A 56,306-nucleotide genomic window follows, 5' to 3' on the forward strand; every position below is an offset into this window, starting at 1 on the left:
ATCTCAAGCACGTTCTTCAGGGAAGAAGGGACCAGCAGGCTCACCCGTTCACCGACCCCACACAGGCGTACGCCTGTGTGGGGGAAACATACAAGGGACCCATCAAACAAAATGGAGGCCCAAAGGGCCGACTGGCCCATTGAGGGCCCGCGCGACCATTCGCGCGTAAGCCAAGCGGGCGGACGCCCGCGCCCGGCGTCTGAGGGGCTGAAAACAGCCCACATCCGCACCGCGGATGTGGGCGACGTGGCGGCGCTTGCCCCCCGGCTGCGGGCGGCGGATGTGGCGGAGGTCTGGGCCGCCCACCGTGCCCTTCCGGAACAGGCGCTGGCCGGATCGCTGGCGGTGTCGGACTGGGCCGGGGCCGGGGTGGTGGGCGGGCGGGTGGAAGCCCTGTTCGGCGTCGCCGCCGATGCCGGGGATCCGCACACCGGCATTGTCTGGCTGCTCGCCAGCCCGGTGCTGGAGGCGCATCCGCTGACGGTGCTGCGCTACAGCCGCATGGTGGTGGACCACTGGCAGCGGCGCTATCGGCTGCTGACCAACTGGGTCGATGCCCGCAACCGGGTGTCGCTGCGCTGGCTGCGGTGGCTGGGATTTACGGTGTTCCCCGCTGTGCCTTACGGGCCGGACGGGGAGCGGTTTCACCGTGTGGAATGGCGCGTGGAACAGCGTGTGAAACGCTGTGGGACACAACGGAGGACAGAAGCATGTGTGCAGTACCGGGAGTGATGGCGGTGGCGGCTTTGGCCTCGGCGGCGGTCAGCGCGGCGGGCATGGTGCAGCAGGGGCAGGCGCAGCGGCGGCAGGCCGGGTATCAGACGGCGATGGCCGAGGCCAATGCGGCAGCGGCGGAACAGGCGGCGCAGGCGCAGGACCGGGCGGCGGAGCGGGCGGTGGAACAGGGGCAGGTGGCGGAGCAGCGCCAGCGGCTGCTGACGGCGCAGGCGATCAGCGGCCAACGGGCGGCGCTGGCGGCGGCGGGGGTGCAGGTGGACAGCGGATCAGCGCTGGACCTGACCGCCGACACCGCGCAGGCGGGGGAACTGGATGCCCTGTCCCGCCGCCAGTCGGCGGAGGAGGACGCCTATCAGCACCGCTGGCAGGCCTATCAGGCCCGCACCAACGCCAATGCGGCGCTGGCACAGGGCACTCTGGCCGGGATGCGCGGCGATGCGGCGGTGACCGGCAGCCTGTTTTCCGCCGGGGGCAGCCTGCTCAACCGGATCCCGGCGGTCAGCCGGGGCTTCGGCAAGGCGTGGCTGCCGGAAGACGGCAGTTGACCGGCGGCGGCTTACTGCGCCGGATCGGTGGCGGAGCCGGTGGAGCGGGCCGGGGTGGGCACAGGCTCCGGGGCCGGTGGGATGTCGGCGGTTTTGCGCAGTTTCTGGCCGTCGCGCAGCAGGTCGATGCTGACCCCGCGCCGCCCGGACAGGGCCGGCTGACGTTCGGCAAAGTCCTGCGCGGTGTCGATGCTGTGGCCGTCGAGGGCGGTGATCAGGTCGCCTTCCAGCAGGTCAGCGGAAAAGGCCGGGCTGCCATCCACCACCGCGAAGATTTCCGCGCCCTTGTTGGTCTGGTTCTTCTTCCGGGTGTCGTCAGACGGTTCCTGCACCGCCACCCCCAGCCCGCCGGGCCGGGCCTTCACCCAGTAGGTCGCGGTCAGGGTGTACTGGGTGTACAGCGTCGGTTCGTAGCGGGTGACGGTGGTGCGGGCCCAGACATAACCGGTGCGGCGGGCCCCGTCGCGGTCGATGTAGGTGCGGCGCACCGGGGTCATGATCTGCTCTTCCACCGGGGTGACGCCGCGCCGGGTTGACTCATACTCCTGCGACAGCAGCACCACCTGTGCCCCCACCGCCTGCCCCTGTGCCTGGGCGTCGGAACGGGCGGTGTTGGTGCCGGAAAACTGCGACTGGCCGATCATGACAAAGCCGCGCCGCAGCATCGCCCGGTTTTCCGCCATGGCGGAGCCGGACGGCAGGATCCGCACCTCCGGTTTCCCCCCGGCGGCGGCTGCCGGGGCCAGCGGCCCGGGATCCAGCGCCACGTAGCTGTCGGCGTAGGGATTGGCGCAGGCGGCAAGGAACAGCAGGAACGACAGCGGCAGCAGACGGCGGAGCATCGCGGGTAATCCGGGGCAGAGGATGACCCGGACAGTCTACGCCCACCGGGACCCGGTGGGGAAGGGCGGGCTTGACGGAGCGTTCCGGCTTTTGCCGGGAAGGCTGAGGTCTGGCAGACAGATAACCAATCTGGAGATTATTGCGATGACACTTTCAAATACGGTTACAAAACAGGCCTACAGTACCAACGGCGGGACCACGGTATGGCCGTTTTCCTTTCCGTTGGACCGCGACAGCGACCTGATAATGGTCCTGACCGGCCCCGGCGGCGCGGAGGAGACCATTGCCCCCGGCCGGTACCGGGTGGACCGCAGCAGCAGCGGCAGCCCGGGCGGCACCGTCAGCTTTCCGCTGTCCGGTCCGGCGCTGCCGATGGGGCACAGCGTGACCCTGCTGCGCCGGGTGCCGGTGACCCAGACCACCGATCTGGTCACCGGGGCGGCCTTTTATGCCGAGGATCTGGAACGGGCGCTGGACCGCCAGACGATGATCGACCAGCAGCAGCAGGAAGAGATCGGGCGGGCGCTGAAGATTCCGGTGTCAGACCTTCCCAACGGGGTGACGCTGCCGCCGATGAACACCCGTGCCAACCGGGTGCTGGCCTTCGACGGGGCGGGCGGTGTCACCGTTTCCAGCTTTACCCTGAAGCAGATTGAATCCGGCGCCACCACCGAGCTGAGCGCGCAGGATGCCCAGCACGCCGCCGTTGAAGCCGATGCGGCGCGCGATGTGGTGCTGATCAACAAGGCGGATTTTGATCCCAAATACGCCGATTTCTCCGGCAAATACGCCGACTTTGCCCCGAAATACAGCCTGTTCACCCCGGCCTATGCCGATTTTGCCGCCAAATATGCCGATTTTGTGCCCAAGCACACCATCGCGCAGGCGCAGTGGCCGACCGTGCAGATGGCGGGGAAATGGGCCGAGGAAGCCGAAGACGTCGAGGTGCTGCCCGGCCAGTATTCGGCCAAGCACTGGGCGCGGAAGTCGGCGGCGGTGGTGCTGGGCGGCACCACGGTGATTTCGTCGAACGATAAGGTGCCGGATTTTCTCGGCAACAAGCTGCTGGCCGGGAATGGCATTGCCCTTGGGGTGGCGGCTGCCGGATCCGGGCAGACCATGACCGTCAGCAATACGGCGGTGCCGAAGTTTTACACCCGCGCCAGTGCGGCGCTGGCCCAGAACGCCAGCCTGACCCTTGCCACCCCCGGCGTGAAGGATGGCGAGGGCCTGAAGCGGGTGGTGTCGGTGTTTGAGGAAACGGTGGGCACTGCCCTGACCGACAGCGCCACCGACTTTGATCTGGCCGATGAGGCGCAGTTCGCTTTCCGGGCGTATACGCCGAACACGGCGGTGACGCTGGTCGGCAACGAGAAAGCCGGGCCGGTCAGTGTGGTGGCCACCACGGTTGACGGGTTCAACGATACCGCGACCGTTCCCGTCAGCGCCGATGGCGCGATGGCCCTGAGCGTGTACTACGATGCCGCTTCCACCACCATGAAAGCCGTTGTCACCCAGCGCCTGACCCCCGGTTCTTACACAGTCGGAACCCCGGTGACGGTGGCGTCCAGCCGTAAATACGCGCTTAAACTCCTGCGGCTGACCACCAACACGGTGGTGATGACCTACCGGGGCACCAGCAGCACCCCTTACGTCTATTATCTGCGGGTGATGACGGTCGCCGCTGACGGCACAGTCACCCTGGGGGCGGAGCAGGTGCTGCGCAACAGCGGCTACAGCTACGGAACACCGAACGGATCCCTGTGCCGGATTTCCGACACGGAGTTCTGCGCGGCGGTGATCGACATCATTCCCGGCGGCGGAAACCAGTACGTCAACTTTGCCCGCGTCACGGTCAGCGGCACCGTCGCCTCCGTTGGCAGCTGGGTCACGCTGGTGACGGACACCAACCTCGGGGGGGGCCTAGAGGTCGCATCGGTCGGTTCCGGCGTGGTGGCGGTGGCGTGGTCCATCAGCAGCGGGGCTTGGTGGCTGCGGCTGCTGGATGTCACCACCACCCCCTATACGCCGGGGGGAGCGGCCTACAATACCGGGGTCGAATATACTGACCGTGTGGCGGGGATCCTGCCGCTGTCAGACACCCACTTCCTGTTCTGCACATGGCGGCAGGATATCCAGTACCTTGGTGCGCGAGTGCTGAGCCGGACAGGGACAGGGACCCCGGCTTACGTCAGTCAAAAAACACTGGTGCTGGGTAGTGTGGGTGCCCCTTATACCTACTGTCCGTCGGCCTTCGTGCAGACGGCCCCCGGCAAATTCCGCTTCCACGGCCTGTCTTCAGGCGGGGTCACCAACAAAGCCTATTATCTGGACTTCTCCTGTGCCGCCGACCTGACCCTGACGGTGGACACCGTCCAGACGGTGACATTCACCGGGGCTTCGATAGAGGGGGCATACCCGGCAACCCACATCCTGACGGCGGATGGCTTTGTCTGGACCATGTTTCCAGACACCACAACCTATGCCCTGCGGGCGGTTGAATACCGCCCCAGCCTGACCGCGACGCTGGCGACGGGGGCATGGGCGGCAGACGATGCAGGGCGGGCGGTGGTCGCCGCCGGGGGGGTGGCGAAGATCGCCGCGATCTCCGGGGCGACGGCGGAGCTCTCCACCCTGTCGGCGTTCAGCACCATCGGCACCTTCACCGCCGGAAACTGGAGCCTGCGCGATGCGGCGCTGTACGATGGCAAGGTGCAGACCGTGAAGGCGGTTCCGGCAGTGGTGCGCACCACCAAGGATTCCTCGCTGTGGGAGGCCCTGACCGGCCTGTCGGCCTCGGTCAGCGGCGCGGTAAAACTGGCGTGGTCCTTTGATGGCCGCAGTTGGTCGGTGTGGGATGGCAGCGCCAGACGGATCATCGTCACCAACCGCGCCAGTATTCACGGCGGGATCGACCCTCAGTGGATGGTCCGGAATGACGCGGACTCATGGGTGTTCCCGCCGGAAAACAACGCCCAGTCGGCGCTGGAAACCGCCTTCGGCTATACCGCCAACCAGACCGCGCCCGCCGTTTATGCCGCGCTGGGGGCGGCCGGGTTTGCCGCCCTTGGCTTCACCAAAAGCATGACCGGCACCGTGCGGGTGGGGATGTGGCTGCCGCCCGGCGGCAGTTTCGACCAGCTGACGCTGAATTACACCGGCCGCTCGGCGTGGAAACGGGCCGAGAGCGGCTACAGCATCGATTACGGGCGCGAGGATCAGGTGGTGATCACCCGCACCGCCAGCGGCACCGCCAGCGTTTTTGCCACCGTCATGCATGTGGAGACGACCTGATGACCCAGACCCTTTCCACCGCGCAGCGGCTGTACCGCAGCCGCGTCAACGCCTGGGCGGCGCGGGAAATCAGCGGCAGCGTTGACCACGGCGGCCACACCTATCAGGCCGATGCCGACAGCCGGGCGATCATCGCCGGATGGGCGGCGCATCTGGCCGCCGGGGGCAGCCTGCCGGAGGGCTTCGTGTGGCGCACCGCCGACAATCAGGATGTGGCGCTGACCGCGGCGGAGGTGACGGCGCTGAACGCCGCCTTCATCCACCATGCCCACACGGTGCGCTGCACCGGCTGGGCCACCAAGCAGGCGCTGGATGGCCTCGACAGCCTTGAGGCCGCCGAGGCGCTGGTCAGCGGGATCGGGGCCTGATCATGGGCGATGGACTGAGCGTGCAGCAGGTGATCACCGGGGTTCTGGTGCCGGTGGTGACGGCGGGGTTCTGGATTCTGTGGCACCGGATTTCCGAGGCCACCGCCACCGCCAAGACCACGGCGGGGGAGCTGACGGCGCACAAGGTGGACTGCGAACGCCGCTTCGCCCGCGCTGAGGATCTGGAACGGCTGGAAGCCCGGATCGAGGCGCGGTTTGACCGGCTGGAAGAAAAACTCGACCGCGCCATCGGACGGCGCGAGGAGGCATGATGAACGGGACTTTTGATGAAACCGCGCTGGCGGCGGACCTGCGCCGGGATGAGGCAGTGCGGCTGCTGCCGTACCGCTGCACGGCGGGGAAACTGACGATCGGCATCGGGCGGAACCTCGATGACGTGGGCATCAGCGCCGAGGAGGCGGCGGTTCTGCTGGGCAATGACATCCGCCGGGTTCTGGCCGGGCTGGATCGGCAGTTGCCGTGGTGGCGGGGCCTGTCGGCGGGGCGGCAGCGGGCGCTGGCGAACATGGCCTTCAATCTGGGGCTGCCGCGCCTGCTGGGGTTCCGGCAGATGCTGGCCGCCTTGCAGGCCGGGCAGTGGGAGGAGGCGGCGCGGCAGGCGCTGGACAGCAAATGGGCTGGGCAGGTGGGCGAACGCGCCGACCGTATCGCCCGCCTGATCCGGGAGGGATAAGCGATGGCCCCGTTGCTTGCGGCTCTGGTGCCGGTGTTCGGCAGCCTGCTGGATAAACTGATCCCCGATACCGCCGAAGCCGCCAAGGCCAAGGCGGAACTGGAACTGCGGCTGGTGGAGGCCGCCAATCAGGCGGCATTGGCACAGGTGGAGGTGAACAAGACGGAAGCCGCCAGCGGCAGCCTGTTCATCGGTGGCTGGCGTCCGTTCATCGGCTGGGTGTGCGGGGCGGCGCTGGCGGCGCAGTATGTGGCCGGGCCGCTGCTGGAATGGGCCGCCGCCGCTGCCGGGCACCCGGTGCCGCCGCTGCCGAAGCTGGATGATATGCTGTGGGAACTGATCCTTGCCCTGCTCGGTGTCGCCGGGCTGCGGACGGTGGAGAAAATGCGCGGCGTGGCGCGGTGAAGCAAAAGGCCCCGGGGGACACTCCGGGGCCTTTTGCCGTTTACAGGGTTAAGGCAATTCTGAGGTGTTTTTTCACTTTAAAAAAATCCATGAGTTGGGTAGTTGATCTGGTTATCATTCTCGCTAAAGGGGGTTTTTAATGTTGCGCTGGTTTACGATAGGGGTCTGCATTTTTCTGTCCGGTTGCCTGTTGCCGGACCGGTACGAAGCTGAGCTGACCGTACTGACTGATGGGTCTTATACCCTGACATATGACGGAGAGTTTATTGACGTCATGACCCATGCCGAGATGCAGAAAAAGGGCCTGACTGAAAAGCAGGAGGCGGAACGGGCCGAGTTCGTCTCAGAGAATTTTGATATCGGAGTGAATGGGGAAAAGCTGAAATATAAGGGTAAAGCCAGATATTCCGCTGACTTTGTGGATAAAGGGGATTATCGCCGCTTCAATTCTGGCAGCATCGCGCAGGTGATGAAAATCATCGACAGGCCCGACGGCACTGTCAGCGTCAGGGGGCTGAAACCCAAGGATGGCGGCAAGATCCCGGATGGGCTGACCAGTCAGGGGGATATCTGCATTATCACCGATATGGAGGTGATAGAGCACAACGCCAACAGCACTCCCGGGTGGTTCAGCAAGTGTTACCGTTGGAAAAAATACCAGCTTTTGACCGATCCGGAACTGTTGATCCGGATGCGTAAAAAAGGCTGACCGGGGATACGATCGAGAAAGATGACCGACTGCCGGTGAAACGGATTCCTTGCAAACGGCTGGTCCTTCTCGTACCCGTCAGGAGTTTTCCCGTATTCTGGCATGGGCAGGTCTGTTTCCGTGCCGGTGGACTGGCAGCCTGACCGGCCATACAGTCAGGTGACACATCCGCAGCGGAGAGACCTGCCATGTCCACGCCTGAAACCCCGGATCCCCGGGTCCACCCGATCCTGAATCTTGAGGACCTGACCTATCAGCCCTCCGGTTCCGGCGGCGCGTTTGAGGCGCAGATTGCCGACATCGGCTGGAAAATCGGGGCGGTGAAGCTGGGCTATAACGTGACCGTGGTGCCACCGGGTAAGGCGGCCTTTCCGTTTCACAGCCACACGGTGAACGAGGAAATGTTTGTCATCCTCTCCGGCAGCGGGGAGCTGCGGCTGGGCGACTGTGCCTATCCGCTGCGCGCCGGTGATGTGGTGGCCTGCCCGCCCGGCGGTCCGGAGACCGCCCATCAGATCCGCAACACCGGGCAGGAGGAGCTGCGCTATCTGGCGGTCGGCACCACCCAGTATCCGGAAATCACGGAGTATCCCGACAGCGGCAAGTTCGGGGTCGTCCACCGGGTGCCGGGCGCACCGGGAGAACCCAGCCACCGGGTGTTCCGCCACATCGGCAGGCCGGAAAACGCGGTGGATTACTGGGACGGGGAAGGGGGCAAGGCCCGCCCGGCGGTGAACCCGAACGATCCGGATCAGATCACCGACCGCTATCAGGTGGAGGCATTGGAACGGGTGGCAGCACGTTGGAAGGCAGAGGGTCGGCCGCTTCGGCCACGGCTGACCCTGCCGCCGGACCCCTCGGAAACCGGCTGAGCAGCGGCGTTTACAGGCTGGCGGACTGTGCCTTAATCCGCAGGGCGGCCCCATGCAGATTGCTCAGGTCTCCGGCAATGCTGTTGATCCCGGAGGTAATGCTTTCTACGCCGGTGGCGGCGATGTTCATGTTTGATGACATTTCGCCGGTCACGGCCGACTGCTCTTCCACCGCCGAAGCAATCGCCGCCGAAACTTCGTTGATCCGTTCGATGGTTGCGGCAATCGTCCGGATCTCGTTGACGGTGGCCTGCGTGCCCTGCTGCACTGAGGCAATCTGCTGGGTGATTTCTTCGGTGGCCCGGCTGGTCTGGGTGGCCAGACTTTTCACTTCGTTGGCGACGACGGCGAAACCCTTTCCGGCCTCTCCGGCGCGGGCGGCCTCAATGGTGGCATTCAGGGCCAGCAGGTTGGTCTGTCCGGCGATGTCGTTAATCAGTTTGACCACCTGCCCGATGCGGTCGGTAGCCTGCAACAGGGCGTTGACGGTGTCGTTGGTGTTCAGGGCCTGCTGCACCGCGTCGCTGGAAATCTGCGAGGCCTGTGTCACCTGACGGCTGATTTCCTGCACCGAGGCGGCCATTTCCTCCGATCCGGCGGCAACGGTCTGAACATTGCCGGAAGACTGCACGGCCGCGCTGGCGACGCTTGTAGATTGGCTGTTGGCGGCATCGATGAAGCTGACGATCTTTGCCAGTTCGGCATCAATGGCTTTCTGGGTGGCGGCCCGGCGCAGCCGTTCCTGCACCTGTTTGGTGATGTCGATGGCGAACTTGATCACCCCGGTCAGGGTGCCGTCGGCATCAAAGATCGGGTTGTAGGAGGCCTGAATGTAAATCTCCCGCCCGCCCTTGCCGATCCGACGGTATTCACTGACCTGAAAGTTTCCGGCCCGCAGATCATCCCAGAAGGCTTTATACTCCGGGCTGTCATGCTCCGCCGGATCAACGAACAGGCGGTGATGCTTGCCCCGAATTTCCTCCAGCGTGTAGCCCAGCGCCTTCAGGAAGTTCTCGTTGGCATGGACGACGATGCCATCCAGCGTGAACTGGATCACCGCCTGAGACCGGTCAATGGCGGCGGTCTGCGCTGCCTGTAACAGGGCCTGCTGCTTTTCCGCCATGATGTCAGTGGCGATCTTGATCACCTTATAGGGGCGGCCGGAGCGGTCAAGGACCGGCATATAGCTGCCCTGAATCCAGCGGGGGCTGCCGTCTTTGGCAAAGCGCTGGAAGGAGGAGGTGAACTGTTTCCCTTCCCGCAGACGTTGCCAGAACTCCTGATACTCCTGCGAGGCGGCATAAGCCGGGGAGACGAACAGCCGGTGCTTCTGGCCGATCAGGTCCTGCGGCGTATACTGCATCAGGGCGCAGAAGTTTCCGTTGGCGCTGAGGATGGTGCCATCCAGACTGAATTCGATGATCGCCTGCGCGGCGGACAGGGCAGAGACAACGTCCGTTGCGTGATTATGGATCCTGAACATGACGGTCTCCTGTAGACAGGGGTTCTGCTGCTATAATGTTCTTTTGATCCGGATGTGGCAATTCAGCCATAATAACCAAATACTGTTGGTGTTTTTTGCAAGATGGGAATGGCGGGAATATTAATAAAATTCTATTTTTTGGAATCAGAGAGTTTTATTGAATTGTATTCAGGGGCGGCGGGGTTGACGGCCCCTCGCTCTGTTGTCAGAGCGAGGGGAGGGACAAAAGCAGCAGCCTGTGTTGAAAAAGGGGAATGGCTGACCCCGATGTCAGTCATTCCCCTTCAGTGTGCTGTCTTGTCCTGCGGCTTCCGGATAAGACCGGACGATCCTGCGGCGGAGGGTGTCCCCGGATGGGGCTGGATCGAACAGGGGGCTGTTACAGGCTGGCGGACTGTTCCTTAATCCGCAGGGCGGCCCCATGCAGATTGTTCAGGTCTCCGGCGATGCTGTTGATGCCGGTGGTGATGCTTTCGACCCCGGCAGCGGCAATGTTCATGTTTGATGACATTTCGCCGGTCACGGCCGACTGCTCTTCCACCGCCGAAGCAATCGCCGCCGAAATTTCGTTGATCCGTTCGATGGTTGCGGCAATCGTCCGGATCTCGTTGACGGTGGCCTGGGTGCCCTGCTGCACTGAGGCGATCTGCTGGGTGATCTCATCGGTGGCCCGGCTGGTCTGGGTGGCCAGTCCTTTCACTTCATTGGCGACGACGGCAAAACCCTTTCCGGCCTCTCCGGCGCGGGCGGCCTCAATGGTGGCATTCAGGGCCAGCAGGTTGGTCTGTCCGGCGATGTCGTTAATCAGTTTGACCACCTGCCCGATGCGGTCGGTGGCCTGCAACAGGGCGTTGACGGTGTCGTTGGTGTTCAGCGCCTGCTGCACCGCGTCGCTGGAAATCTGCGAGGCCTGTGTCACCTGACGGCTGATTTCCTGCACCGAGGCGGCCATTTCCTCCGATCCGGCGGCAACGGTCTGGACATTGCCGGAAGACTGCACCGCCGCGCTGGCGACGCTTGTAGATTGGCTGTTGGCGGCATCAATGAAGCTGACGATCTTTGCCAGTTCGGCATCAATGGCTTTCTGGGTGGCGGCCCGGCGCAGCCGTTCCTGCACCTGCCGGGTAATGTCGGTGGCGAACTTGATCACCCCGTTCGGCGTGCCGTCGGCATCAAAGACCGGGTTGTAGGAGGCCTGAATGTAAACGTCCCGCCCGCCCTTGCCGATCCGGCGGTATTCACTGACCTGAAAGTTTCCGGCCCGCAGCTCATTCCAGAAGGCTTTATACTCCGGGCTGTCATGCTCCGCCGGATCAACGAACAGGCGGTGATGCTTGCCCCGGATTTCCTCCAGCGTGTAGCCCAGCGCCTTCAGGAAGTTCTCGTTGGCATGGACGACGATGCCGTCCAGCGTGAACTGAATCACCGCCTGAGACCGGTCAAGGGCGGCGGTCTGCGCCGCCTGCAACAGGGCCTGCTGCTTTTCCGCCGTGATGTCAGTGGCGATCTTGATCACCTTATAGGGGCGGCCGGAGCGGTCAAGGACCGGCATATAGCTGCCCTGAATCCAGCGTTCCGATCCATCCCGGGCAAGACGCAGGTAGGAAGACGTGAAGCTTTTGCCGCTGTTCAGGTCTGCCCAGAATGCCTGATACTCCCGGGAGGCCGCATAGGCTGGTTTCACAAACAGGCTGTGTTGCTTTCCCGCCAGTTCCTGCGGCGTATATTGCATCAGCGAACAGAAATTGTCGTTGGCGCGGACAATCTTTCCGTCAAGAGTGAACTCAATCACAGCCTGAGCCTGTGAGATTGCCTGAAGAGTAGACTTATCTTCATTACATTTTTCGAACATTCTGCCCACCGTTATTTATGGCCGCTTCCCATATACGGGTATAGCGGTTTTGGGTGTTGTCTTGCAATTCGACCGGAAGGACTAGGAGTGTTCCTAATGTTTGGGACGGTAGGAGAATTATTTGCATTTTCCAATGACCGGCGTATTTCGTCTGTCTGGAAAGCTCTTGGTCTTTGCAAAATGCAAGGAAAGGATCCGACATCTGGGCTGAGTGTTTCAGTGTTGCCGGGAGAAAGTTTAAGGCCCGGTGTGAGACAGTTCCTGCTGAGAGGTGCCGTGCCATCGCCCACCGGGGCGGATGCCCCGGCTTAAACAATCAGCGCCGCGCCATCGCCCAGCGGGCGGATGCCCCGGCTTAAACAATCAGCGCCGCGCCATCGCCCACCGGGCGGATGCCCCGGCTTAAACAATCAGCGCCGCGCCATCGCCCACCGGGCGGATGCCCGGCTTAAACAATCAGCGCCGCGCCATCGCCCACCGGGCGGATGCCCGGCTTAAACAATCAGCGCCGCGCCATCGCGGCGCGGGTCGGCGAAGGCGTCCAGTCCGCCGCTGCGGGTGCGCTGCACGGCGTGGACGCCGCCGAAGTACATGTTCCGCTCCGGCCACAGGACCGGATCACGCCATTCCTCGGCCAGTCCGTCCGGCAGGTCACATTCCAGCGACAGGCGGCCGTTTTCGCAGTGCAGGCGCGGGGCGGTGATGGCGTCATCCAGCGGCATGCCATAGGTGAACAGGTTGGCCAGCACCTGCAACAGCGCGCTGCGGATCCGCCGGGATCCGCCGGAGCCCAGCACCCATTCTCCGCCATCCCGGTGGATCGCCAGCGTCGGGGCCATCATCGAGGTCATCCGGCTGTCGGTCGGCCAGCTCAGCCAGTCCGGCCCGCCGGGTCCGCCGCCGCCGGGCAGCAGATCTTCTTCCCCCAGCATGTTGTTCATGATGATGCCGGTGCCGGGAATCATCCAGCCGCTGCCTTCGCCGTTGGAAACGGTCAGGGCCGCCGCATTGCCCGCCGCATCGACAACGCTGATGTGGGTGGTGCCGCGGTAGGCGCTGGCCCGGCCCTCGATCTGGCTGCGCCATGTTTCCAGCAGGGCGGGGTCCAGCAGGCGGTCGCGCCACTCATCGCCGTGCTGCACTTCCAGCGTGGCGCGGGCGGCGCCGGTCAGATCCATCACCCGGGCCAGCAGGCGGCGCTGGGCCCGGCTGCCCCACGCCAGTTTGTGCAGGGCCTGCCCGCGCAGCATTTCCAGCCCGAAGGCGATCAGGGTGCCGCCGGAAGAGGGCGGCGGATTGGTGTGGATGGTGATGTCGTCATGTTTGACCGACAGCGGATCGCGGATATGGGTGCGGTAGGTGCGCAGATCCTCGGCTGTCAGGTGGCCGCCGTGTTCGGCGTGGGCATCGGTCAGGGCGCGGGCGATTTCCCCCCGGTAGAACAGATCCGGCCCTTCGTGGGTCAGGGCATCCAGCACATCGGCCAGCAGCGGGTGGCGGAAGGTGTCCCCGGCCTGCAACGGGGTGTCGGAGACGGTGCCGTCGTCGCTGCGGCGGAAGAACAGGGCCCGGCTGTCCGCCGACAGCGCCAGAATGGCTTTAACCACTGAAAACACATAGGCCTGCTGGGGGTTGACGGTCAGCCCGTCGCGGGCCAGCATCCGCGCCGGTTCCGCCAGTTCCTTCAGCGGCATCCGCCCCAGCGCGGCATGGGCATCAAACACCCCGCGCACCGCCCCCGGCACCGCCATGGCGGCAAATCCGGCGTGAAACTGCTGGGTGGTGGTGCCAAAATCCGCCGTCACCGGGCGGAAGTCGCAGGCACTTTCCCGCAGCTTGCGGCGCGGGGTCTGGACGAAAAAGTCCAGCACCTTCGGCGGGCGTCCGGCCGGGCGGGCCAGCAGAAACCCGCCGCCGCCGAGCGAGCTCAGCACCGGCTCCGCCACGCAGGAGGCCAGAAAGGCCGCCAGTGCGGCATCAAAGGCATTCCCGCCGTTTTCCAGCACCATGGCGGCGGCTCTGGCGGTTTCCGGGTGTCCTGCGGCGACGGCGCCCTGTTTCATGGAGACTCCTTCATGAATGCTCCGGGGATGGAAGAAAGATCAATGACCGGCACAGTTTACCCGGTCAACGCGGTTCGGCAAGAACCCCGCCTGTGCTATCCTGAGGACAGAGACTCCGGGAGGCACAGAAGAACACATGGGCACAGTATGGGATCCGCAGCAATACCTGCGTTTCAACGATCACCGCACCCGCCCGGCGCAGGATCTTCTGGCCCGGGTGCCGCTGGAGGCCCCGGCACAGGTGGTGGATCTGGGCTGCGGGCCGGGCAATTCCACCCGCGCCCTGAAGGCCCGCTGGCCACAGGCGCAGGTGACCGGGCTGGACAATGATCTGGCCATGCTGGCATCAGCCCGGGCGGCAGACCCGCAGGGCCCCTATGCCTCGGCCGATGCGGCGCTGTGGCGGCCGGGGCCGGAGGTGGACCTGCTGTTCTCCAATGCCGTGCTGCAATGGCTGGGCGATCATGCCACCCTGTTCCCGGCCCTGCTGGCGCCATTGCGCCCCGGGGCGGTGCTGGCGGTGCAGATTCCCGGCAACCACCATGCCCCCAGCCACACCCTGCTGGCGGAAACCGCCGCCAGCCGCAGCCGCTGGCAGGCGGTGCTGGAGCCGGTGCTGCGGCCCGATCCGGTGCTGGAACCGATGGACTATCACCGTCTGCTGGCCCCGCTGTCGGCCGGGCTGGATGTGTGGGAAACCACCTATGTGCAGGCCCTGACCGGCGAGGATCCGGTGCTGGAATGGGTCCGGCCCACCCGGCTGCGGGTGATGCAGGCGGCGTTACGCACTCTGCCGGATGGCGCGGCGGAGGCCGGGGCGTTTGAGGCCGCCTATGCCGCCCGTCTGCGCACCGCCTATCCGCAGCAGGCCGACGGCAGCACGCTGTTTCCGTTCCGGCGGATTTTTATGGTGGCGGTGCGGGCGGGGGGCTGAGGCGGTTCCGTCCCGCAACGGCTTTATCCGCCGCTGAACAGGATCACCAGATTGCGCCCGGCCTTTTTGGCCTCGTACATCGCCTCGTCGCCGAACCGCAGCAGTTCCCCGGCTTCCCGGGCATGGTCGGGCGACAGGGCCACCCCGATGCTGGAGGAAATCCGCAGCGGCCCGTGCACCTCGTGGGCAAACGGGGTTTCCAGTGCCAGCCGCAGTTTTTCCGCCACCGCCACCGCATCCTCCGGAGTGGGGATGGCCGGCAGCAGCACCACAAATTCGTCGCCGCCCATGCGGGAGACGGTATCGCCGGCCCGCAGCACATGGCGCATGCGGACGGAGGCCTGCTTCAGCAGCCAGTCCCCGGCGGCGTGGCCGTACTGGTCGTTGATCGGCTTGAAGCGGTCAAGGTCGATGAACAGCAGGGCGGTGCGCTGGCCGTTGCGGCGGGCGGCGGGCAGGGCCATCTGAAGCCGGTCTTCCAGCAGGCGGCGGTTGGGCAGGCCGGTCAGGGCATCGTGATAGGTCATCAGGCTGATCTGGCGCAGCAGGGCCAGCATGCGGAAGCCGGAGGCACACAGCACGGCGGTCAGCAGCAGGGCGACCCAGATACCGGCGCTGTCGGCGGCGGCGGCCAGATACAGGTCTTTTTTCGGCAGGTGATGGATCAGCCACAGTTCGCCTTCCACCACTTCCCCGGCCAGCTGAAAGTCGCCGTCCTCGGCCTCGTACCACTCCCCGCTGATCTGAAGATGGGCGGAGCTTTCCTGCGATGGGATTTCCACGCTGTTCTGGCTGGCGACCAGCCGGTCCGCCTCGTTGAGCAGGAAGGAGGTGCCCGCCGCCACCCCGATGTTCAGGGTATCGGTCAGGGTGCTGATCCGGATATCCAGCGCGGTGATGCCAAGAAAGGCGGTGCCATCATAAACCGGGCAGGCAATGGTCATCACCTGTCCCTTGCCGCCGATATCCTCGTAAGGCCCGGCCAGCGTCACCCGGCGCAGCGGGTTTTTGGTCGGGACGGATTGCTTCCAGTAGGCCCGGTCAAACAGTTTGGGCGTAAAGGCCACCTGTGTCACCGGGGCCTGTGGCATCAGGTGCAGGAAGCCCCGCTCCGAGATAAAATACAGCCAGGCCATCTCCGGGCTGTAACTCAGCACCGTGTTCAGTTCGGTGCTCATGCGGTCGGCGGCGTTCAGTTCCCGCCGCAACCGTTCGTCCGGGGTCAGGGTCAGGGCACCGGTGGTGGTGCCGCGCAGGGTTTCCGCCTGCCAGATCCCCTGCCACGGCAGGGGCTTCAGGGAGATCTCGTAGTCAAAATGCGGGTCGGTATAGGCATCGAGAAAGCGGTCACGCATCACCGCCACCACGGCGGAACTGACCGCCATAAACTGACGGAACAGATGCAGGCGGCTTTCAAAGGTCGCCTTGCTGACCGTCTGGATCCGTTCCACCTGATGCAGGAATGACCCGACCGAAAACGCCAGCACCAGAACAATGATGGCGGCAGCGAAGCCATTCCAGCGACGGGAGAAGGTCTGTCCCGATGTTTCCATGATGGAGCTTCCCGTCAGGGGTGATACCGGGATAACCCCGATACCGTCAGTGTGCCTGCACGGGCGGCCCCTGCCTATGGGCCAGAAGTACGCGAACAGACGGTTTTTCCCGCCCAGAGGGTCGGGGAAAGACCGGAAGGGCGGTCAGCCCCGGGGCTGGCGGCGGCGGATGTCGTCGACAAGGCGGGCCCAGAGGGTTTCCGGGCTGTCGGCATAGGTGGCGGACCAGGCCGTCCGCAGGCTGTGGTGCTGGCGCAGGGCCGCCAGCAGGGCGCTGAAGGCTTCCGGGTCAGTGTCATGCAGATACTGCACAAACATCCCGGACTGCCGGTAGTACTGGTACCAGTTGTTGTCCGGGGCTGCCGGTGTCTGGGTCAGGAAGGCCCACAGCCCTGAATCGAGGGGCGTTTCAATCATGCTGCCGGACAGGATGGCCTGTTCCGCCGCCTCGACGCTGGCCTTTTCCGCTCCGCCGCCGTCGGAGACCCAGACGCCCATCCCTTCCTCAAACCAGCGTGGCTGGAACAGGATGCCCTGCGCATACCAGTAATAGTGCGACAGCTCATGCGTCAGCAGCTTCACCGCGTCGCGCTCGCCTTTCAGGATCAGGGCGCCGTTGATGGTGATCCGGCGGTCCTTCAGGGTTTCCGCCGCCGAGGCCGGGATGGCGGCGTAATGGCCGTAGCAGGCCGTGGTGGCGCAGACGACCAGTGTCGGCGGGTGGTCAATCCGGCTGCCGTGGGTTGCCTCGACCCGGTGCAGGGAGTCCGGCAGCGCCGCTTCGAGGGTGGCGGCAATGCCTTCCGCCCCGGCTTCGGCGTAAATCGGCACGGTGGCAGACACCCGGGGCAGGGCGGCGGGGTCGCGGTAGTAGACATATCCGGCCCGGGCAAGGGTGCAGCCCTGAAGGCACAGCACCAGTCCGGCAAGGGGAAGGAGGCGGAACAGGAACTGTCGTCGGGGCATCGGCAGGCTCACGGCAGGCGGCGGAGAGAAAGACGGGGACAGTGTCCTGATTTTCCCACAAAAAGACATCCACCCGGAGGGGGACCCACACAAAAAAACACCCGCCGGAAGGGCGGGTGTCGGAAGCATCAGGCGGTGTAGGCAATCTTTTCGCCGGTGCGCTGTTCGTCCGGGCTGCACAGGGCGATCAGCGGATCGCCATGCACGGCGGGGGCGGGCACCGTCTCCGGGTTTTCGCCGGGGAAGGCCTGTTCGCGCAGCCGGGTGCGGGTCGGGCCGGGGTTGTACAGGTTGACGCGCAGGGCGGTCTTGGCGGTTTCCGCCGCCCACGTCTTCACCAGCGTTTCCAGCGCCGCCTGCGATGCGGCATAGCCGCCCCAGTACGGGGTCAGGGTCTCCGGGCAGTCGCTGGTCAGGAACACCGCCCGCCCGGCATCGGACAGCCGCAGCAGCGGATCGCAGTAGCGGATCAGGTCCCAGTTCATGCGGACATTGGTGTTGAACACGTCATCAAAGGTCTTGGCCTTGATGTGGCCGATCGGCCCCAGCTGCCCCAGCAGACCGGCGCAGCCGGCCAGAATGTCCAGTTTGCCATAGCGGGTGTACAGGGCGGCGGCAATCTGTTCGACCTTGTCGGTCTTGCGCAGGTCTTCCGCCACCAGTGCCAGCGGCGCGCCCCCGGCGGAGCGGACCTCGTCATCCAGTTCTTCCAGCGCGCCCTGGGTGCGGGCGACGGCGACCACGGTGGCCCCTTCGGCGGCGAAAGCGCGGGCAACCGCCCGGCCGATGCCGCGCGATGCCCCGGTGACGAGGGCAATGCGCCCGTCCAGTCGTTTGCTCACTGTGCGTTACTCCAGTTCAGACGGCCAAAGGGCGCGGCCAAGGTCTCCCCCGCCGCGCCCTTTGCCTTACCGTGGGTCTCAGCCGGTCTTGCGGCGTTCGTTCAGGCGGGTGACCACGCGCATTTCGCTGGGGGTTTCGTTATCCAGCAGGCGGGTGGCGTAATCGCCGGTGAAACAGGCATCGCAGTAGCCGGGGTTGGCATTGTCGCGGCCGGGCAGACCGGCGGCGCGGTACAGGCCATCGACCGAGATAAAGGCCAGACTGTCAACACCCAGCACCCGGGCCATGCCGGGCACATCAAAGCGGGCGGCCAGCAGCTTGTCGCGTTCCGGGGTGTCGATGCCGAAGTAGCACGGGTGGGCGGTCGGCGGAGAGGAGATGCGCAGATGCACTTCCGCCGCCCCGGCCTGCCGGACCATATCGACGATCTTGGTGGAGGTGGTGCCACGGACGATGGAGTCATCGACCAGAATCACCCGCTTGCCTTCCAGATATTTGCGGTTGGCGTTGTGCTTGCGGCGCACGCCGATGTCGCGGGTCTTCTGGGTCGGCTGGATGAAGGTGCGGCCCACGTAGTGGTTACGGATGATCCCCAGCTCGAACGGAATGCCCGAGGCCTGCGCATAGCCGAGCGCCGCCGGAATGCCGGAGTCCGGCACCGGCACCACCACGTCGGCCTCGACACCGGCCTCGCGGGCCAGCTCAGCGCCGATGTTCTTGCGCATCTCGTACACGCTCAGGCCTTCGCACAGCGAGTCCGGGCGGGCGAAGTAGATGTATTCGAACACACAGAACCGGCGGCCCTGCTGCGGGAACGGGTTGAGGGTGCGGATGCCGTCGCGGTTGATCACCACCATCTCGCCCGGCTGCACGTCGCGGACGTATTCGGCGTTGATGATGTCCAGCGCACAGGTTTCCGAGGCAATGATGGTGGCATCGCCATGGCTGCCCAGCACCAGCGGGCGGTAGCCCTGCGGGTCGCGCACGCCGATCAGGGTGTCTTCGGTCATCACCACCAGCGAATAGGCGCCGTCGATCTGCGACAGGGCGTCGATCAGGCGGTCTTCGACGCTGACCTTCTGCGACCGCGCCATCAGCTGGATGATCACCTCGGTGTCGGAGGTGGACTGGAAGATGCAGCCCTGTTCCACCAGCTTGTGGCGCAGGGTCAGGGCGTTGGTCAGGTTGCCGTTGTGGGCCAGCGCGATGCCGCCGAAGGCAAGGTCGGCATACAGCGGCTGCACGTTGCGCAGGGCCGGATCGCCGGAGGTGGAATAGCGCACGTGGCCGATCGCCAGCGAGCCTTCCAGCCGGATGGTGTTCTTTTCCGACTTGAACACGCGGTGGACGTGGCCCAGCCCGCGGTGGGAATGGAACTGTTCGCCGTCACAGGCGACGATGCCCGCCGCTTCCTGCCCGCGGTGCTGGAGGGCATGCAGGCCAAGGGCGGTGTGGGCCGCCGCGTCGGCATCATTGAAAATGCCGAACACGCCGCATTCTTCGCGGGGTTTGTCGTCATCCTGGTCATCGGGAAGACCAAACGGGAGCTGCGGGAAGTGGACCATGGTTGCCTCGGGGCCTCGTGAGCAAATGCGGTCAGTCGCGGGGGGCGGGGGACGGCGCGGGGCGGTTGGGCCGCCCTTCAGGGGACAGTTTTTGTAATATAAGGGTCATCACTGCCGGGCGCACCCGGTGTTTCGGGGGAATGGGGTGCCGGTGCATTCCCCTCGTTCAAGGGTATCCCCCTCAGTCAGGATATTATTGGGTCTTCTGGATGATCTGGTTGATGCCCTGACGGTCTTTATCCGTGTAGCCGGTGCCCGGCTGTGCGTTCTGGGTCTGGGTCTGGGGCTGGGGCTGGCCAGTCTGGGGGCCGGACAGGGTCTGGCCGTTCAGCGACGGGGCGGTGGACGGCGGGCGGGCGGGCTGACCGTTGGCACCGATGCCGTTGGGGCCGATCAGGGTCGGGGTCGGGGCCGCCTGCACATTGGTCTGCGGCAGACCGGCACCGGAGGCCGGAACCACCGGCTGCTGCGGCTGCGGCGCGCCCGGGGCGGGCTGGGCCAGACGGTCATACAGCTGCTTGGCTTCCATCGCCCGCTTGGCCTGTTCCTGCGCATCCTGCGTCATCGAGCGGGCGCGGTTTTCCTCTTCCAGCAGGTCAGACGGCACCAGCGAGCGCAGGATATCGGCCCCGCGTTCCATCATCGGCAGGCCGCGCGACAGCATGATCCAGTCCGGGCGGGCCGAGGCGGGCGGAAACACCCACGACAGCACGATGAAGGCCAGCGCCACCACCACCCCGCCGCGCAGCAGTCCGAACAGGAAGCCGAGCGAGCGGTCCAGCGAGTTGAGACCGGAAGACTGTACCTGCCGGGAAATGGCCGAGGTGACGATCGACAGCACGATCAGCGCCACCAGAAACAGCCCGACCCCGGCGGCGATATCCGCCGCCAGCGGCATGGAAATATGCTCCCGCGCCAGCGGGCGCACCACCGGAAAACCGTAAAGGGCGGCAAAGGCCGCCCCCACCCACGCGCCGATCGACAGCACTTCGTGGACAAACCCGCGCAGGAATGCCAGACCGGCCGAAATCAGCACAATGGCGATGGCCACCAGATCCAGTACGGTCAGCGAAGTCGAGTTCATCAGCGGGTCCGTTTATCCGTTACGTCTGCCTTGCGCTGCCGCCCGGCCCGGATCCGGACCGGGGCCGCAGTGTGCCGGGACAGGCATGTCCCGGTCTTTGAACCGTGTATCGGGACAATACTGCCCCGGTCTTTAAAAGGGGTTTAAAAAGCCGGAGACGGCCCGAAAACCCCTGTCTTCCATCCTGTACGCCCGCGCGGTCAGCCGTCCGACGCGGGGGCCTTTTTCTTTCCACCGGCGGCGGAGCCACCTTTGTCGCCGTCCTTGTTTCCGGTCAGCTCCCCGGTGGGGAACAGGCTGACCAGATCCTGTAGGTGGCCGATTTCCCGCAGGCTCAGGCCTTCCACCGCCGGGGGTTTCCCCTTGCCCTTGGCGCGGCGGGTCGGGCACATCGCTTCGGCAAAGCCCAGCTTGGCGGCTTCCTTCAGGCGGGTTTCCGCCTGCGACACCATGCGGATTTCGCCCGACAGGCCGATTTCGCCGAACACCACCAGATCCGCCGGAACCGGGGTTCCGCAGGCCGAGGAGATCAGCGCCGCCACCACCGCCAGATCGGCGGCGGGTTCGGTGATGCGCAGCCCACCGGCGACGTTCAAATAAACGTCATTGCCACTCAAGGCAAGGCCGCACCGCGCTTCCAGCACCGCCAGCACCATCGACAGCCGTCCGCTGTCCCAGCCGACCACGGCACGGCGCGGGGTTCCGGCGGCGGAAGAGGCGACAAGGGCCTGAATTTCCACCAGAACCGGGCGGGTGCCTTCCATGCCTGCCATCACGCAGCTGCCGGAGATATTGCCCCGCCGTTCCGCCAGAAACAGCGCCGAGGGGTTGGTCACTTCCGACAGGCCGCCGTCGGTCATTTCAAACACGCCGATCTCGTCGGTGGCCCCGAAGCGGTTCTTCACCGCCCGCAGAATGCGGAACTGGTGGCCGCGTTCCCCTTCGAAATAGAGAACGGTATCAACCATATGTTCCATCACCCGTGGCCCGGCCAGCGACCCTTCCTTGGTGACGTGACCGACGAGGAACAGGGCGAAGCCGCGCTTTTTCGCCAGCCGGATCAGCTCGTGCGAGCAGGCGCGCACCTGCGCCACGCTGCCGGGGGCGGAATCGAGACTGTCGAGGTACATGGTCTGGATCGAGTCGATCACCACCACCTGCGGGCCGTTCGGCTCTTCCAGCGTGGCGAGGATATCGCGGACATTGTTGGCCGAGGCCAGTGCCACCGGGGCCTCATCCAGCCCCAGCCGGGCGGCGCGCAGCCGCACCTGATCGACCGCTTCTTCGCCGGAGATATAGGCAACGGACAGGCCGGTGCGGGCCAGTGCGGCGGTGGCCTGCAACAGCAGGGTGGATTTGCCGATGCCGGGGTCGCCGCCGACCAGCAGGGCCGAGGCCGGAACCAGCCCGCCGCCACACACCCGGTCCAGCTCGGCGATGCCGGTCGGCCAGCGCGGCGGGGCCTTGGTCTCGCCCTTTAAGCTGACAAAGCCCAGCTTGCGGCCGCCCTTTCCGGCGGTGACCGCCTTCGGCCCGACATCACCCCGGGCCTCTTCCATCAGGGAATTCCACTCGCCGCAGGCATCGCAGCGCCCGGCCCAGCGGGGATAAACCGCGCCGCAGGACTGACAGACGTACTGGGTGGTCGGTTTGGCCACGGGGCTGGGTGTCTCCGGGGGAACTGGACAGGGGGAGGCAGAACGGGAGCGGGAAAAATCTGGCGTGTTTGTACCCGCCCGGCCAGAGCGGGGCAAGCCCTCCTGTTCCGGCCCGGCTGCCGGTCAGGCGGCAAAGTCCTCCGCTGCGGCGGGCAGGGTGAAGTGGAAGGTGGTGCCGCCGGTCTCGGTGCCGTCAGACTCGGCCCAGATTTTACCGCCGTGGAATTCGACGATCTTCTTGCAGATCGCCAGCCCGATCCCGGAGCTTCCGGCCTTGGTCTCCCGGCCATGCAGGCGCTGGAAGATGCGGAAGATACGGTCAAACTGGTCCGGCGGGATGCCGATGCCGTTATCCCGCACCGAAAACTGGTGGGCATGCCGCCCCGGCTGGCAGGAAACGGTGATTTCCGGCACCCGGTCCGGGCTGCGGTACTGAATGGCGTTGGACAGCAGGTTCTGGAACAGGCGGATCAGCTCCTCCTCGTTGCCCTGCACGCCCGGCAGCGGGGCCTGCACGATGATGCGGGCGCCGCTGTCGGTGACCAGCGGCCCGAGGTCGGTGATGGCCTGCCGCACCGGGGCCGCCATCTCCACCGGGCGCGGCGGGGTGGACAGCCGCCCGACGCGGGAGAATTCCAGCACATCAAGGATCAGGCGGTTCATCCGCTGCGCCCCGTCGCGGGCATAGCCGAAGAATTCGGCAAGCTCAGGGTCCATGCCGGGGCCAAGGCGGCGTTCGATCAGGTTGAGGTAGCTGGAGATCATCCGCAGCGGTTCGCGCAGGTCATGGCTGGCGATATAGGCGAACTGTTCCAGTTCGGCATTCGACCGTTCAAGGTTTTCCAGCAGCTGCCGCTGTTCGGTGATGTCGAACCCGGCACCGATGTATCCGGCAAAGGTGCCGTCCATATCGGTGAAGGGGTGGGCGATGCAGCGCAGCCAGCGGTATTCGCCATCGGCGCGGCGCAGGCGGAATTCCACGGTGAACGGCAGCTTGCGGGCCAGATGGCTGCCCAGCGTATCGCGCACCAGTGCCAGATCATCATCATGGATGCCGCCCAGCCAGCCGCCGTTCTGTTCCTGCTCCAGCGTGCGGCCGGTAAAATCCAGCCAGGTCTGGTTGAAGTAACGCGGCAGCCCGTCGGAGACCGAACGCCACACCAGCGACGGAAAGGTTTCCAGCAGCCGCAGGTAATGGTCGCGCGATTGCAGGATCAGCTCTTCCGCCTGTTTCAGGCGGGTGATGTCCTGCAAGGTACAGACCCCGGAGACCGCGACGCCGTTGCCATCAAACAGCAGTTCGCCGTGCTGGCGGACCCAGCGCTGGCCGCAGGGGGTGACGATGCGGTGGATCAGGTCCACCGCCGTGCCATCGCTGGCCCGTTCATAGGCGGCGCGCACATCCAGCCGGTCATCGGGGTGGATGTAGTCCGCCAGCTGCTCCTGCGTCATCCGGGTGCCGGGTTTCAGGTCCAGCAGGGAATACATCTGGTCTGACAGCAGGATCGCCGATCCGTCGGGGGTGGGCCGCCAGCTGCCGATGCGGGCCAGCTTCTGGGCCCGGCTGAGTTCGCTTTCGGTCTCGCGCAGGCGGATTTCGGCGCGGCTGCGGCTGATCTCGCGGGTGATCGCCTGCCGGGTGATGAACAGGATCAGTGCCGTCAGCAGGCCGGAGATGGTCACCACCACCGCCAGCTGACGGAACCACGGGCGCAGCACCTCGCGCAGCGGCAGCGACACGGTGATGTCCACCCCATAGGGCTGGGTGCGGCGCAGGGCGAAGATCCGCGCCTCGCCATCGGCCCCGCTGGGGGCATCCAGCACCGCTTCCCGCGCTCCGCTGGCGATGAATTCCTTCAGGGCCGGGCTCAGGCGCTTTTCTCCCACCGGGTTTTCCGGCGGATCGGGAAAGCGGGCCAGCAGATCGTGATTGGTGTTGGACAGGGCCACCCGTTCCGAGCCGGATTCGGTGAGAGAACTGCGGAGGATTTCGGTCAGCATCGTCTGCGGCAGCGAGGCGGTGACGGCAAAGTCCAGCTGGTTCTCGGTGCGCCAGAACCCCTTGGAGGCGACAAAGATATAGCCGCCGAGGGGGGAGCGGATCACCTCGCCGATCACCAGCGTATCACGGGCCGGATGGTCGGCGATGGCGCGGAAGTAATAACGGTGGCTGACATCCTGCCCGATCAGCCCGGCACTGGTGGCGCGGACGATTTTACCGCTGCGGTTGACCACCGTCAGGTTCTGCGGTTTGCCGCGCAGGATGGCGTCCTGCTCCAGCTGCCCGCGCAGCGAGGTCAGGACTGATTCTTCCGGCAGGTGGGCGCGGGGGGTGGTTTCCGCCGGGCGGGCCGGGGGGCTGACGGCGGTGGGGGTTTCGGGGAAGCGTTCGGCCAGCGCCAGATCGTCGATGAACAGTTCGGTCTGGCGCAGCACCTGCACCAGACGGGTCTCGATGATGCGGGCCGAGGCCATGATCCGCGTTTCGGCGGCGCGGCGGATGATGAAATAGTTGTTGATGCCGTCAAGAACGGCCAGAATCCACAGCGTCGCCAGACAGACGAGTGCTGTCAGGATAATAGGTCTGGTCTGGCTGCCCTGCACCGGTCCCGGTTCCTTGTCCGGCTGCGTTCTTTGCAGTCAGCCGGATGCCACCCCCGGACGATAGCGGGTCCGGGGGCGGGAACTCAAGAGCGCAGATGCAAAAACGGATCCAATTGTTGGGCAGGCCCCGGGAGTGGGCTGAAAAACGGGCAGGATCTCAGCCTTTTGCCGGAGGGGCCGGGCTTCTTCCGACCGCACGGTGTACGACCCGCCCCGGGAGAGGCCCGGCCAACGGTGTCAGCCCATCCTGTCAGATCGCCTTGGAATGCCGCAGTTCCCCGGTGCGCAGGTATTGGTCAAAGCGGGCGGCGGCGGCGCGGACCAGCGGGCGGCCGTCTTCGGTGATGCGCAGGGTGAAGCCGTCACGCACCAGCACGCCGTCAGCCTCCAGATCGCTCATTCCGTCCAGTTCGGCGGCGAAGTGGTCCTCCGGGCGGCCATGGGCGCGGGCCATGGCGGCAAGGTCGATTTCCAGATCGCACATCAGGCGCTCGATCACCTCGCGGCGCAGGCGGTCCTCGTCGCTGATGGCGATGCCGCGCTTGGTCGGCAACACGCCGTCCAGCACCATCCGCTTCCAGGCGTGCAGCTCGCCTTCATTGGCGACATAGCCCTGCGGCAGCGAACCGATGCCCGAGGCCCCGAGGCCGATCAGCACTTCCGCCGCATCGGTGGTGTAGCCCTGAAAATTACGGTGCAGTTGCTTGTTGGTCAGGGCCAGCGCCATTTCGTCATCGGCCAGCGCGAAGTGGTCGAGGCCGACGGAGATATAGCCGTGATCCTGAAGGCGCTTCTGGGCGGTTTCGTACTGCACCCAGCGTTCTTCCAGCCCCGGCAGCGCCTCTTCCGGGATCAGGGTCTGGTGCTTGCGCATCCACGGCACATGGGCATAGCCGAACAGGCTGATGCGGCGCGGCTTCAGGGTCAGCGACTGGTCGATGGTCTCGACGATGGTGTCCACGGTCTGATACGGCAGGCCGTAGATCAGGTCCATGTTGATTTCACTGATGCCGTGTTTGCGCAGCCAGCCGGTGACCTCGGCGACCTCTTCATAGGGCTGGATGCGGTTGACGGCTTCCTGAACCCGGCGGTTGAAGTCCTGCACGCCGATGCTGGCACGGGTGACCCCGGCGGTGGCCATCGCCTGCACATAGGCCTCGTCGGCGGTGCGCGGGTCCAGCTCCACGGCGATTTCGGCACCGTCGGCGATGTCGAAATGGTCCTTCAGGTGGGCGATCAGGCGGGAGAAATCCTCCGCCGACAGGATGGTCGGGCTGCCGCCGCCGAAATGCACATGCCGGGCGGAGAAGCGGCCCGGCAGCTTCGACGCCAGCAGCTCAATCTCCTGCATCAGCACCTCAAGGTACTCCGCCACCGGATCATACCTGCGGGTGATCTTGGTGTGGCAGCCACAGAACCAGCACATTTCGGCGCAATAGGCGATGTGGAGGTACAGCGACAGCGGCGTCGCCGGATCCAGCCCCGCCAGCCAGCCTTCATAAGTGCTGCCCGTCACCGCCGGCGAAAAGTGCGGCGCGGTGGGATAGCTGGTGTAGCGCGGCAGGCGCAGATCGTATTTGGCGACGAGGTCCTGTCTCATCTCTCTCGGTATTCCTTTGCCCGGAGGTTTTTTATCCGATCCCGCCCCGCGTGGGCAGGGGGATCAGGGTATCCGGTTACGGCGCGGCACAGATGCTGCGCACTATGTGGGGGCGGTGGCATCCTGCGCAAGTGTCTTGGCATCCGCCTTGACGCAGATCATACCGGTTCCAGATTTTACCCGCACGCCTTTCCTTTCTTTATGGCCTTGGGCCACTCTTTCCTTTCTTTGTGACCTCCGGCCCGGTTCTTCCTCTGGGCCGGTGCCGGATTTTACCCGCCCCCTTTCCTTTCTCGGGGGCGGGAGTATAGTCGCGGCGAAGAATCCCCCCACGCGCCGCCGGAGGCTCCATGCCGCGTTTTGCCGCCAATCTGTCTATGCTGTTCACCGACCTGCCGTTCCTCGACCGCTTCGCGGCGGCGGCACAGGCCGGGTTCAAGGGCTGCGAGATGCAGTTCCCCTATCTGGAACCGGCGGAAGTGGTGGGCGACAAGGCGGCGATGGCAGGCCTGAAAGTGGCGGCCTTCAACGCCCCGCCGGGCGACTGGGCCAAGGGCGAACGCGGCCTTGCCGCCGTGCCGGGCCGCGAGGATGAGTTTAAGGCCAACCTGGAGCTGGTGGTGAATTACGCCGAGTTCCTCGACTGCACCACCGTCCACATCATGGCCGGGGTGGTGCCGGAAGAGCAGTGGGATGTGGCGCTGGACACCTATCTGAAGAACATCGCCTATGCCGCCGATGAACTGCACGCCGAAGGCCTGCATGTGGTGCTGGAAGCCATCAACCCGGTGGACATGCCGGGCTACTTCCTCAACCGCCCGGATGACGCGGCGCGGGTGATCGAGGAACTGGACCGCCCCAACCTGCACCTGCTGTACGATATCTATCACGCGCAGATGACACAGGGGAACCTGACCGACTTCATCGAAGGCAACTTCGAAAAGATCCGCCACATCCAGATTGCCGGGGCCCCGGGGCGGCACGAGCCGGACCAGCTGGGCGAAATCAATTTCCGTTACCTGTTCGATCTGCTCGACAGCTCCGGCTACGATGGCTGGGTCGGCTGCGAATACAAGCCGCGCATCAACACCACCGCCGGGCTGCGCTGGGCGAAGGAATGGCTTCAGCCGAAGGAAGGCTGAGGCGGCGGAACCGGGGAGGCAGACCGATGCGGACCGGGCGGATGAAGGCGGCGGTGGCGGCACTGGCCGGGCTGCTGCTGACATCCCCGTCCTTCGCTGCGGATCCAGCCCGACCGGTTCAGGTGCCAGTGCAGGTGACAGGCCAGCCCGGCGGCCCGCATCAGATCCTGCTCAACGGGCAGCCGTTCGGCCCGCCGGAGACCGAGGCGTGGAGCCTGTCGGTCGAGGGCGCCTATCCCGCCGGGCAGACTCCTGGCGCACAGGCCCCGAAATGGGTGGTGCTGGCCTATGGCGATGGCGGCAACGCCTGCGATGGCCTGTACCGGGTGCTGGATCTGGCGGCGGTGGTGCCGCTGCTCAGTCCGCCGGTCGGCACCTGCGGGGCCTATACCCTGCTGGCGACCGACCGCCAGCTGATCTTCGATTTTGACACCGAGGTCTGGGTTTACACCACCGCCTCCGGGTTCCAGCCGTTGCCGCCGCAGCCGCCGGAGGAACAGCTTCGGGCCGGGCTGGCCGCCTTTGACCGGGACGAGGATGATGCGGCGCTGCGCCTGCTGTGGCCGCTGCGGTTCTCCCCGCAGCCGGAGGCCGCCTATACGGTCGGCCTGATGGCCCAGTCCGGGCGGGGGATGGCAGCAGATCCGGCACAGGCGCAGGCGCTGTTCACACTGGCGGCGGAGCTGCATTTCGCCCCGGCACTGGTGCGGCTGGGCCAGATCAGCGCCGACCCGGTGGCGGCGGCCCGCTGGTTCCAGCTGGCGGCGGAGCAGGGGGAGGCCACCGGCCAGTATCTGCTGGGCAAAAGCCTGCTGGAAGGCTCCGGCGGGCGGAAGGATCCGGCCGCGGCACTGGCATGGCTGCTGCTGGCGGCGCAGGCCCTGCCGACGCCGGACCTGCGGCAGGCGGCCCAGACCGCCGCCGGACAGGCCGAGGCCGAAACCCCACCGGCACAGGCGGCGGTGATCCGGCGCGATCTGCCGCGCTGGCAGCCAAAAACAGCGCCGCTGTTCACCGGCCCGGCCGACCTGCGCGGCTGGGTCGGCAAACACCCACATGACCGGGTGCGCGGCCATATCCTGCTGGATGTGCCGGACCTGAAAGCCCGCCTGACCGCCGTGCTGGGGACAGAGGCGGTGGCGGCGCTGCGGCCGATGACGGTGGCGGAGCCGGTGGTGGACCAGACCGGCTGGCTGCTGTTTGGCGGCTGCACCCCGCACGCCTGCAACACCGGCCATTTTGCCGCCGTGGTCAATCTGGTGTCCTACGATGTCTGGGCCTGCGCCCGGCTGGAAAACCCGGCGGCGGATACCGACACCCTGCTGTGGGGTGGCCCCGACCGCCCGGCCCAGCCCCGGCCCCAGCCGCCGGAGGAGGATGACCTGTGCGCCATGCCCACCGGTCCGGACGGGCTGAAAGCCTTCCTGAAAGCGGCGGAGGGAGCATAGGGCGGGCGGCTTGCGTTCCTGAGCCGTCTTCCCCCCCCCACACACGACCGCTTCTGTGGGGCTTTGCCCCACGCCCCAGAAGGAGGCGCGGCCTCCTTCACCTCGTTTTGGGGGAAAACCGGCAGCAGTGCAGCCGTTCGGCTGTTTTTTGTTTGCAGGGCAAAGCCCTGCGGAAACAACAGGACTCATCTGCTGATGGGGTTTGCCAATGGCCCCAAGAAAGGGGATCCAAGGGCCAGTGGCCCCCAAGAAAGGGGATCCAAGGGCCAATGGCCCCCAAAAACGGGATCCAAGGGCCAATGGCCCTTGGTGGGTGTGGGCAAAGCCCACGGGGGGTGGGTGTGGGCAAAGCCCACGGGGGTGGGTGTGGGCAAAGCCCACGGGGGCGGATAGTATCGTCGGCCGAGAGCGGTTTCCGACAGTGGATATCAGGCATGCAGGGACTTTACTGGCTGGCTTCCTATCCCCGCTCCGGCAATACGTGGCTGCGGCTGATGCTGGACAGTTATCAGCGCGGGGGCGGGGCGGTGGATATCAATGCCCTGTCGTGGGCCAGTCAGATGTCTGGCCTGATGTACAGCCGGTCCTTTGCCGATGATGTGCTGGGGGTGTCGACGGGGGACCTGACCCCGGCGGAGGTTCTGGCCCTGCGCCCGACGGTGCTGCGGGCGGTGTGTGGGCGCGCGGCGGGGCCGGTGGCGCTGAAAACCCATGACATGCGCTTGAGACTGCCCGGCGGAGACTGGCTGCTTCCGGCGGATGTTACCCTCGGCGGGGTCTGTCTGGTCCGGGATCCCCGTGATGTAGCGCTGTCTCTGGCCCGGCTTCTGGACTGCCCGGTGGAGAGGGCGATTGCGGTGATGGCGGAGCCGGGGCACCGGCGCGGGGCGTCGGTGCGGCGGCAGGGCGGGCAACTGGTGACCCTGCTGGGCAGCTGGAGTGAGCATGTCGCCAGCTGGCTTGATCCGCATCCGTTTGCCGTCGCCGTGATCCGGTATGAAGACATGCGGCGGGATCCTGCCACCGCGCTGGGCACGCTCCTGCCGCATCTGGGGTATCCGGTTGATCCCGGCAGGGTGGCGGCGGCGGTGGCGGAAACGGCGCTGGAGACCCTGCGCCGGCAGGAGGCTGAAAACGGCTTTAGCGAAAATCTCAGCCGGAACCGCTTTTTCGGGGCCGGGGCCGTCGGCGGCTGGCGCTCCGGCCTCACCGCCGTGCAGGCGGATCGCATCTGCCGCGATCACGGGGCGGTCATGCGGCGGCTGGGCTATCTCGATGGCCCGTGACCGGGGCGGCCCTTATCCGTTGCTGCCGGATGCCCAGCGGACAAAACGCCCGATCTGGATGGCGTTGGTGAAGTAAAAGCCGTGCGACAGCCGCATGGTGGCATGGGGGGGGCCGGTTGCGGGCCAGTCCGCCAGCATCTGCCGCATGCGGGGCAGGTCCAGCATATCAGCGAGCAGGGGGGTGTGGCTGAAGGAGTCAAGATCCGCCGCGAACTCGGCAAGCTGCCGGGTCTGGCGGTGGTTCCAGTCCACCCGCTGCTGTCCGGCCAGCGTCTCCCGGGTGATGGAGGCGGGAACCCCCTGCCGTTCCAGCAGCCGCCGGGCCAGACTGCGGGGCCGCCCGTCAAGCAGGAACTGCTGGCGCGGCAGGGCGAGCATGAACTCCAGCAGATCGCGGTCGGCGTAGATATCCCGGATCTCGAGTCCGTGGATCCGCTCCAGCGCATGGGTGTTCGGCAGGGCCATGGCCCGCCGTTTCAGCAGGAAGTGAAGGATCTGTTCCCGCGATCCTCTGCCGCGTTCCTGAAGGGCCTGCTCGGCGTTGTCGGCCAGATACCCGGCAAGGCCGATCCGGTCCAGCCAGCCGGGGCGGAACAGCGGTCCGGCGGTCAGCGGCGGCGGCATCCGCCGCCAGCGGCGCTGACGGTAATACAGGCTGTCCGGCAGAAGCGGGGCGATGACGGTCTGCCGCAGGGTCGGCAAAAAGGCTTTTCCCTGATACCGGGCGCTTTGCCACAGCAGCCGCAGCGCGGTCAGGGGGTGGCCCTCCCGCATCAGGTCGGCACCGCAGAGGTGACCGTCGTAACTGAGGGAGAAGTTACCGCTCTGCCCGGTCAGGGCCACATCGTGCCCGGCCTGCCGCATCCGCCGGTAGGCGATATCCAGCCACCCGATCTGACTGGCAATGATGCAGGGCAGGCCGGTGGCCATGAACAGGTGGGCCGGGGTGGTTTCCAGCGGAGACGGGGCATCGTCGCTGCACAGGGTGACCGACAGGGCGGGCCTCTGCGCCGCCAGATCCTGCATCTTCGGGGTTTCATCGGCGTACCAGCCGGGGGCGGCCTGCACCGCCAGCCCCGGCGGCGGGACGATGGTATAGGCCCGGACCCGGTCGTCCCCGGCCAGCCGGAGGGCCGAGGTCAGGACGGCGGAACTGTCCAGCCCGCCGCTGGCCAGAAAGGCCGGGGCGCGGGCGTGGTGCAGACGGCGGGCGACGGCGCGGTCCAGAAGTTCCTCCGCCGCATCCAGATAGGCACCGTCATCGGCCAGATGCAGGCGGCGTGACAGGTCCGGCTGCCACAGGGCGGTGGTCCGGTGCCCGTCCGGGCTGACGGTCAGCCTGTTGCCGGGGATGACCTGATGGATCTCCCGGTACACGGTGCGCGCCGGGTCCCCGGTCATGGCCGCCAGACGGGCCGTCAGATGCAGGGGATCAAGATCCCGGCAGACATCGGGCAGACGGAGCAGACCGGCTGCGGTTGTTGAGAAGTGGAAGACCCCGCCGCTGCGGCTCCAGTACAGCAGGCGGCTGCCCATCGGGGCCACCGCCAGATGCAGCCTGCGCTGCCCGGGGTTCCAGTACGACAGGGCATAATCCCCGGCCAGATCCCCCAGCCGGTCGAGGCCGTGGCGGGTGATCCAGCGGGCTGTCAGCCGGGCATCCGGCCATGCCGGATCCCCGTCCAGCGCGCGGGCCAGAGCCTCGCGTTCAAACAGGAAGCCGCTGAACAGCGTGATGTGACCCGCCGGACCGCAGTCGGCGGCGCCAGATCCGCCAGATCCCTTAGGCGCAGAGCGTCTGCCGGGGTGCGGCGCCGCCAGAAAACCGGCGTGGAGGCCGGGCAGGGCCACCGCCCCGTCCTGCCGGGAAGACGTGTAGAACCGCTCCCGCAGCCACGGGCTGAGAGGCTCCGCCCCGAAGGAGACCGAGCCTGTCAGGTCAGTCAGGCATCCCATCTGGCCCGGATCCGTGCCGGACGCCTGCCTTACGACAGCGTATAGGTCCCGGAGCCATCATCACCGGCGGAGATGTTTCCTTCGGTCAGATGCTTCACCGCCGAGGTGCTGACGGTGGACAGCGGGGTAACCCATTCCTTTTTGGGACAGGGCACCGGAGCAGAGGGCAGGGACCCGGGAGTGTCTGTTTTGAGATCTGTCATAAGTTTGGCATCCCGATGATTGCTGCGCAGAAAAATAGCTTAATATTTTAGGGGAATTCTTGATAGGGGCTCCCTGCACGCAGTAAACCCCGATTGATCTTTCTGGACCCCGGCGGCGGCCTATCCATCCGGATGCTGTTTCCGGATCAGCCCGGTCACGGCGTCGGCCAGCTCCGGCAGGTCCTCCAGCGTGTCGGTCCGGTCCAGCTGAAAGACCGGGGCTGTCCGGGCCAGTGCCGCCAGCCCCAGCAGCATGCGGGGCTGATATCCAAGGGCGATGCCCAGACGGGGCCGGTGGACCATTTCATGGTTCAGGGCCTCTGCCCCGTGCAGGCGGCGGAGGCCTGCCTGCTCTGCCCGCGTGGTCCGGCTGAGAAGGACGGCGGCCCCCGGTGTCAGGGCCTCGGCGGTGGCCGCGACCGGGATCCTGAATTTCTCCAGCCCGTCCCGGACCGGCAGCAGGCCATCGGTGCGGATGTTCAGGTGGCTGGCACTCTCCTGCCAGAGCTTCAGGTGCGGGGTACAGGGCAGAATCAGCGGCGCATCGGGACGGGAGACGTCCAGCGCGCAAAGGTCGTCGGACAGCAGGGGGTGCCCGCGGGCCACCAGCACGGCGGCCAGCGTTGATTTGCCGATCCCGGACGGGCCGGTCAGCAGCAGGGCCTGTCCGTCCACCTCAACCGCGCTGGCATGCAGTGGCAGAAGCCCCCGGCGGAAACACAGGACGGCGAGGACCGTGCCAAACAGAAACAGCCGGATTTCCGGAGATTCCGGCAACACGCCGGGGGCCGGTTCCACCGTCACCGCACTGCCGCCGTCGACGCGGTAAACCGCCACCCCGGGCATATCAAACCGCAGGGCGGTTTCCGTGAAGGTGATCAGTGGGCCGACCTGCCGCGTATCCCCGTTCAGGGGAGGAACCTGCCCGGTGCGGATCAGGACATCGGCGGGCCGGTCCGGCCCGCTCCAGCAGCGGAGTTCCGGCAGGGGGATCTCTGAGGAGACGCACCATCCGAACAGACTGTACAGGCCGCCGGAAAGGCAGGCCCCCGCAGAAAACGGCTGTAATTGTGTGGGCATGGCAGGGACAGTTCAGCGTTGACGCCTGAGCCATATAGGCTGAATATAAATATATTGGAATAAAAATATTAAATAATGTGAGGTTATGGGGCATGCCCGATAAAATGAATTTCGTTTGTCATGATGCAAATATTGTTTTTACCGACATTGGAGATCAGATGGTTGTCCTAAACGCAAAGGAGGGGAAGTATTACTCCCTTGTGCTGAGTGGACGCGATCTGTGGGAGCGGCTGGCTGAACCGGTTCAGGTGTCGGCCCTGTGTGCGGATCTGGCCGCTGTCTATGCCGCTGATCCTCAGGACATTGAGCGGGAAACTCTGGAGTTTCTGGCCTATCTGCACAGTGCAGGATTGATCCGCGTGTGCTGATCGGAGTTCAGGGGGAGGGCTGTCCTGTCGCCACCCTTTTAAGGCGCTGCCGTGCCGCAGCTAGTCTTTTAGGGCGCTGCCGTGCCGCAGCTAGTCTTTTAAAACGCTGCCGTGCCGCAGCTCATGGGTCTGCCGCAGCAGCCAGTCCCGCATCAGGATGATATTGGCCTGATGCGCCTTCCGTTCCGGGTAGACCGCAAAGTAAGAATCGCCGGAGGCTACCGGCGGGCCGAACGGCAGGTGCAGCAGGCCCTGTTTCAGTTCATTCTCGATAAAGCAGGTCGGCACCACGGCAATGCCCAGCCCGTGGATGGCGGCGTTGATCAGCATGTTGTTGTTGGCAAAGCGGTTGCCCTGAATGGTGCCGGTGTAGCTGTGGCCGATCAGTTGCAGCCAGTGCAGCCACAGGGTGGACCGTCCGGCATTCTGGAGCATCGGGTATTGCCAGAAGGCCCCGGCGGCCTGTGGCTGGTCCGGCGGGATCAGCCCGGGGGAGGCCACCACCGCCAGATATTCGGGAAACAGCTCCACCGCCCGGGCATGCAGCCACGACCCGCCGCCGCGCAGGATCGCCAGATCAAGGCGGGTGGTTTCAAAGTCCGTCTCCGGGGTGGCAATCAGGATTTCCAGCGGGATATCCGGATGGGCACGGATGAAAGATCCCAGCCGGGCAGGCAGCCAGTGCGCCCCCAGCACCGGATGGGTGCCGATCATCAGCGTCGCATCCAGTGTGCGGCCGCGCACCGCGTCGATCGAGATTTCGTGCAGCCGGTCCAGCGCCAGCGCCAGATTGCGGTAATAGGTGGCCCCCACCTCGGTCAGCACCAGCCGGGGGCCGGAGCGGTGGAACAGGGTAACCCCCAGAAAATCCTCAAGGTTCTTGATCTGGCGGCTGATGCCGCTCTGGGTCAGGCCCAGATCATCCGCCGCCTTGGTGAAGTTCATGTAGCGGGCGGCGGCCTCAAAGGCATGCAGGGCAGACAGGGACGGCAGATAGCGGCGCATGGGGGGAGTCCGGTCCGGAAAGTCTCATCATGACTAAAAGTCATGTAACAGAGATTTTTCAATGTTTTAATTTCAGGGGGCAGTCCGGCCACACTGGGGGCACAGCAGGATCAGCCCCCGGACACAGGCCCTGTGCCGGAAAGATCCTCAGGAACATCAGTCTGTTACCGCCGCACCCCCGGCATCTGGGAGGACACTGCGGGCGCGGCGGCCCATACCCCGAAGACCTCACGCAGTCAGGCACAAGAGGATCCATCATGATGAACAGGCGAGAATTTGCCAGCCTTCTCGGGCTGGCGGGCACCGGGGCGGTGGCGGCGGCAACCGCCGGGGCGGCGGTGACGGCGGTTTCGGCCCCGGCGCTGGCGCAGCAGCCGCAGGGCTCAACCTTCGACCGCATCCGCAGCACCAAGAAGCTGAAAGTGGCGGGCATTGTCGGCACCGAGCCCTATTACCACAAGGATATCGCCACCGGGGCGTGGTCCGGCTTCTGCATGAGCATGGCGCAGGATCTGGCCAAGGCGATGGAAGCCGAGCTGGAAATCAGCGAAACCACCTGGGGCAATGCGGTGCTGGATCTTCAGTCCGGCAAGATTGACATCATGTTCGGTCTCAGCCCGACGCCGTCGCGGGCGCTGGTGGTGGAATTCACCCGCCCGATCATGCAGAACACCTTCACCATCATCGCCCGCCCGGGGTTTGAGCCGAAAACGTGGGAAGAGATGAACCGGCCGGAGGTGAAGATTGCCGTTGATATCGGCTCCACCCACGACCTGTTCGCCCGCCGGGTGCTGCCGAAGGCCACCCTGCTGGCCCTGAAGACCCCGGATGAGGCCACGCTGTCGGTGCAGTCCGGCCGGGCCGATGCGGTGATTCAGGTGGCGATGCTGTCGCTGGTGACGGTGAAGAAGAACCGCACTGTCGGCAAGATCGTGATCCCCGGTCCGCAGATCCGGCAGCCGACCTGCGCCGGGGTGCGGGCGGAAGACAGCCCGCGCTTCCGCACCTTTGTCGATAACTGGCTGGAATTCAACCGCTCCTCCGGCGTGGTCACCGGGTGGATCACCTCCAGCCTGGAGCTGGTCGGGGTGGAAAAGCAGGATATCCCGGCGGATCTCCAGTTCTGATTCCGGTTGCGCAGGAAAAGAGGGGCGCGATGACCGCACCGCTGGGCATTATCATGCTCGATACCGCCTTCCCCCGCCCGCCGGGGGATGTCGGCAATGCGGCAAGCTGGCCGTTTCCGGTGCTGTACCGGACGGTCAGCGGCGCCACCGCCCGCATGGTGGTCAACGGGCAGGATGGCCCGCTGCTGGAGGCCTTTGTGGCGGCGGGGGAAGACCTGCGCCGCGCCGGGGCCTGTGCCCTGACCACCTCCTGCGGGTTTCTGGTGCTGCGGCAGCCGGTGCTGGCGGCGCGGCTGGCCTTGCCGGTGGCGACCTCCAGCCTGTTGCAGGTGCCGTGGGTGGCCGCCACGTTGCCACCGGGGCGGCGGGTCGGGGTGATCACCTATGATGCCGGATCGCTGGGTGATGCCCACTTTGCCGCCGCCGGGGTGGCGGTGCGGCCCCCGGTGACCGGCCTGTCACGCGGCGGGGCCTTCCATGGCATGATCGAAGGCGGCCAGCCTTACGACCGCGCCGCGCTGGCGGCGGAACTGCTGGCTGCGGCGCAGGGGCTGATCCGCTCCGCCCCCGATATCGGGGCGCTGGTGCTGGAATGCACCAATCTGCCGCCGTTTTCGGCGCTGCTGACGGCGGCCACCGGCCTGCCGGTTTACGATATTCTGACTCTGGGCCGCTGGCTGCACGCGGCGGCGGCTCCCCCCGTCCGCTCCGGCGCGGGGGTTGAAGGGAACTGACATGCAGTATCAATGGGATTTCGGATTTCTGTTGCAGTACAAGGCGCTGATCGGCGTCGGCGTGCTGTACACCATCGGGTTCACCATCGCCACGGCGGTGTCGGGGCTGGTGGTGGGCTGTCTGGTGGCCCTGCTGCGGCTGTCGCACCTGCGCGCCGCCACATGGGTGGTCACCGCCTTCATCGAGGTGTTCCGCTGTACGCCGGTGCTGGTGCAGCTGGTGTGGTGCTACTACGCCCTGCCGATGCTGACCGGGCTGGAGCTGACCCCGGCGACGGCGGCGTTCCTGACCCTGACCCTGTACGGGGCCTCGTTCTACGGCGAGATCATCCGTGGCGGGATCATTTCCGTCGATCTCGGGCAGTGGGATGCCGGGCGGGCGCTGGGCATGCGGCGGTCGCAGCTGATGCGCCGGGTGGTGCTGCCGCAGGCGCTGCGGCGGATGGTGCCGCCGCTGGTCAACCAGACGGTGCTGCAACTGAAGAACACCTCGCTGCTGTCGGTGCTGGCGGTGCCGGACCTGCTGTATCAGGGCCAGCTGATCACCTCGGCCAGTTACCGGCCGCTGGAAACCTACACCATGATTGCGGTGATCTACTTCGCCATCCTGTTCCCGCTGACGCGGCTGGCCCACCGGCTGGAAGCCCGCCCGGGGCATTGACGGCAGCCGGTGATCTCACCGGTGACTCTTCGGTGACCCACCGGTGCCCCACCAACTTTCTGCCCGGCGCGGGATGCGCCGGGCCTGACCGGAAGGCTTTACCCCCATGTCCAACACCCGGATGATCGAGCTGATCGGGGTGCAGAAATCCTTCGGCACCCTTCAGGTTCTTAAAGATATTTCCCTGACCGTTGATAAGGGGGCGGTGGTCGCCCTGATCGGCCCCAGCGGATCGGGGAAATCCACCCTGCTGCGCAGCATCAACCTGCTGACGGTGCCCAACAGCGGCTATATCCGCGTCGGCGACCATGCCATGGATTTCTCCAGCACCCAGACCCTGCCGCGTGACCGCGATCTGGCGGCGTTCCGTGCCCGCACCGGCATGGTGTTTCAGGGGTTCAACCTGTTTCCGCATATGACGGTGGAGCAGAACGTGATGGAAGGCCCGGTGACGGTGCTGGGCACCCCGAAGGCCGAAGCGCGGGAACTGGCGCTGGCCCTGCTGGCCAAGGTCGGGCTGGCCGACAAGGCGGGCATGCGCCCGGACAGCCTCTCCGGTGGCCAGAAGCAGCGGGTGGCGATTGCCCGGGCGCTGGCGATGAAACCCGACGTGATGCTGTTTGACGAAGCGACCTCCGCCCTCGACCCCGAACTGGTGGGCGAGGTGCTGGCGGTGATCCGTTCGCTGGCGGCGGAGGGTATGACCATGCTGCTGGTCACGCATGAAATGGCCTTCGCCCGCGATGTCGCCGACCGGGTGGTGTTCATGCGCGATGGCTGCGTGGTGGAAGAGGGCGACGCCCGGCAGGTGATTGAACAGCCGTCGCATCCGGCGACGCAGGCGTTCCTCAGTCATTTTCATAACGGTCTGGCCTGATCCGGCCTTATCGGAACAGACTGTTTCACATCATTGTTTTCAGGACTGCGGCCCCCCGGCCCGGCACACAGCCGGGCGCGGACCCCCGGCTGCATCCTGATCCGGCCCCGGATCCATCCGGGCAGGCCGGGAAGGGCCGGGAAGGGAAGAGGTAACATGCGGATCGCGGTGATCGGTGCGGGAATTGTCGGTGTCAGCTGCGCGCTGGAGCTGGTGCGGGATGGCCATCAGGTGACGATGATTGACCCCGGCCCCCCGGGCGGGCGGCAGTCGGCCAGTTACGGCCATGGCTGCTGGATCAGCCCGGCCTCGGTGGTGCCGATGTCGATGCCGGGCCTGTGGAAGCAGGTGCCGGGATACCTGCTCAATCCACGCGGGCCGCTGGTGATCCGCTGGCGGTTCCTGCCCCGGCTGCTGCCGTGGCTGCTGCGCTTTCTCCTGGCCGGATCGACGGTGCGGCGGGTGGAGCGCACCGCCCGGGCGCTGGCGGCGCTGCTGGCGGACAGCCCGGCCCGCCATGCGGCGCTGGCGGCGCAGGCCGGGGTGCCGGAGCTGATCCGGCAGGATGGCCTGCTGTATGCCTACCCCGACCGGGTGGCGTTCGAGGCGGAAGCCCTGTCCTGGCACCTGCGCCGCATCACCGGCCTGCGCTGGCAGGAACTGGACCGGGCGGCGCTGGAAGCGCGGGAACCGGATCTGGCCCCGCATTACCGCTTCGGTGTTCTGGCGGTCGATGGCGGCCACTGCACCGATGCCGGGCAGTATGTGGCGGCGCTGGCGGCGGCGGCGCAGGCGGGCGGGGCAACCCTGCTGACGGCCACCGCCACCGGCTTTGTGTTCTCCGGCGACCGGCTGGCGGCGGTCAGCACCGATGCCGGACGGGTGGACTGTGACCGGGCGGTGCTGGCCGGGGGCGTGTGGTCACGCGATCTGGCCCGGCAGTGCGGCGACAGCGTGCCGATGGAATCCGAACGCGGCTATCACAGCGTGCTGACCACTCCGGCAGCAGGGCCACGGTACCCGGTGATGCCCAGCGACGGGCGGATGGCCAATACCCCGACCACCGCCGGGCTGCGCCTGTCCGGGCAGGTGGAACTGGCCTCGGTGACGGCGGATCCCGACTGGCGGCGCGCCGATATCCTGACCGGCCATGCCGTCACCACCTATCCCGGGCTGGCGGCGGCAGGGGCCCCAGTGACCCATCCAGTGGCCCATCCGGTGGCCGATGACCGCTGGATGGGCCACCGCCCGTCCACCCCCGATGGCCTGCCGGTGATCGGCCGCTCGGCCCGCAGTGCCGATGTGGTCTATGCCTTCGGGCACGGGCACGTCGGTTTCGCCAGCGGCCCGAAGACCGGGCGGCTGGTGGCCGACCAGCTGGCCGGGGGGGGCGATGATGCGGCGCTGGCCCCCTATGCGGCGGCCCGCTTCCGGCGCTGACGCCGCCCCTGTTTTCCTGATGGACCTGTGGATGCCCCGGTCCCGGTTGGCCGGGGAGACTCCCCCCTTGCCTTTTTTCAATGGAGTTTGACGATGCGCGGTGCGGATATTCTGGTCGAAATGCTGATCGGATACGGCGTAGAGGTGGTGTTCGGTGTGCCCGGAGACACCAATGTGCCGTTCTACGAGGCCCTGCAAGGGCGGGAAGGGCAGATCCGCCATGTGATGGCGCGCGATGAGCGCTCCGCCGGGTACATGGCCGATGCCTACGGGCGCTTCACCAGCAAGCCGGGGGTGTTTGAATGCCCGTCGGGGGCCGGGGCGATGTATTCGCTGCCGCCGGTGGCGGAATCCAATTCCTCCTCGGTGCCGGTGATCCTGCTGACCATCGACATTCCGCTGCCCGGCGAAGGCCGGGGCGTGCTGACCGAACTGGACTGCGCCCGCCTGTTTGAGCCGGTGACCAAGCTGTCGGTGCAGGTGAAAACGCCGGAGAAACTGCCGGAAATCATCCGCCGCGCCTTCCGCGCCGCCTGCTCCGGCAAGCCGGGGGCGGTGCATCTGCAAATCCCGGAAGACATGCTGCTGGCCGAGGTCGATCCGGCCCGGGTTTCCCTGCATGTGGAAGAGGAATGCAAGACCTTCCCCGCCTATCCGACCCTGCCGACGCCGGAGAAGCTGGATACGCTGCTGGCGCTGCTGACCTCCTGCGACCGGCCGCTGATCGTCTCCGGCGGCGGGGTCAACCGCTCCTGCGCCGGGCCGGAGGTTCAGGCGCTGGCGGAACGCCTGAACATTCCGGTCTGCACCACCATGACCGGGCAGGGCACCATGCCCGATGATCACCGGCTGGCAGTCGGGGTGATCGGCGATAACGGCTTCCATCCGCATGCCAACTGGGCGCTGGAACATGCCGATTTCGTGCTGTTCATCGGCTCCCGCGTCGGCTCGGTGGTGACGATCGGCTGGACCTTCCCCAAGATCACCCTCAACAAGCGGGTGGCCCAGATCGACATCGACCCGGAGATCATGGCCAACAACTATGAAAACGTGCTGTCGGTGCAGGGCGATGCCCGGCTGGTGCTGCAACAGCTGGCCCGGCTGGCCGATGCCGCCGCGCCGCACGACCCGCAGCGCACGCAGGCATGGGTCGATGAGCTGAACACCCTGCGCGCCACCTTCTGGGAGAATGCCGAGGCGCTGCTGTCCAGCGACGCGGTGCCGCTGCGGCCGGAGCGGGCGGTGCGCTGCTTTAACGAAGCGCTGGAGGCCTCCGGGCAGGCGGCGCACATCTATTCCGATGCCGGAACCCCGACCCCGCACATGACCCGCTTCCTGCGGCTGAAGGACCGCCGTACCCGCTTTGCCATTCCCCGCGCCTTCGGTGGCCTCGGCTCGGCACTGCCCGCCACCGTCGGCGCATGGTTCGCCGACAAGGGCCGCCGCCCGATCGGCATGTTCGGCGACGGATCGTTCGGCATGACGGTGGGCGAGCTGGAAACGCTGGTGCGGCTGAATGTTCCGGCGATTCTGCTGCTGTTCAACAACGGCACCTTCGGCTGGATCAAGGGCCTGCACCGCCTGCGCGGCCATAACCAGTGCTTCAGCGTTGACTTCACCCCGCCGCGGGGGCAGGCGATTGCCGAGGCCTTCGACGTCAAGGCATGGACCGCCACCTCGGCGGCGGAGCTGGATGCGGCGCTGGCCGAAGCCTTCGCCTATACCGGCGGGCCGTGCCTGATCGACATCCACGTCGAATCCATCGCCGACCGGGTGCCGCCGGTCTATTCGTGGCTGACCAAACGTGGCCGCGATCCGCTGTCGGTGGAGGCGGAGGAGGTCAGCTACTTCTGATCCCGTCTCCCGTCAGCACAGGGCCCGGCGTCTCCCCCGGGCCCTGTCGCTTTTGTGGGGGCCTTGCTTCTGTGGGGCTTTGCCCCACGCCCCAGAAGGAGGCGCGGCCTCCTTCACCTCGTTTTGGGAGAAAACCGGCAGCGCCAGAGTGGTTCCGGGTTTGGTGTTTGCAGGGCAAAGCCCTGCGGAAATAACAGCACTCATCTGCTGAAGGGGTTTGCCAATGGCCCCCAAAAACCGGGATCCAAGGGCCAATGGCCCTTGGTGGGTGTGGGCAAAGCCCACGGGTCCCATTTTCCGGTCTTTAAAACCCCAGCGCCTTCGGCAGCCACAGGCACAGGGCGGGGAAGGCGAGCAGGACGGCGATGCGCACGGCGTCTGCCGCCACGAAGGGCAGGATGCCCCGGGCGACGGTGGACAGGGCCAGCCCCGGGGTGGTGCCCTGAATGACGAACAGGTTCATGCCGATCGGCGGGGTGATCAGGCCGACCTCCACCACCGTCACCAGCACGATGCCGAACCACACCGGGTCGTAGCCCTGTGCGAGGATGATCGGCACCACCACCGGTACGGTCAGCAGCACCATCGACAGGCTGTCCATGAAGCAGCCGAGGATGAAGTAGAACACCAGCAGCATCAGCATCACGCCCAGTGGCGGCAGGGCGAGGCTGTTCAGGTGCCCGACCAGTGTCTGCGGCAGGGCGGTGGCCTCGATGAAGCTGTTGAACAGGGTGGCCCCGATCATGATCAGGAAGATCATGCCCGATGTGGTGGCGGTTTCGGTCAGGGCCTGCGACAGGGCGGCGCGGTCAAGCTGGCGGCGCAGGGCGGCGAACAGCAGTGCCCCGAAGGCGCCGACGGCGGCGGCCTCGGTGGGGGAGAACACCCCGGCATAGATGCCGCCGATGACGGTGACAAACAGCAGGGTCACATCCCACACCCGCATCACGGCGCGCAGGCGCTGGCCCCAGCTCAGGCGGTCACCGGCCGGGCCAAGCTCCGGCCGCCGCGCCACCTGCACGGCAATGGCTGCCATGTAGAGGGCGGTGCCGAGGATGCCGGGCAGCAGGGCGGCGGCAAACAGCGCGCCGATCGACTGTTCGGTCAGCAGGGCGTAAATGATCATGATCAGCGACGGCGGGATCAGGATGCCCAGCGTGCCCCCGGCGGCGACGGAGGCGGAGGCGAGACGGTCATCATAGCCGCGCCGCCGCATTTCCGGCATCGCCACCTTCGACATGGTGGCGGCGGTGGCCAGCGAAGATCCGCAGATCGCCCCGAAGGCGGCACAGGCCCCGATGGTGGCCATCGCCAGCCCGCCGCGCCAGTGGCCGATGAAGGCATAGACACCTTCATAGAGGGTGCGCGACAGCCCGGCCCGGGCGGCGAAGATGCCCATGGCGATGAACAGCGGCACCACCGACAGGCCATAGGGGAACACCGATTCAAAGGGCTGGTTGCCGAGCAGGAACCACGCGGTGTCAAACCCGTTGAGGATCCACAGGCCCACCGCCCCGGTGATGCCCATGGCGACGGCGACCGGCACCCGCAGGCCGATCAGGGCGAGTACGGCGGCAAAGCCGAGAAGTCCGGGCCACAGGCTCATGACAGCATATCCTGAGAACGGGACGGGGCGGGGATCCGTCCGGCGGCAATCGCCAGATCCCGCGCCGCCGGCAGCAGGCAGGCCAGCACCGACAGCGCCGCCCCGGCCAGAAAGAAGATCCAGTACAGGACCATGGGGATGCCGATGGTCTGCGACTGGTCGCCGTAGTCCAGCGCCTGCAAGGCGGTGCCGCTGCCTGCCCACAGGATGGCGGCCATCAGCACCGCCCCCAGCAGCGCGCCAAAGCCATCCAGCCCGTGGCGCAGGCGCGGCGGAATCAGCGACACGCCGAGATCGACCCGCACATGGGCATCGCGGAGGAAGGCGAAGGGGATCACCAGTGCCGCGCAGATGACCAGACCGAGCTGGGTGATATCGACGGTGCCACGGATCGACTGGCCGACGCTGCCGCGCAGGGCGATATCAGCCAGCGTGACGGTGACGGCAAGGCCCATCAGCCCCAGCCCGGCAAAGGCCACCGACCGCAGGGCGCGGTCGGTGACGGTGAACAGACAGGTCAGCATGGTGGCAGGCCCGGCGCGGTCAGCGCTGTTCGTATTTGGCGACCAGCGCCTTGGCGCGGCCATAGATGGCGGCGGCGTTGGGCACGTTGTCGTCCTTCGCCAGTTTGGCAATCCAGGCCTCGGCCATCGGCTTCAGGCGGTCGGCGAAGGCCTGCCGTTCGGCATCGGTCAGGGTGATGATCTCGTGGCCCTTGGCCTTGGCGTCGTCCATGCCACGGGCATCCCACTTGTCCCACCACGGGCCGAACTTGGGGATCAGCGCATCGCCGCTGATGGAATCAAGGGCGGTGCGGACATCGGCGGGCAGGCTCTGGTACTTCTTCTCGTTCATCACGAAGAAGAAGCAGGTGGTGTAGGTGCGGGCGTCGGTGTGGTACTTGACCACTTCGTTCAGGCGGAAGGCTCCGACCGCATCCCAGGTGAAGATGGTGCCGTCCAGCACCTTCTTTTGCAGGCTTTCATACACTTCTGCCGGGGGCAGGCCGACCGGGGTGCCGCCAAGGGCGGTGACGGCTTCGGAAATCGCCGGGGACGGGGTGCGCAGGCGCAGGCCCTTCATGTCATCGGGGCTGCGTACCGGCTTATCGGTGGTGTGGATCAGCCCGGCGTTGTGGCAGTACAGGGCCAGCGGCTTGACACCCTTGTACTCATCGGCCAGCAGGCCTTCCTTATGCAGGTCCCACAGGGTGCGGGTGGCACCGTCGGCGGTCTTGGCGAGGAACGGCATATCCATGATCGAGGTGCGCGGCAGGCGGCCGCGCGGCATTCCGGCCAGACCGTTGGCCATATCGACGACCCCGGCCTTCACCTGATCCATCTGCTTGGCGACATTCCCGAAGGCACTGGGGCCGGGCAGGATTTCCACCGCCACCTTGCCGTTGGTTTTGGCTTCCAGCTCCCGCGCCCACGGTTCGAGGAAGTCGGTGTGGATGCCGTGCTTGTCGGGCAGGTAATGGCTGATCTTCAGGGTGATGTCGGCGGCCTGCGCGGGCAGGGTGGCAAGGGCGGGGACGGTCAGGGCCGACAGGCAGAGCAGGGCGCGGCGCAGCCCGGTCCGAAAGCGGGTCGTGGTGGGGCGGGTCATGGCAGGGGATCTCCCGGTTTGGTCGTTTCCTTTTACCTTCCGTCATTGTCTGCGCCGCAGCGGTGGCAACCGGGCTGGCACAGCGTGGAAGGCTTATAAACAGGGGACGGTAAAATGGTTTCCCATGCAACCATTTTTTCGGAGCGGTTTCTTTTTATGCGCTGCGTTTCGCCTTTTGCGCGGGTGCAGCAAAACCGTAGCCTGAACGGGGACTTCAGCCCCTATTCATCATGAAAAATACATATTCAATATGAAGCACCTTGAATGGGTAGGATGCATCATGTTGAAAAAAATGATTCTTCAGGGAATGGCGGCGACAGTCGTCATTGCCGTTCTGTCGGCGGGATATGCCCTGATGCGGGCCCCCACCGTGTCCAGCGGACTGACGCAGATGGCGTCGGCCTTGACGGAGGGAGACGACTGATGACTGCGGTGACACAGACAGAAACCCCGCCGTTGAGCACACCGCGCCCGGCGCGGGGTGGGCTGAAATCGGAGGCCCCGGCTGGGGCCGACTGGCGCGTTGAGCGCCCGCGCGACCATTCGCGCGTGAGCCAAGCGGACGGACGTCCGCGCCCGGCGTCTGAGGGGCTGAAAAAAAGATCAACTCAGATTGCAGTGCTGCGGTTGTGGCACGCCGTGCTGGCCGGGGGCTTTGTGGTGGCATGGGCGACGGGGGACGAGAACACCTACGCCCTGCATCAGTTCTCCGGCTATGTGGTTCTGGCGGCCCTGATGGTTCGGGGGCTGATCGCAGCGTTCAGCCCGGCGGACAGCCTGCTCGGCTGGCCGAAGCTGAGCCGGGCGCAGGTGTGGGACTGGCTGGCGATCCGCCGGGGCCGGAATCCGCTGTTCGCCGGTCTGGCACTGGCGCTGCTGGCGACGGTGGCGGCGACGGCGGCCAGCGGAGCCATCGCCGACTGGGTGACGTGGATGGAACATCCGCACGAAGCGGCCAGCGATATCACGCTGGCGGTGATCTTCGCGCATATCGCCTTTGTGTTTTACCAGTATGGCGGGCGGCCTTGGGTCTTGACCCAGATCCGTCGGATCCGTGCGTCTCTGTGGGGGATGAAATGATGAAAACCGCGCTGTTTATTGCCGCTGCCCTGCTGACTGCCGTCTCTCCGGCGCTGGCGGCGGAGGGCGCTGCCGCCCGGCAGGCGATCCTGAAGACCTATCAGGCGGAGATCCCCGGCTTCACCGGTTTTGATGCGGCCCGGGGCGAGGCCCTGTACCGCAGCGTGGTGGCGGGCAGTGATCCGCGCATCACCGGCTGCACCAGCTGCCACACCGCCAACCCGCGCCAGCCGGGGCAGAATGCCAAGACCGGGCGGGCGATTGATCCGGTGGCGGTCTCGGCCACCCCGGACCGTTTCACCGATGCCGACCGGGTGGAAAAGCAGTTCAGCCGGGATTGTAAAACCGTCCTCAACCGCGCCTGCACCGCGCAGGAAAAAGGCGACTACATCACCTTCCTGATGGGGCAGTGACATCATGCGCACATTTCTTTTTCCCTCTGTCGCTCTGGCCGCTGCCGTTCTGGCGTTTCCGGTGCTTCCGGCATGGGCGGGGCCGGACCGGGTGCCGCCGCTGACCGATGCGCTGACCCGGGCCGAATGCGGCACCTGCCACATGGCGTTTCAACCGGCGCTGCTTCCGGCCCGGTCGTGGGAGCGGATGATGGATACCCTGTCCGACCACTTCGGCGACGATGCCAGCCTGCCGCCGGATAAGGTGGCCCACATCCGCGCCGTGCTGGTGGCCGGGGCCGGGCGCGACCGCCGCGCCCCTGATGCCACCCCGCAGCGGATCACCGAAGCCCGGTGGTTCACCCATGAGCACGACTTTGCTCCGTCGCGCTGGCAGAAGCCGGGTGTGGTCACCAAATCCAACTGTGCCGCCTGCCACCGTGGGGCGGAGCAGGGGGTGTATGACGATGATTGATGGGGTTACCCGCCCTTGGTCCCCACAAACTCGGGCACCACAAATTCCGGCGCATAGGACACCGGAAAGTTCACTGACCGGGCGATGAAGCACACACTGTGGATGCGGTGATGGATTGCCTCCGCCGCCGCAAGGTCGGTGCCCGGCAGCACGGTGATCTTCGGGCGCAGGGTGGCTTCGGTAAAGCGCCCGGCCCCGCCTGCTTCCACCACGCCGGTGGCGGTCGGGGTGTCCTCATAGGCGGTGACGGTGATCTTCGCGTCCGCCGCGTAGTGCAGATACCACAGCATATGGCAGGCGGAGAGGGCGGAGATCAGCAGATCCTCCGGGTTCATCTTCGCCGGATCGCCGCCCAGCAGCGGATCGTTGGAGCAGCTGACCACCGGCTTGCCCGGCACGGCGATATCCCATGTGCGGTCATAGGCGCGGTAATGGGCGGTGCCGTCGCCGCGGTTGCCGGTCCAGAGAATACGCGAGGTGTAGGTGTGGGCCATGATCCTGTCCTTGCCAGAGCCGCTGATGTAAGCCATGTATACGCGTATACGGAGTCAGGGCGGAGAGCAAGATGTCTTTGGCGGATCTTCTGCGGCAGGAAATTCTGGCCGGGCGGCTGCCCCCCGGCACCGTGCTGTCACAGACGGAAACGGCGGAACGTTATGGCGTCAGCCGCATTCCGGTGCGCGATGCTTTCCAGCAACTGGCGCAGGACCGGCTGGTGACGGTGATTCCCGGCAAGGGGGCGCAGGTGATCCGCCTGTCGGTGCCGGAGCTGACGGAGGTGTATGATCTGCGGATTCTGCTGGAAGGCGACCTGCTGCGGCGGGCGGTGCAGGCGGCGGGGCCGGACTATGCGGCAGAGGTCGGTTATGCCCTGCGCAAATCAGACCTTGAGGCCGGACGCCCCGGCTGGGCGGATGGCGACTGGTTTTTCCACAAAACCCTCTATGCCCCGGCCAACCGTCCGCGCCAACTGGCGATGGCGGAGGAACTGCGCCGCCTGTGTCTGGTCCATATCGCCTGTTACGATACCCTGACGCAGGCCACCCCGGACTGGCTGGCCCACCACGCGGCCATCGTGCAGGCGGCGGTCAACGGGCAGGCGGAGGCGGCGGTAGCGGCACTGGAACAGCATCTGGAGGCCGCCCGGCGCTTTCTGCTGGGCCGCAGGGAGGGCCAATAGAAAAAGCGGCCCATCCCTTTGTTAAGGAGATGGACCGCTTTTTAAGCAGGATTGTGGAGGGCCTTATGCCGGGCGTTCCTGCCCGTCCTTCGGCTTCCAGGTGATCAGGCGGCCTTCCAGCCAGGTCAGCAGGGTATCAATCACCAGCACGAAGATTGCCAGCACCACAATCCCGGCGAACACGCCGACCGCATCGAAGTTGCCTTCCGACTGGGCGATCAGGTGGCCGAGACCGGCGGAGGACCCGAGGTATTCGCCGATGATCGCGCCGACGACGGCAAAGCCGACCGAGGTGCGCAGCGAGGACAGGATCCACGTTGCCGCCGCCGGAAGGTAGACATGGCGCAGCATATCAAACCGGCTGGCCCCGAGAATGCGGGAGTTGGACAGGATCACCGGGTTGACTTCCCGCACCCCCTGAAGGGCGTTGAAGAAGGTGATGAAGAACACCAGCGTGACCGCCAGCGCCACCTTCGACCACAGGCCAAGGCCCAGCCACAGCACGAACACCGGGGCGAGAACCACGCGGGGGATGGCATTGATCGCCTTGATGAACGGGTCAAGGATGCGCGCCGCCCGGCGGGCCAGCCCCAGCCACACCCCGATCACCACCCCCAGCAGGGTGCCGACCACATAGCCCAGCACCGTTTCCAGCACGGTGATGTTCAGGTGGCGGTAGAAGGAGGTGTCAGAGACCCATTCCACCACCTTGCCACCGATTGACAGCGGCGACGGGAAGAAGAACGGGTCAATCATCCCGGCCTTGACCCCCAGTTCCCAGCCGCCGAACAGGACCACCACCAGCAGCAGCTGGATCATCCGGTCACGGATGTTGAGCATAGCTTTTCTCCACTTCGGTCTTCAGGCTGGACCAGATCTTGCGGTACAGGTCCATGAACTGCGGGTCCATCATGATTTCCGCCACGTTGCGCGGGCGGGGCAGGTCAACGCTGAAGCTGTCAACCACCGTACTGGCCGGACCGGCCGCCAGCACCACCACCCGGTCGCCCAGCGAAATGGCTTCTTCCAGATCGTGGGTGATCAGCACCACCGACTTGCGGTTTTCCTGCCACAGGCGCAGCAGCTCGCTCTGCATCAGGTGGCGGGTGTGGATGTCCAGCGCCGAGAACGGCTCGTCCATCAGGATCACTTCCGGATTGACGATCAGGGCCTGTGCCAGCTGCACACGCTTCTTCTGCCCGCCGGAAAGCTGATGCGGATAGCGCTTCTCAAACCCTTTCAGGCCGACCTTTTCCAGCCAGGCGCGGGACTGCCGCGCCCGTTCATCAGGGGCAACACCACGGAACTGCAACCCCAGCTCCACATTTTGCTCCACCGTCTTCCACGGCAGCAGGGCATCCTGCTGGAACAGGTAGCCGACATCGTGGCTGACCCCGTTCACCGGCTTGCCCGCCAGCGTGATCGACCCCTTCGTCGGCTTCAGCAGACCGGCGATGGCGTTGAGGATGGTGGACTTGCCGCAGCCGGTCGGGCCGACAATGGCAAGGAACTCCCCGTCGGCGACGGTCAGGTTAACATCCCGCACGGCGGTGAAGGCACCGAACGACATGGTGACGTTGTCGATCCTGACCTTCGGCTGACTGTTCAGCGGGCGGGGCGTGGTGGCGTCGGCCGCCACGGGGCGGGGGTATGCGCTCACGGCTGTTCTCCCTGTGGAACGTTGCTTTTATTTGCGGTACTGGGCCAGGGCCTTTTCGACGAAGGCATTGGTGTAGGTCTTGCTCAGGTCAATGGTGGCCCCGGCGACCTGCGGGTTGAAGGCGGACAGCACGTCCAGCGGCACCTGAAGGGTCTTGGGGTCAAACAGGCCATCGGGCGACAGGATCGGCATGGCATTGCGGATCGCCTGCGCATAGCCTTCCTTATCTTCCGGCACAAAGCTGGCGGGCAGCTTGGCCATGATCTCCTCGGCGGAATGGGTCTGGGCCCACAGCATGGCGCGGACGGTGGCGTTGACCGCCTTCTGGATCATCTCCGGCTTGGCCTTCAGGGTGGCACCGGTGACATACAGGGTGGAGGTCGGGTACAGGCCGCCGTAAATATCGGTGGCCCCGGCGGCAGAGCGGCCGTCGATCAGGATCTTGCCGATCTTGCGTTCGGTCAGGATGGTCGCCGCCGGATCATAGTTGACCAGCAGGTCGATCTTGCCCTGTTCCAGCGCCACCACGGCGGTGGGGCCGGAGCCGACACCGATGATGCCGATGTCCGACGGGTTCAGGCCATGGCGCTTCAGGTAATAGCGGATGAAGAAGTCCGACGACGACCCCGGCGCGGTGATGCCGACGTTCAGCCCCTTGATGGTTTCCGGCTTGGCCGGATCGAAGCGGGTGTTCGGCGGCCCGGCCAGCACCAGCCCGGAATTGTGGGCCAGCAGCGCCACGGAAACCACTTCCTTGCGCACCGACTGCATCTGAATGGTGTGGTCGTAGAAGCCGACGCCGACATCGACCGACCCCGACACCAGCGCCTGCAAGGCCTTTGAGCCCCCGGCGGCGAAGTTTTCCATCGTCACGTCCAGCCCTTCCTCGGCGTAGTAGCCAAGGCCGACAGCCAGCGGGAACGGCAGGTTGTTGAGGTTAAAGGATCCGACGCCGATCCGCACCGGCTCGGCGGCCTGTGTCATCGGGGCGGCGGTCAGGAACGCGGCGACGGTGGCCGCGATGGCCCAGAGCTTCATGGTATTTCCTCCTGTTTATTACTTTAGAGCGGTTATCATTCAGACTACGGCATGCTGCGCAGAATTGGGTCCCGGTTTTCTGTCCTCTGCGGGGTGGCTTTTTCCCACACGGACGGTTTGGCAAAGACCGCCCCTTCAAACAGCCGCCGGGCGGTGCGGATCACCGACACCACCGGGGCCGGGGCTCCGGCCGGATGGTCGATGGTCAGTTGCAGCCGTCCGGTGGCATGGGCGAAGGTCAGCTCGGCGGGGAAGGCGGCGACGGCGGTCATTTCCGCCGCCAGCGTGCCCGGGGTGGCGCAGGCATTGGCCAATGCCACCGCCCCGGTGATCGCCAGGGCCGAATGGCATTCGTGGGGCATGAAATATCGGGTGATCAGGCTGTCACCAGTCTGTCCCGTCTCCACGCCGGGGGCAATCAGCACCGGCTTGGGGATGACGCGGTCGCGCACATTGGCGATGCCCATGGCTTCCCCGGCCTGAATGCGGATGGATTCCAGACGGCGCAGGAACTGGCTGTCAGCATTCAGTTCCGCCGGGCTTTCCTGCCCGGTCTTGCCGAGATCGGCGGCCCGCAGGATCACCACCGGCATGGCGGCATCCAGACAGGTGACCTCGACGCCGTCGAAGGTGTTGCGGGCGGCCCCGGTCGGCAGCAGCGCCCCGGTCTTGGATCCGGCACTGTCAAGGAAGGTCAGGGTGATCGGCGCGGCGGTGCCGGGCACGCCGGAAATCGCCACGTCGCCATCGTACAGCACCCGGCCGCCGGGGGTGAGGACCCGGGATTCGATCACCTTGCCGGTGTTGACATTGTGGATGCGCAGGGTGGTGACGCCATCCTGCACCGGCACCAGTCCGGCCTCGATGGCAAACGGGCCGACGGCGGCCAGCATGTTGCCGCAGTTGGGGGAGGTATCGACCGCCTGTTCCAGAACCTTGACCTGGGCGAACAGGTAATCGACATCGGCCCCGGGGCGCCGCGACGGGCCGACGATGGCGACCTTGCTGGTCAGCGCATTGCCGCCGCCGATGCCGTCGATCTCCAGATGGTGGCCGGACCCCATCACCGACAGCAGCACCGCATCGCGGGCGGCCGGGGCCTGCGGCAGGTCTGACGCCAGAAAAAACGGCCCGCGGGAGGTGCCGCCGCGCATCAGCACGCAGGGGATTCTGATCAGGTCGTTCATGCTGACTTCCGGATGATTGATTTGATTTTGTTCTCAGTGGCTGCTTTAATTCCTCTATACGCATCAATAATGCGCTTGTGAAATGCAAAAATAAGCAGGATTGATAACCAATGCGCATCAATTTCGAGATTCTGGACCTGCGGGCCTTTCTGGCGGTGCTGGAAACCGGCAGCTTTCACAAGGCGGCAGAGGTGCTGCACCTGTCACAGCCGGCCTTAAGCCGCCGCATCAAGAATCTGGAGGAAAGTCTGGGGGCGCCGCTGCTGGAACGGACCACCCGCCGGGTGGCCCCGTCGGCGGTGGGGCGGCAGCTTCAGCCGATGCTGGTGCGGCTGATTGACGAGCTGGAAACCACGGTGCTGTCGATGAACGAGACCGGCAACCGCCAGCAGGGGCTGGTCAGTATTGCCTGTGTGCCGACGGCGGCTTTTTACTTTCTGCCCCGCGTGATCCGGCAGTTCCGCGAGCATCATCCGCAGATCCGCTTCCGGATTCTCGATCTGTCGGCGCGGGAAGGATTGCAGAGCGTCGCCAGCGGCGAGACCGAGTTCGGCATCTCCATGCTGGGGTCCTCGGACCCGGATGTGAACTTCACGCCGCTGATGGAAGACCCGTTCGTGCTGGCCTGCCACCGCGATCATCCGCTGGCGACGCGGGAAACGCTGACGTGGCCGGATCTGGCCGGATATCCGCTGATCGGGGTCAGCCGCCATTCCGGCAACCGGACGATTCTCGACAACGCGCTGGCCCATGCCAACGTGCGGCTGGACTGGTTTTACGAGGTCAACCACCTGTCCACCTCGCTGGGGCTGGTGGAGGCGGGAATCGGCATTTCAGTGCTGCCGCGTCTGGCGACGCCGCAGACGGACCATCCGTTGATCGTCACCCGCCCGATCACCGATCCGGTGGTGGAACGCACCATCGGCATCGTCGAACGCCGCACCGGCCGGCTGTCTCCGGCGGCGGCCCGGTTCAAGAGCATGCTGCTGGAAAGCTGGGGCGGCTGATTCCGGGCCACCCGCTGTCTGTTGGGGGGGCTGTTGGGGGGCGGTATTTTTCGCTGCCGCGAACGGGCGACCGCCCGGACCCGTTTGGAGGCAGAAGCCTCCAAACCTCCGCTTTTGCTGTTCTATTCGAAAGAAAAAGGGGTCTGGGGAGATTCTCCCCAGTCGGGTTCGGGCGGAAGCTCGTGCCCGCCGCCTGAGTGCGTTCGTCCGTTTGGGGCGTAGATCGGTCTGACCCGTCACGGTAGGGGTGAATTCAACCCGGAAGGGTGGTATAGTGTTTTTTGTCGGCGAGCCGATCTGCCCCCGCGAACCCGGCTGAGCACTGGACACGGCGGTATCTTTGACGGGCCGGGAAAGCTCTTCAAAGGATGCAGGTGTCTCGCCGACGGCTTCCGACTATGTCAGCGCAGTGTTCTGGTGGGCGTGTAAGGCAGGCCTGCCAAGCCCTTCTTCCGGTTTTTCTTTTGCTGTTCTGACCAAAAGAAAAAGCGGGTTGGGAAGATCCTCCTCAGTCGGGTTCGGGCGGAAGCCCGATGAAGCGATGCCTGAGGCGCAGAAACCCGGAGCGCAGCGACTGGCGCGTTGAGCGCCCGCGCCCGCGTGGGCGCGTCAGGCAAGTGGGCTGGACAGGCCGGATTGACGCCGCCCCGTCCGGTGGTATCCTTGGCCTTGTCGGCGAGCCGACCTGCCCCCGTGAAGCCGGATGGACACTGGCCACGGCGGTATCCACAGGGGGGTTGCCAGCCTCGCTGTGGGATGCAGGTGTCTCGCCGACGGCCTTCTTTTGCGTCAAGGGCAGTGCGCCGGGCTGGGGAGGCGTCCAGCCCTGCTCTTTGGCTGTTCTGACCAAAAGAAAAAGGGGACTGGGGAGATCCTCCCCAGTCGGGTTCGGGCGGAAGCCCGATCAAGCCCTCCGGCAGCGGGCGGACATCCGCGATTTTCCCTAAAGTCTCATTCAATCGGCCGTGACTTACGGTTTTCGTCGATGGCGACGAAGGTGAACAGCCCTTCGGTGACTTTTTCGTGGATGTCGCTGTCGCCCCGGCGGACCCAGGCTTCGACATGCACGGCGAGGGAGGTGCGGCCCCGTCTGGCTTCGCGGCAGTAACAGGTCAGCTCATCCCCGACCATCACCGGCTTGTGGAAGGTGAAGCCATCGACGGCCACGGTGGCGACGCGGCCTTTGGCCTTGAAGCGGGCGAAGGTGCCCCCGGCGATATCCATCTGCGCCATCAGCCAGCCGCCGAAAATATCGCCTGACGGGTTGGTGTCGGCGGGCATCGCCAGAGTGCGGATGGAGATTTCGCCGATCGGGCCGGGGGTGGTTTCGGCGGTCATGGGGAGTCCTTTCGCGGCGGGGGAAGGGGCGGAACCGCCGGGCCGCTCCGGCGCGCAGTCGGGCCGGGGGTAGCTGGCGATACGGAGATCAGGGGATGAATATGGCATCGGCGGCGGGATCAGACCACAGAACTTAACGGGCGGGACGGAAAACCCCCGTGGCGATCGCGGGGATTCGGCTGTTTTCTCAGCCCGACTGATATAGTATCCCTGACGCCGGGTTGCCCAGACCGGGTTTTCCGATAGGTGCCATGCAGATTTCTGCGGTCTTATCCTGTCGGTGTGCCTGCGATCCGGCCCTGTCCCCCTGTGTCCAGCAGCGAGCGTTCCCGCGTCCATGTCCGATCTTTTCGAAAATCTCGCCCCCAAGTCCACCGGCTATACCGCCAAGGATATCGAGGTCCTCGAAGGGCTGGAGCCGGTGCGCAAGCGCCCCGGCATGTATATCGGCGGCACCGATGAAAAGGCGCTGCACCATCTGGTGGCGGAAATCCTCGATAACGCCATGGACGAGGCGGTGGCGGGCCATGCCTCGTTCATCGACCTTGACCTGCATGTCGATGGGTCGGTGTCGATCCGCGATAACGGGCGCGGCATTCCGGTGGATCCGCACCCCAAGTACCCCGACAAGTCGGCGCTGGAGGTGATTTTGACCACCCTGCATTCCGGCGGCAAGTTCGGCGGCGATGCCTACAAGGTGTCCGGCGGTCTGCACGGCGTCGGGTCGTCGGTGGTCAACGCCCTGTCGGAAACCATGGTGGTGGAGGTCGCCCGCGACCGCACCCTGTACCGTCAGGCCTTCTCGCGCGGGCTGCCGCAGGGCGGGCTGGAGAACCTTGGCGCGGTCCATAACCGGCGCGGCACGCTGGTGCGCTTCCGCCCGGACCCGGAGATTTTCGGCCCCCGCGCCCGCTTCAAGCCCGCCACCCTGTACCGGATGGCGCGGTCGAAGGCCTATCTGTTCCGGGGGGTGAAAATCCGCTGGTCCTGTGATCCGGTGCTGCTGGATGGTCTGGACGGGATTCCGGCGCAGGATGAACTGCACTTCCCCAACGGTCTGGAAGACTTCCTCGCCACCATCCTCAAGGACCGGGCGACGGTGTCCAGCGTCTACGCCGGATCCGGGGCGCTGGCCGATGACATGGGCAGCGTCGAATGGGCGGTGTGCTGGCCGGAGGATCAGGAGGCGTTCTTCTCCTCCTACGTCAACACCGTGCCGACCCCGGAAGGCGGCACCCATGAACAGGGCCTGCGCAACGCCCTGACCAAAAGCATCCGCGCCTATGCCGAGCTGGTGAACAACAAGAAGGCCGCCGGTCTGACGGCGGAAGACGTCACCGGCGGGGCCTGCGTGATGCTGTCGCTGTTCATCCGCGAGCCACAGTTTCAGGGCCAGACCAAGGAAAGGCTGGCCAGCGCCGAAGCCACCCGGCTGGTGGAACAGGCGGTGCGTGACCACTTCGACCACTGGCTGACCGGTGCCCCGGATGCCGCCAACATGCTGCTCGGCCATCTGGTTGACCGCATGGAGGAACGCCTGCGCCGCAAGCAGAGCAAGGACCTGTCGCGCAAATCGGCGACCAAGCGCCTGCGCCTGCCGGGTAAGCTGGCCGACTGCTCCCGCTCCATCGCCGAAGGCACCGAACTGTTCATCGTCGAAGGGGACTCGGCGGGCGGCTCCGCCAAGCAGGCCCGCAACCGCGAGACGCAGGCGATCCTGCCGCTGCGCGGCAAGATCCTCAACGTTGCCTCGGCATCGGATGACAAGCTGCGCGCCAATCAGGAGCTGAAGGATCTGGTGGAGGCGCTGGGCTGCGGCGTGCGCGACCACTTCGAGCTGGACAAGCTGCGCTATGAAAAAATCATCATCATGACCGACGC

The 56,306-nt window shown here is 65.9% G+C and carries 52 protein-coding genes (1 of these 52 running past the window's edge); 27 read left to right on the forward strand and 25 right to left on the reverse strand.

Features of this window, described 5'->3' with window-relative positions:
- The first annotated feature begins 246 nt into the window (after positions 1-246).
- Positions 247-732, forward strand: a complete 486-nt coding sequence (locus FHS48_RS12150; RefSeq protein ID WP_184263839.1) for a hypothetical protein — start codon at positions 247-249, stop codon at positions 730-732.
- Complete coding sequence (locus FHS48_RS12155; RefSeq protein ID WP_184263840.1) at positions 711-1,283, forward strand: virion core protein, T7 gp14 family; 573 nt, start codon at positions 711-713, stop codon at positions 1,281-1,283. The genes FHS48_RS12150 and FHS48_RS12155 overlap by 22 nt, the downstream gene beginning before the upstream one ends.
- Before the next feature lie 11 nt (positions 1,284-1,294).
- Here FHS48_RS12155 and FHS48_RS12160 read toward each other — a convergent pair whose 3' ends face one another.
- Positions 1,295-2,125, reverse strand: coding sequence for a PDZ domain-containing protein (locus FHS48_RS12160; protein WP_184263841.1), 831 nt, complete (start codon positions 2,123-2,125; stop codon positions 1,295-1,297).
- Between the two features lie 145 nt (positions 2,126-2,270).
- Here FHS48_RS12160 and FHS48_RS12165 point away from each other — a divergent pair, with 145 nt between their 5' ends.
- From FHS48_RS12165 to FHS48_RS12195, 7 genes are all read left to right on the forward strand, one after another.
- Complete coding sequence (locus FHS48_RS12165) at positions 2,271-5,420, forward strand: hypothetical protein (protein ID WP_184263842.1); 3,150 nt, start codon at positions 2,271-2,273, stop codon at positions 5,418-5,420.
- Positions 5,420-5,788: a DUF4376 domain-containing protein gene (locus FHS48_RS12170; RefSeq protein ID WP_184263843.1), complete on the forward strand. Its 369-nt coding sequence runs from the start codon at positions 5,420-5,422 to the stop codon at positions 5,786-5,788. Before FHS48_RS12165 ends, FHS48_RS12170 begins: the two co-directional genes overlap by 1 nt.
- 2 nt (positions 5,789-5,790) lie before the next feature.
- The gene (locus FHS48_RS12175; protein WP_184263844.1) at positions 5,791-6,060 is read left to right on the forward strand and encodes a hypothetical protein; all 270 of its coding nucleotides are present in this window, start codon (positions 5,791-5,793) and stop codon (positions 6,058-6,060) included.
- Positions 6,057-6,482, forward strand: coding sequence for a glycoside hydrolase family protein (locus FHS48_RS12180; RefSeq protein ID WP_260402458.1), 426 nt, complete (start codon positions 6,057-6,059; stop codon positions 6,480-6,482). The genes FHS48_RS12175 and FHS48_RS12180 overlap by 4 nt, the downstream gene beginning before the upstream one ends.
- A 3-nt stretch (positions 6,483-6,485) precedes the next feature.
- Positions 6,486-6,887 (forward strand): 3TM-type holin, encoded by a 402-nt coding sequence (locus FHS48_RS12185; RefSeq protein WP_184263845.1) that lies wholly within the window; start codon positions 6,486-6,488, stop codon positions 6,885-6,887.
- 139 nt (positions 6,888-7,026) lie between these two features.
- Positions 7,027-7,596: a hypothetical protein gene (locus tag FHS48_RS12190; RefSeq protein ID WP_184263846.1), complete on the forward strand. Its 570-nt coding sequence runs from the start codon at positions 7,027-7,029 to the stop codon at positions 7,594-7,596.
- Positions 7,597-7,784: 188 nt separating this feature from the next.
- Positions 7,785-8,468, forward strand: a complete 684-nt coding sequence (locus FHS48_RS12195; protein ID WP_184263847.1) for a cupin domain-containing protein — start codon at positions 7,785-7,787, stop codon at positions 8,466-8,468.
- Between the two features lie 10 nt (positions 8,469-8,478).
- On the opposite strand, the gene FHS48_RS12200 is transcribed toward FHS48_RS12195, so the two are convergent.
- The 3 genes from FHS48_RS12200 to FHS48_RS12210 form a co-directional block, all read right to left on the reverse strand.
- On the reverse strand, positions 8,479-9,951 hold the full coding sequence (locus tag FHS48_RS12200) for a methyl-accepting chemotaxis protein (protein ID WP_184263848.1): 1,473 nt from the start codon (positions 9,949-9,951) through the stop codon (positions 8,479-8,481).
- Positions 9,952-10,330: 379 nt separating this feature from the next.
- Positions 10,331-11,743 (reverse strand): methyl-accepting chemotaxis protein, encoded by a 1,413-nt coding sequence (locus FHS48_RS12205; RefSeq protein ID WP_311769132.1) that lies wholly within the window; start codon positions 11,741-11,743, stop codon positions 10,331-10,333.
- 554 nt (positions 11,744-12,297) lie between these two features.
- A complete protein-coding gene (locus FHS48_RS12210) occupies positions 12,298-13,866 on the reverse strand; it encodes a gamma-glutamyltransferase family protein (RefSeq protein ID WP_184263850.1) in 1,569 nt (522 codons plus the stop codon).
- Between the two features lie 136 nt (positions 13,867-14,002).
- Between FHS48_RS12210 and FHS48_RS12215 the strand changes: the two genes are divergently transcribed.
- The gene (locus FHS48_RS12215; RefSeq protein ID WP_184263851.1) at positions 14,003-14,800 is read left to right on the forward strand and encodes a methyltransferase domain-containing protein; all 798 of its coding nucleotides are present in this window, start codon (positions 14,003-14,005) and stop codon (positions 14,798-14,800) included.
- A 23-nt stretch (positions 14,801-14,823) separates the two neighbouring features.
- On the opposite strand, the gene FHS48_RS12220 is transcribed toward FHS48_RS12215, so the two are convergent.
- The 8 genes from FHS48_RS12220 to hemN all read right to left on the reverse strand — a co-directional run bounded on the left by FHS48_RS12220 (position 14,824) and on the right by hemN (position 26,673).
- Complete coding sequence (locus tag FHS48_RS12220) at positions 14,824-16,353, reverse strand: sensor domain-containing diguanylate cyclase (protein WP_184263852.1); 1,530 nt, start codon at positions 16,351-16,353, stop codon at positions 14,824-14,826.
- Positions 16,354-16,497: 144 nt separating this feature from the next.
- Positions 16,498-17,319, reverse strand: coding sequence for a hypothetical protein (locus FHS48_RS12225; protein ID WP_184263853.1), 822 nt, complete (start codon positions 17,317-17,319; stop codon positions 16,498-16,500).
- Between the two features lie 128 nt (positions 17,320-17,447).
- A complete protein-coding gene (locus tag FHS48_RS12230) occupies positions 17,448-18,161 on the reverse strand; it encodes an SDR family NAD(P)-dependent oxidoreductase (RefSeq protein WP_184263854.1) in 714 nt (237 codons plus the stop codon).
- A gap of 78 nt (positions 18,162-18,239) precedes the next feature.
- Complete coding sequence (gene purF, locus FHS48_RS12235) at positions 18,240-19,727, reverse strand: amidophosphoribosyltransferase (protein ID WP_184263855.1); 1,488 nt, start codon at positions 19,725-19,727, stop codon at positions 18,240-18,242.
- A gap of 193 nt (positions 19,728-19,920) precedes the next feature.
- On the reverse strand, positions 19,921-20,811 hold the full coding sequence (locus FHS48_RS12240) for a CvpA family protein (protein ID WP_184263856.1): 891 nt from the start codon (positions 20,809-20,811) through the stop codon (positions 19,921-19,923).
- A gap of 200 nt (positions 20,812-21,011) precedes the next feature.
- A complete protein-coding gene (gene radA / locus FHS48_RS12245; RefSeq protein WP_184263857.1) occupies positions 21,012-22,469 on the reverse strand; it encodes a DNA repair protein RadA in 1,458 nt (485 codons plus the stop codon).
- 123 nt (positions 22,470-22,592) lie between these two features.
- Entirely contained in the window at positions 22,593-25,073 is a 2,481-nt protein-coding gene (locus FHS48_RS12250) for an ATP-binding protein (protein ID WP_184263858.1), read from the reverse strand.
- Between the two features lie 250 nt (positions 25,074-25,323).
- Positions 25,324-26,673, reverse strand: a complete 1,350-nt coding sequence (gene hemN, locus FHS48_RS12255; RefSeq protein ID WP_184263859.1) for an oxygen-independent coproporphyrinogen III oxidase — start codon at positions 26,671-26,673, stop codon at positions 25,324-25,326.
- Positions 26,674-27,023: 350 nt separating this feature from the next.
- On the opposite strand from hemN, the gene otnI reads away from it, so the two are divergent.
- The 3 genes from otnI (at position 27,024) to FHS48_RS12270 (ending at position 30,549) form a co-directional block, all read left to right on the forward strand.
- Entirely contained in the window at positions 27,024-27,815 is a 792-nt protein-coding gene (gene otnI / locus FHS48_RS12260) for a 2-oxo-tetronate isomerase (protein ID WP_184263860.1), read from the forward strand.
- 26 nt (positions 27,816-27,841) lie between these two features.
- A complete protein-coding gene (locus tag FHS48_RS12265) occupies positions 27,842-29,263 on the forward strand; it encodes a tetratricopeptide repeat protein (RefSeq protein ID WP_184263861.1) in 1,422 nt (473 codons plus the stop codon).
- Positions 29,264-29,697: 434 nt separating this feature from the next.
- Positions 29,698-30,549, forward strand: a complete 852-nt coding sequence (locus FHS48_RS12270) for a sulfotransferase domain-containing protein (RefSeq protein ID WP_184263862.1) — start codon at positions 29,698-29,700, stop codon at positions 30,547-30,549.
- 12 nt (positions 30,550-30,561) lie between these two features.
- Here FHS48_RS12270 and FHS48_RS12275 read toward each other — a convergent pair whose 3' ends face one another.
- The 3 genes from FHS48_RS12275 to FHS48_RS12285 form a co-directional block, all read right to left on the reverse strand.
- A complete protein-coding gene (locus FHS48_RS12275; RefSeq protein WP_260402459.1) occupies positions 30,562-32,505 on the reverse strand; it encodes an asparagine synthase-related protein in 1,944 nt (647 codons plus the stop codon).
- Between the two features lie 29 nt (positions 32,506-32,534).
- Positions 32,535-32,708, reverse strand: a complete 174-nt coding sequence (locus tag FHS48_RS12280; RefSeq protein ID WP_184263863.1) for a hypothetical protein — start codon at positions 32,706-32,708, stop codon at positions 32,535-32,537.
- Positions 32,709-32,828: 120 nt separating this feature from the next.
- On the reverse strand, positions 32,829-33,788 hold the full coding sequence (locus FHS48_RS12285; RefSeq protein WP_184263864.1) for a phosphoenolpyruvate carboxykinase (ATP): 960 nt from the start codon (positions 33,786-33,788) through the stop codon (positions 32,829-32,831).
- A 158-nt stretch (positions 33,789-33,946) separates the two neighbouring features.
- Here FHS48_RS12285 and FHS48_RS12290 point away from each other — a divergent pair, with 158 nt between their 5' ends.
- Entirely contained in the window at positions 33,947-34,156 is a 210-nt protein-coding gene (locus tag FHS48_RS12290) for a PqqD family protein (protein ID WP_184263865.1), read from the forward strand.
- Positions 34,157-34,246: 90 nt separating this feature from the next.
- Here the strand turns inward: FHS48_RS12290 and FHS48_RS12295 are convergent, their stop codons facing one another.
- A complete protein-coding gene (locus tag FHS48_RS12295) occupies positions 34,247-35,161 on the reverse strand; it encodes a LysR substrate-binding domain-containing protein (RefSeq protein WP_184263866.1) in 915 nt (304 codons plus the stop codon).
- A gap of 257 nt (positions 35,162-35,418) precedes the next feature.
- On the opposite strand from FHS48_RS12295, the gene FHS48_RS12300 reads away from it, so the two are divergent.
- The 6 genes from FHS48_RS12300 to FHS48_RS12325 all read left to right on the forward strand — a co-directional run bounded on the left by FHS48_RS12300 (position 35,419) and on the right by FHS48_RS12325 (position 41,854).
- A complete protein-coding gene (locus FHS48_RS12300; protein WP_184263867.1) occupies positions 35,419-36,288 on the forward strand; it encodes a transporter substrate-binding domain-containing protein in 870 nt (289 codons plus the stop codon).
- On the forward strand, positions 36,219-37,022 hold the full coding sequence (locus FHS48_RS12305) for an aspartate/glutamate racemase family protein (RefSeq protein WP_311769133.1): 804 nt from the start codon (positions 36,219-36,221) through the stop codon (positions 37,020-37,022). The genes FHS48_RS12300 and FHS48_RS12305 overlap by 70 nt, the downstream gene beginning before the upstream one ends.
- A 1-nt stretch (position 37,023) precedes the next feature.
- Positions 37,024-37,683, forward strand: a complete 660-nt coding sequence (locus tag FHS48_RS12310) for an amino acid ABC transporter permease (protein ID WP_184263869.1) — start codon at positions 37,024-37,026, stop codon at positions 37,681-37,683.
- A gap of 106 nt (positions 37,684-37,789) precedes the next feature.
- Positions 37,790-38,560, forward strand: a complete 771-nt coding sequence (locus FHS48_RS12315) for an amino acid ABC transporter ATP-binding protein (protein WP_311769134.1) — start codon at positions 37,790-37,792, stop codon at positions 38,558-38,560.
- Positions 38,561-38,716: 156 nt separating this feature from the next.
- Positions 38,717-40,000, forward strand: coding sequence for an NAD(P)/FAD-dependent oxidoreductase (locus FHS48_RS12320; protein ID WP_184263870.1), 1,284 nt, complete (start codon positions 38,717-38,719; stop codon positions 39,998-40,000).
- Between the two features lie 93 nt (positions 40,001-40,093).
- A complete protein-coding gene (locus tag FHS48_RS12325) occupies positions 40,094-41,854 on the forward strand; it encodes a thiamine pyrophosphate-binding protein (protein ID WP_184263871.1) in 1,761 nt (586 codons plus the stop codon).
- A gap of 304 nt (positions 41,855-42,158) precedes the next feature.
- Here the strand turns inward: FHS48_RS12325 and FHS48_RS12330 are convergent, their stop codons facing one another.
- From FHS48_RS12330 to FHS48_RS12340, 3 genes are read right to left on the reverse strand one after another with little or no spacing between them, the layout of a single operon-like run.
- Positions 42,159-43,460, reverse strand: coding sequence for a TRAP transporter large permease (locus FHS48_RS12330; protein WP_184263872.1), 1,302 nt, complete (start codon positions 43,458-43,460; stop codon positions 42,159-42,161).
- Positions 43,457-43,984: a TRAP transporter small permease gene (locus FHS48_RS12335; protein ID WP_184263873.1), complete on the reverse strand. Its 528-nt coding sequence runs from the start codon at positions 43,982-43,984 to the stop codon at positions 43,457-43,459. The genes FHS48_RS12330 and FHS48_RS12335 overlap by 4 nt, the downstream gene beginning before the upstream one ends.
- Positions 43,985-44,003: 19 nt before the next feature.
- The gene (locus tag FHS48_RS12340; RefSeq protein WP_184263874.1) at positions 44,004-45,068 is read right to left on the reverse strand and encodes a TRAP transporter substrate-binding protein; all 1,065 of its coding nucleotides are present in this window, start codon (positions 45,066-45,068) and stop codon (positions 44,004-44,006) included.
- Between the two features lie 280 nt (positions 45,069-45,348).
- Between FHS48_RS12340 and FHS48_RS12345 the strand changes: the two genes are divergently transcribed.
- From FHS48_RS12345 to FHS48_RS12360, 4 genes are all read left to right on the forward strand, one after another.
- Positions 45,349-45,492, forward strand: coding sequence for a hypothetical protein (locus tag FHS48_RS12345; RefSeq protein ID WP_184263875.1), 144 nt, complete (start codon positions 45,349-45,351; stop codon positions 45,490-45,492).
- Between the two features lie 194 nt (positions 45,493-45,686).
- Entirely contained in the window at positions 45,687-46,148 is a 462-nt protein-coding gene (locus FHS48_RS12350) for a hypothetical protein (RefSeq protein ID WP_184263876.1), read from the forward strand.
- On the forward strand, positions 46,148-46,561 hold the full coding sequence (locus tag FHS48_RS12355) for a DUF1924 domain-containing protein (RefSeq protein ID WP_184264002.1): 414 nt from the start codon (positions 46,148-46,150) through the stop codon (positions 46,559-46,561). Before FHS48_RS12350 ends, FHS48_RS12355 begins: the two co-directional genes overlap by 1 nt.
- 4 nt (positions 46,562-46,565) lie before the next feature.
- Positions 46,566-47,015 carry a diheme cytochrome c gene (locus tag FHS48_RS12360; protein ID WP_184263877.1) on the forward strand — a complete coding sequence of 150 codons (450 nt, stop codon included), beginning with the start codon at positions 46,566-46,568 and terminating at the stop codon, positions 47,013-47,015.
- Positions 47,016-47,020: 5 nt separating this feature from the next.
- Here FHS48_RS12360 and FHS48_RS12365 read toward each other — a convergent pair whose 3' ends face one another.
- Positions 47,021-47,509, reverse strand: a complete 489-nt coding sequence (locus FHS48_RS12365; protein WP_184263878.1) for an OsmC family protein — start codon at positions 47,507-47,509, stop codon at positions 47,021-47,023.
- A 71-nt stretch (positions 47,510-47,580) separates the two neighbouring features.
- Here FHS48_RS12365 and FHS48_RS12370 point away from each other — a divergent pair, with 71 nt between their 5' ends.
- Complete coding sequence (locus FHS48_RS12370; protein WP_184263879.1) at positions 47,581-48,195, forward strand: GntR family transcriptional regulator; 615 nt, start codon at positions 47,581-47,583, stop codon at positions 48,193-48,195.
- Positions 48,196-48,258: 63 nt separating this feature from the next.
- Here the strand turns inward: FHS48_RS12370 and FHS48_RS12375 are convergent, their stop codons facing one another.
- The 4 genes from FHS48_RS12375 to FHS48_RS12390 are packed head-to-tail and all read right to left on the reverse strand — an operon-like array spanning position 48,259 to position 52,080.
- A complete protein-coding gene (locus FHS48_RS12375; RefSeq protein ID WP_184263880.1) occupies positions 48,259-49,035 on the reverse strand; it encodes an ABC transporter permease in 777 nt (258 codons plus the stop codon).
- The gene (locus tag FHS48_RS12380) at positions 49,019-49,855 is read right to left on the reverse strand and encodes an ABC transporter ATP-binding protein (RefSeq protein WP_311769135.1); all 837 of its coding nucleotides are present in this window, start codon (positions 49,853-49,855) and stop codon (positions 49,019-49,021) included. Before FHS48_RS12380 ends, FHS48_RS12375 begins: the two co-directional genes overlap by 17 nt.
- 27 nt (positions 49,856-49,882) lie before the next feature.
- Positions 49,883-50,893: an ABC transporter substrate-binding protein gene (locus tag FHS48_RS12385; protein WP_221443496.1), complete on the reverse strand. Its 1,011-nt coding sequence runs from the start codon at positions 50,891-50,893 to the stop codon at positions 49,883-49,885.
- A 44-nt stretch (positions 50,894-50,937) separates the two neighbouring features.
- Positions 50,938-52,080, reverse strand: coding sequence for a 4-oxalomesaconate tautomerase (locus tag FHS48_RS12390; protein ID WP_184263881.1), 1,143 nt, complete (start codon positions 52,078-52,080; stop codon positions 50,938-50,940).
- A gap of 110 nt (positions 52,081-52,190) precedes the next feature.
- Between FHS48_RS12390 and FHS48_RS12395 the strand changes: the two genes are divergently transcribed.
- Positions 52,191-53,087: a LysR family transcriptional regulator gene (locus FHS48_RS12395; RefSeq protein WP_184263882.1), complete on the forward strand. Its 897-nt coding sequence runs from the start codon at positions 52,191-52,193 to the stop codon at positions 53,085-53,087.
- A gap of 951 nt (positions 53,088-54,038) precedes the next feature.
- Here FHS48_RS12395 and FHS48_RS12400 read toward each other — a convergent pair.
- Positions 54,039-54,425, reverse strand: a complete 387-nt coding sequence (locus tag FHS48_RS12400) for an acyl-CoA thioesterase (protein ID WP_184263883.1) — start codon at positions 54,423-54,425, stop codon at positions 54,039-54,041.
- Between the two features lie 337 nt (positions 54,426-54,762).
- Between FHS48_RS12400 and parE the strand changes: the two genes are divergently transcribed.
- Positions 54,763-56,306, forward strand: partial view of a DNA topoisomerase IV subunit B gene (gene parE, locus FHS48_RS12405; protein ID WP_184263884.1) — the 5' portion only. 442 nt of this gene lie beyond the right edge of the window; the window shows 1,544 of its 1,986 coding nt (coding positions 1-1,544); it begins with the start codon at positions 54,763-54,765; the stop codon falls past the right edge of the window.

The organism is Novispirillum itersonii (assembly GCF_014205675.1).
In the GTDB taxonomy this organism is placed as follows: Bacteria; Pseudomonadota; Alphaproteobacteria; order Rhodospirillales; family Rhodospirillaceae; genus Novispirillum; species Novispirillum itersonii_A.

What these genes read in the sequence shown, in the direction of transcription:
- FHS48_RS12155 (WP_184263840.1), top strand. Translation starts at nt 711, where the DNA reads ATGTGTGCAGTACCGGGAGTGATGGCGGTGGCGGCTTTGGCCTCGGCG.
- FHS48_RS12160 (WP_184263841.1), bottom strand. Translation starts at nt 2,125, where the DNA reads ATGCTCCGCCGTCTGCTGCCGCTGTCGTTCCTGCTGTTCCTTGCCGCC.
- FHS48_RS12165 (WP_184263842.1), top strand. Translation starts at nt 2,271, where the DNA reads ATGACACTTTCAAATACGGTTACAAAACAGGCCTACAGTACCAACGGC.
- FHS48_RS12170 (WP_184263843.1), top strand. Translation starts at nt 5,420, where the DNA reads ATGACCCAGACCCTTTCCACCGCGCAGCGGCTGTACCGCAGCCGCGTC.
- FHS48_RS12175 (WP_184263844.1), top strand. Translation starts at nt 5,791, where the DNA reads ATGGGCGATGGACTGAGCGTGCAGCAGGTGATCACCGGGGTTCTGGTG.
- FHS48_RS12180 (WP_260402458.1), top strand. Translation starts at nt 6,057, where the DNA reads ATGATGAACGGGACTTTTGATGAAACCGCGCTGGCGGCGGACCTGCGC.
- FHS48_RS12185 (WP_184263845.1), top strand. Translation starts at nt 6,486, where the DNA reads ATGGCCCCGTTGCTTGCGGCTCTGGTGCCGGTGTTCGGCAGCCTGCTG.
- FHS48_RS12190 (WP_184263846.1), top strand. Translation starts at nt 7,027, where the DNA reads ATGTTGCGCTGGTTTACGATAGGGGTCTGCATTTTTCTGTCCGGTTGC.
- FHS48_RS12195 (WP_184263847.1), top strand. Translation starts at nt 7,785, where the DNA reads ATGTCCACGCCTGAAACCCCGGATCCCCGGGTCCACCCGATCCTGAAT.
- FHS48_RS12200 (WP_184263848.1), bottom strand. Translation starts at nt 9,951, where the DNA reads ATGTTCAGGATCCATAATCACGCAACGGACGTTGTCTCTGCCCTGTCC.
- FHS48_RS12210 (WP_184263850.1), bottom strand. Translation starts at nt 13,866, where the DNA reads ATGAAACAGGGCGCCGTCGCCGCAGGACACCCGGAAACCGCCAGAGCC.
- FHS48_RS12215 (WP_184263851.1), top strand. Translation starts at nt 14,003, where the DNA reads ATGGGCACAGTATGGGATCCGCAGCAATACCTGCGTTTCAACGATCAC.
- FHS48_RS12220 (WP_184263852.1), bottom strand. Translation starts at nt 16,353, where the DNA reads ATGGAAACATCGGGACAGACCTTCTCCCGTCGCTGGAATGGCTTCGCT.
- FHS48_RS12225 (WP_184263853.1), bottom strand. Translation starts at nt 17,319, where the DNA reads ATGCCCCGACGACAGTTCCTGTTCCGCCTCCTTCCCCTTGCCGGACTG.
- purF (WP_184263855.1), bottom strand. Translation starts at nt 19,727, where the DNA reads ATGGTCCACTTCCCGCAGCTCCCGTTTGGTCTTCCCGATGACCAGGAT.
- FHS48_RS12240 (WP_184263856.1), bottom strand. Translation starts at nt 20,811, where the DNA reads ATGAACTCGACTTCGCTGACCGTACTGGATCTGGTGGCCATCGCCATT.
- hemN (WP_184263859.1), bottom strand. Translation starts at nt 26,673, where the DNA reads ATGAGACAGGACCTCGTCGCCAAATACGATCTGCGCCTGCCGCGCTAC.
- otnI (WP_184263860.1), top strand. Translation starts at nt 27,024, where the DNA reads ATGCCGCGTTTTGCCGCCAATCTGTCTATGCTGTTCACCGACCTGCCG.
- FHS48_RS12265 (WP_184263861.1), top strand. Translation starts at nt 27,842, where the DNA reads ATGCGGACCGGGCGGATGAAGGCGGCGGTGGCGGCACTGGCCGGGCTG.
- FHS48_RS12270 (WP_184263862.1), top strand. Translation starts at nt 29,698, where the DNA reads ATGCAGGGACTTTACTGGCTGGCTTCCTATCCCCGCTCCGGCAATACG.
- FHS48_RS12275 (WP_260402459.1), bottom strand. Translation starts at nt 32,505, where the DNA reads ATGGGATGCCTGACTGACCTGACAGGCTCGGTCTCCTTCGGGGCGGAG.
- FHS48_RS12280 (WP_184263863.1), bottom strand. Translation starts at nt 32,708, where the DNA reads ATGACAGATCTCAAAACAGACACTCCCGGGTCCCTGCCCTCTGCTCCG.
- FHS48_RS12285 (WP_184263864.1), bottom strand. Translation starts at nt 33,788, where the DNA reads ATGCCCACACAATTACAGCCGTTTTCTGCGGGGGCCTGCCTTTCCGGC.
- FHS48_RS12290 (WP_184263865.1), top strand. Translation starts at nt 33,947, where the DNA reads ATGGTTGTCCTAAACGCAAAGGAGGGGAAGTATTACTCCCTTGTGCTG.
- FHS48_RS12295 (WP_184263866.1), bottom strand. Translation starts at nt 35,161, where the DNA reads ATGCGCCGCTATCTGCCGTCCCTGTCTGCCCTGCATGCCTTTGAGGCC.
- FHS48_RS12300 (WP_184263867.1), top strand. Translation starts at nt 35,419, where the DNA reads ATGATGAACAGGCGAGAATTTGCCAGCCTTCTCGGGCTGGCGGGCACC.
- FHS48_RS12310 (WP_184263869.1), top strand. Translation starts at nt 37,024, where the DNA reads ATGCAGTATCAATGGGATTTCGGATTTCTGTTGCAGTACAAGGCGCTG.
- FHS48_RS12315 (WP_311769134.1), top strand. Translation starts at nt 37,790, where the DNA reads ATGTCCAACACCCGGATGATCGAGCTGATCGGGGTGCAGAAATCCTTC.
- FHS48_RS12320 (WP_184263870.1), top strand. Translation starts at nt 38,717, where the DNA reads ATGCGGATCGCGGTGATCGGTGCGGGAATTGTCGGTGTCAGCTGCGCG.
- FHS48_RS12325 (WP_184263871.1), top strand. Translation starts at nt 40,094, where the DNA reads ATGCGCGGTGCGGATATTCTGGTCGAAATGCTGATCGGATACGGCGTA.
- FHS48_RS12330 (WP_184263872.1), bottom strand. Translation starts at nt 43,460, where the DNA reads ATGAGCCTGTGGCCCGGACTTCTCGGCTTTGCCGCCGTACTCGCCCTG.
- FHS48_RS12335 (WP_184263873.1), bottom strand. Translation starts at nt 43,984, where the DNA reads ATGCTGACCTGTCTGTTCACCGTCACCGACCGCGCCCTGCGGTCGGTG.
- FHS48_RS12340 (WP_184263874.1), bottom strand. Translation starts at nt 45,068, where the DNA reads ATGACCCGCCCCACCACGACCCGCTTTCGGACCGGGCTGCGCCGCGCC.
- FHS48_RS12345 (WP_184263875.1), top strand. Translation starts at nt 45,349, where the DNA reads ATGTTGAAAAAAATGATTCTTCAGGGAATGGCGGCGACAGTCGTCATT.
- FHS48_RS12355 (WP_184264002.1), top strand. Translation starts at nt 46,148, where the DNA reads ATGAAAACCGCGCTGTTTATTGCCGCTGCCCTGCTGACTGCCGTCTCT.
- FHS48_RS12360 (WP_184263877.1), top strand. Translation starts at nt 46,566, where the DNA reads ATGCGCACATTTCTTTTTCCCTCTGTCGCTCTGGCCGCTGCCGTTCTG.
- FHS48_RS12365 (WP_184263878.1), bottom strand. Translation starts at nt 47,509, where the DNA reads ATGGCCCACACCTACACCTCGCGTATTCTCTGGACCGGCAACCGCGGC.
- FHS48_RS12370 (WP_184263879.1), top strand. Translation starts at nt 47,581, where the DNA reads ATGTCTTTGGCGGATCTTCTGCGGCAGGAAATTCTGGCCGGGCGGCTG.
- FHS48_RS12375 (WP_184263880.1), bottom strand. Translation starts at nt 49,035, where the DNA reads ATGCTCAACATCCGTGACCGGATGATCCAGCTGCTGCTGGTGGTGGTC.
- FHS48_RS12385 (WP_221443496.1), bottom strand. Translation starts at nt 50,893, where the DNA reads ATGAAGCTCTGGGCCATCGCGGCCACCGTCGCCGCGTTCCTGACCGCC.
- FHS48_RS12390 (WP_184263881.1), bottom strand. Translation starts at nt 52,080, where the DNA reads ATGAACGACCTGATCAGAATCCCCTGCGTGCTGATGCGCGGCGGCACC.
- FHS48_RS12395 (WP_184263882.1), top strand. Translation starts at nt 52,191, where the DNA reads ATGCGCATCAATTTCGAGATTCTGGACCTGCGGGCCTTTCTGGCGGTG.
- FHS48_RS12400 (WP_184263883.1), bottom strand. Translation starts at nt 54,425, where the DNA reads ATGACCGCCGAAACCACCCCCGGCCCGATCGGCGAAATCTCCATCCGC.